This is a genomic window from Gordonia paraffinivorans (genome assembly GCF_900683595.1).
GTDB lineage: Bacteria > Actinomycetota > Actinomycetes > Mycobacteriales > Mycobacteriaceae > Gordonia > Gordonia paraffinivorans.
The window spans coordinates 1,552,993-1,610,007 of sequence record NZ_CAACYD010000007.1 but is presented as its reverse complement, the minus strand read 5'-3'; the positions used below and the strand labels follow the sequence as shown (position 1 = coordinate 1,610,007).

Sequence of the window (57,015 nt, the reverse complement as noted above, 5' to 3'; positions counted from 1 at the left end):
CGGTGCCGGATCACTAGTCCCGACTTTCGTCCCTGCTCGACATGTACGTCTCACAGTCAAGCTCCCTTGTGCACTTACACTCAACACCTGATTGCCACCAGGCTGAGGGAACCTTTGGGCGCCTCCGTTACCTTTTAGGAGGCAACCGCCCCAGTTAAACTACCCACCAGGCACTGTCCCTGAACCCGATCAGGGTCCGAGGTTAGAAGTCCAATACGATCAGAGTGGTATTTCAACAACGACTCCACCAACACTGGCGTGCCGGCTTCACAGTCTCCCACCTATCCTACACAAACCGTACCGAACACCAATACCAAGCTATAGTGAAGGTCCCGGGGTCTTTTCGTCCTGCCGCGCGTAACGAGCATCTTTACTCGTACTGCAATTTCGCCGAGTCTGTGGTTGAGACAGCAGAGAAGTCGTTACGCCATTCGTGCAGGTCGGAACTTACCCGACAAGGAATTTCGCTACCTTAGGATGGTTATAGTTACCACCGCCGTTTACTGGGGCTTAAATTCTCAGCTTCGCGGACGAATCCACTAACCGGTCCTCTTAACCTTCCAGCACCGGGCAGGCGTCAGTCCGTATACATCGTCTTACGACTTCGCACGGACCTGTGTTTTTAGTAAACAGTCGCTTCTCTCTGGTCTCTGCGACCCACACCAGCTCCCACCGCAAGGGTGTTCACCAGCCTGGGTCCCCTTCTCCCGAAGTTACGGGGGCATTTTGCCGAGTTCCTTAACCACAGTTATCTCGATCGCCTTAGTATTCTCTACCTGACCACCTGTGTCGGTTTGGGGTACGGGCCGTGTACCAACTCGCTAGAGGCTTTTCTCGGCAGCATAGGATCATGGAATTCGCCTCAACGGCTACGCATCACCTCTCAGGCATCACGAGACACGGATTTGCCTATGCCTCGCCCTACAGGCTTACACCAGTACAACCACTAACTGGCCCCACTACCTTCCTGCGTCACCCATCGCTTGCCTACTACCAGCCGAGGTCCCACGCATCACCCCACCGGGCACCCGAAGGCGCCTCGGAAAGGATCTGGATGGTTAGTACAACTGATTCAGCATGGGCGCGGATACACGGGTACGGGAATATCAACCCGTTGTCCATCGACTACGCCTGTCGGCCTCGCCTTAGGTCCCGACTCACCCTGGGCGGATTAGCCTGGCCCAGGAACCCTTGGTCATCCGGCGGCAGAGTTTCTCACTCTGCTTTCGCTACTCATGCCTGCATTCTCACTCCCACACCCTCCACCACTAGATCACTCTGTGGCTTCCACGGATGCAGGACGCTCCCCTACCCACCCACACACCTGGCCGGCCCTCCGTAGAGAACCGACAAGCTAACGTGTGAGTGCCGCGGCTTCGGCGGTGTACTTGAGCCCCGCTACATTGTCGGCGCAGGACCACTTGACCAGTGAGCTATTACGCACTCTTTCAAGGGTGGCTGCTTCTAAGCCAACCTCCTGGTTGTCTTCGCGACCCCACATCCTTTTCCACTTAGTACACGCTTAGGGGCCTTAGCCGGCGATCTGGGTTGTTTCCCTCTCGACTACGAACCTTATCGCCCGCAGTCTCACTGCCACACTCTCACTTACCGGCATTCGGAGTTTGGCTGACGTCAGTAACCCTGTGGGGCCCATCGGCCATCCAGTAGCTCTACCTCCGGTAAGAAACATGTGACGCTGCACCTAAATGCATTTCGGGGAGAACCAGCTATCACGGAGTTTGATTGGCCTTTCACCCCTACCCACAGCTCATCCCCTCCATTTTCAACTGAAGTGGGTTCGGGCCTCCACGACGTCTTACCGTCGCTTCACCCTGGCCATGGGTAGATCACTCCGCTTCGGGTCTAGACCCGGCGACTCAAACGCCCTATTCAGACTCGCTTTCGCTACGGCTACCCCACACGGGTTAACCTCGCCACCGAGCACTAACTCGCAGGCTCATTCTTCAAAAGGCACGCCATCACCCACCCTCCAAAGGAGGCACAGGCTCTGACGGATTGTAAGCGTCCGGTTTCAGGTACTATTTCACTCCCCTCCCGGGGTACTTTTCACCTTTCCCTCACGGTACTAGTCCGCTATCGGTCACCAGGAAGTATTCAGGCTTACCGGGTGGTCCCGGCAGATTCACAGCAGATTCCACGAGCCCGCTGCTACTTGGGAGAACATCACGCAAGACCATGTGCTTTCAGCTACCGGACTCTCACCGTCTACGGCAGACCATTCCAGGCCACTTCACCTAACACACAGTTTTCTGACTCACGCTTCCACAGGTAGATGGAAGAAGATGAACCCCACAACCCCACACGCACAACCCCTACCCGGTATCACATGCGCATGGTTTAGCCTCCTCCGCTTTCGCTCGCCACTACTCACGGAATCACTATTGTTTTCTCTTCCTATGGGTACTGAGATGTTTCACTTCCCCACGTTCCCCCCACACAGCCTATACATTCAGCTGGTGGTAACACGACATCACTCGTGCTGGGTTTCCCCATTCGGACACCCTCGGATCACAGCTCGTTTGACAACTCCCCGAGGACTATCGCGGCCTACCACGTCCTTCATCGGCTCCTGGTACCAAGGCATCCACCGAACGCCCTTACACACTTACAACAACACCTACAAACAACCCCCACACACAGAACCACAAAGGGCCCTGCACACGAGGATCGAATGTAGACATCACCAAAAACTCAAAAGTTTTCTGCTCAATCACACACCAACAACACCAGCCACCCCCACAAGGGGCCGCCAGCCTTGCCGGCGCGAAATAAAGATGCTCGCATCCACTATGCACTTCTCAAACAACACACACCGCACCCAGCTGCATGCCTCCGCGCCCCACCACAGGACACCTCACCGACACACACCCGATCTGCAGCTCAGAGGAAAACGTGTGTTCCCTCAGAACCCCGATAGTGTGACGATCAACCCGCCGGCCTCACGACCTCAGCGGCAACCCAGATGTTTCGTCAGGCGACGAAACCCACAGGCTGTGTCTGATGTTTCACCCTCGAACACACACACGCCGCACAGACATACGCCGGCAGAAACGTGTGATGTTGTGTGCTCCTTAGAAAGGAGGTGATCCAGCCGCACCTTCCGGTACGGCTACCTTGTTACGACTTCGTCCCAATCGCCGATCCCACCTTCGACAGCTCCCTCCCACAAGGGGTTAGGCCACCGGCTTCGGGTGTTACCGACTTTCATGACGTGACGGGCGGTGTGTACAAGGCCCGGGAACGTATTCACCGCAGCGTTGCTGATCTGCGATTACTAGCGACTCCGACTTCATGGGGTCGAGTTGCAGACCCCAATCCGAACTGAGACTGGCTTTAAGGGATTCGCTCCACCTCACGGTATCGCAGCCCTCTGTACCAGCCATTGTAGCATGTGTGAAGCCCTGGACATAAGGGGCATGATGACTTGACGTCATCCCCACCTTCCTCCGAGTTGACCCCGGCAGTCTCCTGCAAGTCCCCGCCATTACGCGCTGGCAATACAGGACAAGGGTTGCGCTCGTTGCGGGACTTAACCCAACATCTCACGACACGAGCTGACGACAGCCATGCACCACCTGTCTACCAGCCACAAGGGAAGCCCCATCTCTGGAGCGGTCCGGTAGATGTCAAACCCAGGTAAGGTTCTTCGCGTTGCATCGAATTAATCCACATGCTCCGCCGCTTGTGCGGGCCCCCGTCAATTCCTTTGAGTTTTAGCCTTGCGGCCGTACTCCCCAGGCGGGGTACTTAATGCGTTAGCTACGGCACGGAACCCGTGAAAAGAGTCCCACACCTAGTACCCACCGTTTACGGCGTGGACTACCAGGGTATCTAATCCTGTTCGCTCCCCACGCTTTCGCTCCTCAGCGTCAGTTACTACCCAGAGACCCGCCTTCGCCACCGGTGTTCCTCCTGATATCTGCGCATTTCACCGCTACACCAGGAATTCCAGTCTCCCCTGTAGTACTCAAGTCTGCCCGTATCGCCTGCACGCCTACAATTGAGTTGCAGAATTTCACAGACGACGCGACAAACCGCCTACGAGCTCTTTACGCCCAGTAATTCCGGACAACGCTCGCACCCTACGTATTACCGCGGCTGCTGGCACGTAGTTGGCCGGTGCTTCTTCTCCAGGTACCGTCACTCACGCTTCGTCCCTGGTGAAAGAGGTTTACAACCCGAAGGCCGTCATCCCTCACGCGGCGTCGCTGCATCAGGCTTGCGCCCATTGTGCAATATTCCCCACTGCTGCCTCCCGTAGGAGTCTGGGCCGTGTCTCAGTCCCAGTGTGGCCGATCACCCTCTCAGGTCGGCTACCCGTCGTCGCCTTGGTAGGCCATTACCCCACCAACAAGCTGATAGGCCGCGGGCCCATCCTGAACCGCAAAAGCTTTCCACCAACCCCCATGCGAGAGAAAGTGAATATCCGGTATTAGACCCAGTTTCCCAGGCTTATCCCAGAGTCCAGGGCAGATCACCCACGTGTTACTCACCCGTTCGCCACTCGAGTACCCAGCAAGCTGGGCCTTTCCGTTCGACTTGCATGTGTTAAGCACGCCGCCAGCGTTCGTCCTGAGCCAGGATCAAACTCTCCATGAAAACCTAGCAAAACAACCAACCCACAAGAGCCGGCGTTTCAACACTAGAAGACCAGGAAAGAAAACCTGACCAATCCAAAAACCAGCTCACGCCACCCAGACGGGGCCAGATGACATGAACAAAAAATACATCAACATTCGTAAAGAATGCTCGATGCCAAAAACGGCATCAGACAATTCATCATCACACTATCGAGTTCTCAAAGAACACACACCCACCAGATACTCACCCCATCACAGGGCTTTCACCAGCCGGCTCGGTTCAGACCTTCAGACGCTCACCCCGTCTCCGGGGCAACTCTTCCAGCCTACCAGACCCGATCCCCACCCCGCAAATCCGTGGATCTGCACAGTAAGGAAGTCCGGCAACCCCAACCCACCCAGCCGAAACACAACAGGTCTCGAACCAGAAGATCAGGAGCGGTCAGCTCGAACCCGGTCTCCACTCCCCGAACCAAACCCTCACCGGGCCCTCCGGGGCGGCGCCGTGGCGCGCTGACTGGGAATAAGTTACGCAGATGCAAAGCCTGGGTCAAATCCCCAGGTCACGGCGGTCAGTTTTGCACATCGTCGCAGGTCACGGGGCCTCGCTCGCACGCCAATCGCAGTGTCGAACGCGGTTTTCCGCCGAATCGGTGAATGTGACGTGCGCCGCAAACCGTCCTTTCGGACAGGTCGTCATCCCCTCTTGGGCAGTTATGCGCAGGTCAGAGCGTTCTTACGGTCGATACATGACCGCCACGGACCTGACCTCATCCCACGCCCCGGCCGCGATGGCTCCGCTCTCCCCCACACCGGAGCCCCGCCGTCGCCGGCGTCGCCGCAATCCGGTCGTGCTCCGATTCCCCTTCGTACCCAGCGGATTCACGCGATGCGGCCTGCTCTCCTGGCGGCGGGTGGCCGGCGTCGTCCAGATCGTCCATCCCTTCGACGAGCAGACGGTCTCGGACGCCACGGTCGTCGACGGTCTCGTCGGGCTGGTCGAGGCCGGGGTGTTGAGCGGTCAGGAACAGTTCGAGTCCGCGGCGGTGGACATCATCCGCGGTTCGGCGGGCACGTCGGCCGATGCCTGGGCAGCGTTCTACGACAACTCCCTGCGTGAACTGCGCTCCGGCACTTCGGCTTTCGCACCAGTTCACCACCGGGCCCGTTCCCTCGTCGCCGGCGACAGCCTGCTGGAGGTCGGATCGTGCTTCGGATTCTTCGCTCTCGCGTGCGCGCGTGACGGCCTGCGGGTCTCCGCGTGCGACATCTCCGAAGGGGCCGTCTCCCTGCTCTCCCGTGCATCGCGCCGGCTCGGACTGCCGGTCGAGGCGAGAGTCGGCGATGCGACCCGCCTCCCCCACGACGCGAACTCCGTCGACACCGTGTCGCTGATCCATCTGCTCGAGCACCTCGACGAACCAGCGGCCCTCACCGCGATCACCGAGGCTCTTCGCGTCGCACGGCGCCGCGTCGTCGTCGCCGTGCCGTTCGAGGAGATCCCGAGCCCGCACTTCGGTCATCGGCTGCGACTCACCGAGGACGATCTGCGCCGATGGGCCGAGCGCGTCACCCACGGAGGTGCGGAGGTGTTCACCGACCACGGCGGCTGGCTGGTGCTGACCCCGGCCTGAGTCAGATCAACCCGCGCTTGCTCGCGATGTACACGGCATCGGTGCGCTTGGAGACGCCGAGCTTTCGGATGATATTGCGGATGTGGAACTTGACCGTCGACTCGGAGATGTAGAGGGTCTCCCCGATCCGCTTGTTGGACATCCCGTCCGCCAGCAGTCGCAGCACCTCCCGCTCCCGGTCGCTGAGGGTCTCGGTGGTCTCGGACTCCCCCGACACGGTGCGCAGCACCACCGCCGCGCTGCGCGGATCGAACGCGCTGCCTCCGGTGGACACCGCCTGGATCGCCCGGACCAGTTCCGTGGTGTCGACATCCTTCACCACATATCCACGCGCTCCGGCACGCACCGCGCGGACGACGAGGTCGTCGTCGAGGAAGGTGGTGAGCACCAGCGACGCCACCTCGGGGTGCCGCTGCGAGATGTCCTTGATCAGGCGCAGTCCCTCGTATTCCGTACCCGCGGACAGTTTGAGGTCGACGACCACGACGTCGGGCCGGCACGCGTTCACCTCGGCCAGCGCCGCGTCGTGCGAGCCGGCCTCGCCGACCACCTCGACCACGTCCTCGCGCTCGAGAAGTGATCGCATGCCCTCCCGGAGGAGGGCATGGTCGTCGACCAGCAGCGTCCGGATCGGTCGTGCGGCGCGCCCGCCATGGACACGCTTCGGTGTCGTCGTGTCAGGACTCACGAGAACTCCCTCGTCTGTTCCGGGGTCGGCAGGGTGGCCGCCACGCGTATACCCCCCGAGCGCGACCTGCGGATTCGCAACTCCCCGCCGAGCTCGGCGGCACGGGAGGACATGTTGGCCAGTCCCCGGTGCCGGCCGGCGGCGAGATCCCCGAGGGTGGCGGTCCGCAAGACGCGCCGCAGGTGGTCGGGATCACCGACGCCGTCGTCGTCGACCGCCAGCGACACCCGGTCGGGTGCGTAGGTGAGGGTCACGACGACCTCGGTGGCCCGCGCGTGGATGGCCGCGTTGAACAGTGCCTCGCCGGCGATCCGCAACAGGGCGTGCTGCACGTCGTCGGCCAGTTCGCGCGACCGCCCGCGGATGTGGACCGCCGTCGTGAGGTCCGGCGGCATGTGCAGGGAACAGAGTTCGGTCAGGACCTCGCGCACGCTGGGCGACGGCGCACTGGTGGCGTTGTTGAGCGCGTAGATGAACGACCGGAGCTGTTCGACCGCCTCTTTCGTCAGGCGTCCGGCCATCTCGAGCCGGTCGAGCGCGGGGCCGTCCACCAGGCCCCGGCACAGTTCGATCTGCACACCCGCCGACAGCACCGACTGCGTCACCGAGTCGTGCAGCTCGCGGGCGATCCGGGAGCGCTCCTCGTTGAGGAGGGTGGCCCGCATGGCCGCCGACAGCTCGCGTTGCGTGCGTTCGAGTTCCTCGTTGCGCGCAGCCAGTTCCGCCGCGTGGCGGTTCGTCTCGGAGAACAGCTCCGCGTTGAGCAGGGCGACGATCGCCTGACTCGCCAGGATGCGGAGGACGACGAGGTCGGTGGGATCGACCCCGCGGTCGGACGACGTCCAGGCCGAGAGCCCGCCGACCACGTGGCCGTCCAGTTCGACCGGGACGTGCACATGGTCCTCGGTGAGGATCGGCCGCTCGAGCACGGGCTCGTGTCCGCGCAGGATGTCGTTGAGGCGGTTGAGCACCTCGTCGGGCAGACCGATGGGCGGCTCGGCGACCGATGCGCCCTCGAAGGCGTACAGTCGCCCGCTGCCCGAGCTGATCAGATGCCGGGGAGCCGAGCGCTCCAGCCGACCGTCGGCGAGCCCGAACACCACCCACTCGGCGCCGAGGTGTTCGCGCACCGCCTGCACCACTGCGACCACCAGCGCCTCGGGTCCCTCGGCGGTCCGGACCAGCGCCCGCGAGATCCGCTCGAGAGCCGCCACCACGCGCCCCAGCCGCGCCTCCACCCCGCGGTACTGCGCGTAATGGCGCCCCTTGACGCTGCGCAGGCCGACCAGGCTGTCGAGGTCCGCCCGGTCGGGACGTTCCCCGGGGTCGGGACGAGAGAGCGGACCGGTCATCAGAGCGCCGCCGCATACAGGTCGCGGATCGCGGCGGACTCGGGCCGGCGCGGGTTGGTCGTCATACAGGAGTCGGCGAGGGCGTGGGTGGTCAGGCGGTCCAGATCCTCGGAGCGAACGCCCAAGGGCTGCAACGACTCCGGCATCCCCACCCGGGCCCCGAGCCCGGAGACCGCATCGGCGAGGCGGTCGGCCACGGTTCGCGCGTCGCCGTCGGCGGGCACGCCGATCGCCTCGGCGAGATCGACGAAACCGTCCGCGCACACCTCGGCGTTGTAGCGGATGACGTGGGGCAGCAGGACCGCGTTGATCGCGCCGTGCGGGGCGTCGCAGTGGCCGCCGACGGGATGGCTCATGGCGTGCGTGGCACCCAGGATCGCGTTGGTGAACGCCATCCCGGCCCGCAGCGAGGCGAGGGACATCTCGTTGGCGGCCACCTCGTCGGCGGGATCGTCGACCAGCCGTTCGAGGTGGGTCCACACCGATCGGATCGACTCCAGCGCAAGCGAATCGGTCATCGCACCGTGTGCCAGCGAGACGTAGGCCTCGACGCAATGGGTCAGCACGTCCATCCCGACCTGCGCGGTCACCTCCGGCGGCACCGTGGACAGCAGCGTCGGATCGCTCACCGACAGGTCCGGGACCAGGGAACGCCCGATGATCGTGACCTTGGTGCGCCGGGCGGCGTCGTTGACGATGCAGAACTGGGACACGTCCGCGCCGCTGCCCGCGGTGGTCGGCACGGCGACGAGCGGCGGCAGGGGCAGTCGTGCCCGGTCGATGCCCTCGTACTCCAGGATGTGGCCGCCGTTGGACGCGAGGACGGCGACCCCCTTGGCCGCGTCGATCACCGAGCCGCCGCCGAGCGCGACGAGGCCGTCGGCGTCGTGTGCCTTGTAGGCGTCGAACGCCGAGGCGACCTCACCGGCACGCGGGTTGGGTGACACGTCGACATACGACGCGGCTTCGAGGCCCGCGCCGGCCAGCCGCTCGAGAAGCATGCCGAACCACGGGGTCTGCTGCAGGCACCGGTCGCTCACCACGAGCGGGCGACGCATCCCGAGACCCGCGGTGGCCGGGCCCACCTCGTCGAATGCGCCGGGGCCGAGCACGATCTCGGGCGCGTGGAACTTGGCGACCTGTCCGGCCCCGCGCCGACGTGCGCCACCCTGCATCTATTCCTCCGTCACCACCGTCACCATCACGTCATGCCGTGCACCGCCACCCGATGGGGGCGCACACCGCGGTAACCCGACGCTACTCACCTCACCGCAGGGCCGCACCGAGTTCGTCGCAGCGTGCCAGCATCTCCGCGCCGTCGCGGACGCTGACGACACCGGAACAGTGCTCGGCGTAGTCGGCCATCGCGCAACCGGCCTGCGTCCAGTACCTCGCGGGCTCGGGCGTCACCCACGCGAGACGGTGGGCTCGTCGGGCGATCTCGGCGACGAGGTCGACCCGGGGCTCGAACCCGTTGCTGCGGGCGTCGCCCACGACGAGGACGGAGGTGCGCGAGGAGATCAGGTCCCCGAACTCGCCGAGCAGTCCGGACAGCATCCGGCCGTAGTCGCTGCTCGCCGCAAGGTCGAGACCGTCGGCCGCGAGCACGGCGGCCAGCGCCGCGTCGGCGGAACCGGCCCGCAGCGCGGTGGTGACCCGCACGGGACGGTCGACGAAGGCGATGACCTCGCACCGGTCGCCGTATCGGTGCAGGGTCTGGGCCAGACGCAGGATGAACCCGGTCACCGGCCGCACCGACAGCGAGACGTCGACCAGCACCAGCAGGCGGACCGGACCGGGCCGCGGGCGACGGCGCCACAACTGCGCCGGCACTCCGTCGGTGGCGACAGCCGCACGCAGGGTGGCGCGGATGTCGAGAGTGCCCCGGTCGCCTGGGCGGATGACCCGCCGCGGGGCTCCGCGCATCCGCTGGATCAGGCGGTGACAGGCCCGGTCGATGTCGGCCTGGTCGGTGGTGACCGACGTCGTGCGCTCGGGGGTGCCGTCCGCCAGGCCGGCCGCGTCGAGTCGCTCGGCGAAGGCGTCGACGAACGCGGCCAGCGCCGACTCGAGTTCGCGACGGCGGACGTCGTCGAGGTCGGCGTTGCCGTCCGCGCCGTAGGCACGCCGAGGGTCGTAGGCGTCGAGGGCCGCGAGGATCGCCGCGGCGCCCGACAACCCGAGGGGCTTGCTCTGCACCCGCATCGCGGCACCGGTGAGTTCGCCGACCGTCGCCGAGTCCGCCGAATCGAGCTCGACGGTGTAGGTCACTCCCCCACTCACCGCCCCGCTGTCGGGGTCGACACCGAGTTGCTCGGCACCGGCGGAGACGGTGAAGTCGTTCTCCTCCCGGTGCGCGCTCTCGCCGTGCCGCTCCCCGGCATCCGGATCGGCCTCCATGAGATGCCCGATCTCGTCGGTGTGCTCGTCGGCTCCGATCCGGCGCGCGGCGCCCTCGAACTCCTCGTCCCACACCACCTCGTCGGGGAGGTCGGCGGCGACGCCGCGCGGCCGCGGCAGGTCCTCCGGCCCGCCGGGGTCCTCGGCCGCACCGAAGAAGAAGTCGAAGGCGCGGTCGAAAGGCGCTGCCTCGTAGGCGTATTTGACGCACACGCTCCGCAGCGCGGCGCGCAGCAGCGCGAGGTCGGCGGCGCCGACGATCGCCAGGGTCCGCCGCACCTCGATGACCTCGGCCGGCGAGGCCGCCACCCCCGCCGCCCGCAGTGTCCGGCCGAACAGCACGGACATCAGGTCGAGGATCTCGACGCGGCGCGTTTCGCGCACCGTGCCGACGCGGGATGTCATGGCGGTCATCGGCTCGCGCGGGTCCCCGCGCTGCGGGCTCGTCCCGCACCGAAGGCACGAGCGGTGACCGAGCCCTGGGGCGTGGTGCCGTCGACCCCGATCTCGGTGTGTTCGGCCGCTCCCGGTGTGGCCGGGGCCGCGGCGCGGGTGAGAGCCCCGCGTGCGAGATCGAGGTCGGTCCCGAACTTGACCAGCAGCGACAGCAGCGCCGGGTCCGTCGCGTCGGGCCCGCTGCCCTCGCCTGCCCCGGTGGACTTCAGATACGACGCCGCGCGGGCCGCGTCGATGACCTCGGCGATGGACGGGCTCTTGCGCAACGGGAGATCGCGCAGGCGGCGGGCCAGGTCGACGACCTCGGCGATCACCCGGTCCTCGACCTCAGGCGCCCGAACCGCGACGATCGCGCGTTCGGTCTCCGGGTCCGGATAGTCGACCTGGAAGTGCAGGCACCGCCGCTTGAGGGCCGGCGACAGCTCCCGGGTGTCGTTGGAGGTGAGGATCACCCACGGCGACGAACGCGCGGTGAAGGTCCCGAGCTCGGGCACCGAGACCTGCCGTTCGGCGAGCACCTCGAGCATCACCGCCTCCATCGCCTCGTCGGTCCGGTCGATCTCGTCGACGAGGAGGACGGTCGGGGTCGTCGAGGTGATCGCGGCGAGCAGCGGCCGGGCCACCAGGAAGTCCTCGGTGTACACGCCGACGTCGGTGCGGGCCAGTGCCGCAGACGCCGCCGAAAGTGTCGTCTCCGCGGCCAGCTCGGCGCTGATCCGGTCGCGCAGCATCTGCACGTGCAGCAGCTGGCGGGCGTAGTCCCACTCGTAGAGGGCGCGCGAGTCGTCGAGCCCCTCGTAGCACTGCAGGCGGATCAGCTCGCGGCCCGAGGCCGCGGCGAGGGCCTTGGCGAGCTCGGTCTTGCCCACGCCGGCGGGCCCCTCGAGCAACAGGGGGCGGTCCAGAAGCGTCGCGAGATGCACGACGACGGCCAGCTCGGGACCGATGAGGTACCCCTGCCCGGACAACGCCGTCGACAGTTCCTCCACCGACTCGAAACGGTATGTGCCGTCGTCGGTTCCGGGCGCCGGCTCGGTGGGGATGTACGTCATCGACATCGGTGACCTTCCATGATGGTTCGGATGGGAGAGCCGATCCCGTGCCGGGGATGGCGGCGGGCACGGGATCGGCTGGGAAACCGGTAGCTGACTCCCAGGGTCAGTAGCTGCCGGTGAAGGCGTGCGTGACCATCGGGATCAGCGACTCGACGGTGGACTCACGCGGGTTGCCCGGGGTGCACCAGTCGCCCATCATGTGCTCGGCGATCGCGCGGATCTGCTTCTCGGAGGTGTCGATTCCCTCGCCTCGGCCCTCGTACTTGCCGGTGTTCATCCGGTTCTTCTCGTAGCTGTCGACCCGCAGCTGGCCGAAGTTGTCCGGGATGCCGAGGTCCTTGGACAGGCGGATGGCCTCCTCGACCGCGGCGTCGGCCGCCTGGACGGTGGTCATCTTCGAGGTGTCGACGCCCATCAGGGCGGCGATCTCGGCGTAGCGCTCGAAGCGGGAGGGCAGGTTGTACTCCCACACACGCGGCAGGGCGATGGCGTTGTTGAGGCCGTGGTGGCTGTCGTAGAACGCGCTGACCGCGTGCGAGAGGCTGTGGACCAGACCCAGGCCGCCGGAGTTGAACGCCTGCGCGGAGATGTACTGCGCGTACATCATCCCGGTGCGCGCCTCGAGGTTCCGCGGGTCGTACACCGCGGTCCGCAGGTGCTTGGCGATCAGCTCGATCGAGTACTTGGCGTTGCCGAGCGAGGGCGCGAAGTCGAGCCGGGACACGTACGGCTCACTCGCGTGGGCGAGCACGTCGAAACCGCAGAACGCGGTGAAGTGCTCGGGGCACGAGTAGTAGAGCAGCGGATCGTCCATGGCCAGGTCGACGAGACAGGTGTCGTCGAAGGCCACCCACTTGTGCGGGTTGTTCATGTCCGAGGTGTCGGTGATGACGTAGGCCCACGAGGTCTCCGAGCCGGTGCCGGCCGTGGTCGAGACCGCGATGTGCTTGGGGTTCTCCTTGTTGGTCGCCTTCGAGAAGCCCTCGAACTCGTTGATGTTGCGGCCGTCGTGCGCGATCACCATGCGCGCGCCCTTGGCTGCGTCATGGCTGGAGCCGCCGCCGACCGAGATGATGCCGTCGCACTTCTCCGACTGGTAGAGCGCGGCGGCGTCCATGACGTTGTAGTCCTTGGGGTTGGACTCCACCTGGTCGTAGAGCACCACGTCGACGCCCTGGTACTCGATCTTGCCGACGAGCTCCTCGATGATGCCCGAGCCGCGCAGGCCGGTGGTCATCAGCAGGACTCGGGTCATGCCGAGTTCCTTGGCCTCGACGCCCAGCATGTCGTGCGCTCCGACGCCCAGCTTCGCCTTCGGGAACGGGTGGAACTCCTTGATGGGGAAGTCCCAGATCTGGTTCAGCTCAATGGCCATGGGGATGATCTCCTTGTGACGTTCGGGTCTGCCACAACGAGAATGTCGCCCAGATCACAACGGCCACAAGGGGTCCTGACCGTCGGCGGGCAACGTCGACCCGACCGGACGGGGGTGGTACCTGTCCGATCGGACAGGTATCCGTGGCCGACGACGCACCCGGCCGATGCGCGAATCAGTCGCTCACACGCTCGATCTCGCCGCCGAGGCTGCGCAGGATCTCCACGAAGTGCGGGTAGCCGCGATCGATGTGTTCGACGTCGTGCACCTCGGTGACGCCGTCGGCCACCAGGCCGGCGAGCACCAAACCCGCGCCGGCGCGGATGTCGGAGCACCACACCGGGGCACTCGACAGACGTTCGATGCCGCGGATCACCGCGTGGTGCCCGTCGGTGCGGGCGTCGGCGCCGAGGCGCACCATCTCCTCGACGAACCGGAAGCGAGCCTCGAAAACGTTCTCGGTGACCAGCGACATGCCCTCGGAGATCGAGGCGAGCGCGATCGCCATCGGCTGCAGGTCGGTCGGGAAGCCGGGGAACGGAAGGGTCGAGACGTTCACCGCGACCGGCCGGCGGTCGTGGCGGACCCGGAATCCGTCGTCGAAGGTGTCGACCCGGGCTCCGGTGTCGACGAGCTTGTTCAGCACGAGCTGCAGGTGTTCGGGCTGCACGCCGTGGACGGTGACGTCTCCGCGGGTCATGGCGGCGGCGATGCCCCACGTCGCACCGACGATGCGGTCGCCGACGACACGGTGGGTGGTCGGATGGAGGCGCTCGACACCGATCACGGTCAGGGTCGAGGTGCCCGCCCCCTCGATCTGCGCGCCCATCTGCTGCAGCATCTCGCAGAGATCGACGATCTCCGGTTCCCGCGCAGCGTTGTCGATCGTCGTCTGCCCCTCGGCGAGGACGGCGGCCATCAGGATGTTCTCGGTGGCGCCGACCGAGGGGAACTCGAGTGCGATCGGCGCGCCGACGAGCGCGTCGGCCGCGGCGACCACGCAGCCGTGCTCGATCGAACTCGTCGCGCCCAGGGCACGCAGACCCGCCTGGTGCATGTCGAGCGGTCGCGAACCGATGGCGTCGCCGCCCGGCAGCGCCACCACCGCGCGGTGGCAGCGCGCCATCAGCGGTCCGAGCACGCACACCGACGCGCGGAACTGGCGCACGGCCGCGAAGTCGGCGTGGTACTTCGGCTCGGCGGGCGAGGTGATGGTGACCGTGTCGCCTTCCATCTCGACGGTCGCGCCGAGACCGCGCAGCACCTCCGCCATGAGCGGCACGTCGGCGATCTCCGGCGAGTTGGTCAGCACCGTGGTGCCCTCGGCCAGGAGCGCCGCCGCCATCAGCTTCAGCACGCTGTTCTTGGCGCCTCCCACCGAGACCTCACCGGACAGCCGGGCACCACCCGTCACCAGAAACCGATCGCTCACGCATGCCACCTTAGCCGCCGCCCCACCACGCCCGGTCAACGCAGTACATTCGTCGCATGGCCGTTCACCTCACCAGGATCTACACCCGCACCGGAGACGACGGGACCACCGGTCTCAGCGACTACTCCCGCGTACCCAAGACCGATCCCCGCGTCGTCGCATACGCCGACTGCGACGAGGCCAATGCGGCCATCGGGCTCGCCCTCGCCCTGGGTGGCGAGGTCCCCGAGGACATCCGCAACGTGCTGGCCACCATCCAGAACGACCTGTTCGATGCGGGCGCGGATCTCTCCAGCCCGATCGTCGAGAACCCGAAGTACCCGCCCCTGCGCATCCAGCAGGACTACATCGACGCCCTCGAACGGTGGTGCGACACCTTCGGCGCCGATCTTCCTGCCCTCGACTCGTTCATCCTGCCCGGCGGCACTCCCCTCGCCGCCTTCCTCCATCAGGCGCGCACCGTCGTCCGTCGTGCGGAGCGCTCGGCCTGGGCCGCGGTCGCCGCATATCCCGACGACACGAGCGTCCTGCCTGCGAAGTACCTCAACCGGCTCTCGGATCTGCTGTTCATCCTGTCCCGCGTCGCCAACCGCGACGCCGACGGCAACCCGGGCGACGTGAAGTGGGTTCCTGGCGGCAACCGCCCGCGCCCGCAAGACGCCTGACCCGCATCGAGACCACGAAAAACACTGCAGCCGGACCGTTTTCACGGTCCGGCTGTTCTCTGCGCCGATCGGTCAGGCGCTGCGGCGCCGCTGGGAGCGTTCCGACTGGCGTGACTCGACCCACGACTGGAACGCGGTGACCGCTCCCGGGCCCATCGCGAGTTCGTACGCGCCGTCGCCGCGTCCCTTCGTGTGCACCTGCAGGATCTGCATCCCCTCGAGGATCTCTGTCTCGGTTCCCTCCGGCCGCCGGCGCCCGGTGATCTCGATGCCCTGCCGCGGCAGCGTCACATTCGGTCCCGGACGCAGCGATGCGAGCCGGTAGTAGCGGAGCGAGTCGTCGCGGTAGTGAACCGTGCCGTGCCGCCACCCCTCGTCGACGGCGGCCGGGATGGTGCGCAGCAGGATCGGGGTGCCGGCACGCCGGAGCTTCTCGACGCGGAAGACGAGCATCGCGCCCAGGATGACGGCCACGGCGAGCAGCACGCTCAGCAACACGACCGGCAGCGACATCACCTACTCCTTCGTGCGATCCCCGGCCGGCGACGGTGCACCGACACGAATCCACCGGCGGCGGGCTTCCGCGACGCAGGAGGCGGGGACTTGGGCTGTGGGGTCAAGCATGCCAGATGACGTCTTGCAGATGCGAAACGACCTCGGCCGGCCACCGGGTGATCCCGATGACCGGCCGAGGTCGATACCGCGCGAGGCGGCGTGTTACTTCGAAAGATACTGCGCCGCAGCCAGACGAGCCTGAGCACGGTGGTACTCGGGCGTATCGGGCTCGGCCTGCTCGAGGGCCTGCTTCTCCGCGTTGACGTCCACCTTGTCGGCCCACTCGGCCGACTCGGCGAGGACCGTCACGGCATCGCCGGTGACGGACAGGAATCCGCCCTCGACGGCCGCCGCGCGACGCGTGCCGCTCTCCTCGTCGATCACCACGAAGCCACCCGGGACCAGCTGGCCCAGGAGCGGCTCGTGGTTGGCGAGGACACCGAGCTCGCCGACGGTCGTCTTCGCGATCACGAACGTCGCCTCACCGGAGTACAGGCGCGAGTCCGCGGAGACAACCTCCACGTGGAAGGACTTCTCAGCCATGGATTACCGCTACTTTCCGGCGATCTTGGCGGCGGCGGCCTCCACGTCGTCGAGACCACCGCAGCTGTTGAACGCCTGCTCCGGCAGGTGGTCGAACTCGCCCTTGGCGACCCGGTCGAAGGCCTCGATGGTGTCGGCGAGCGGCACGACCGAGCCCTTCTGGCCGGTGAACTTCTCGGCGACGAGGAAGTTCTGGCCGAGGAACTTCTGGATACGACGCGCACGGGCGACGGTGACCTTGTCCTCTTCGGAGAGCTCGTCCATACCGAGGATGGCGATGATGTCCTGCAGCTCCTTGTACTTCTGCAGGATGCGCTTGACCTCGTTGGCGACGCGGAAGTGCTCCTCGCCCACGATCGAGGCCTCGAGGATACGCGAGGTCGAGGTCAGCGGGTCCACGGCCGGGTAGATACCCAGCTGCGAGATCGGACGCGAGAGCTCGGTGGTCGCGTCGAGGTGCGCGAAGGTGGTCGCCGGCGCCGGGTCGGTGTAGTCGTCGGCGGGCACGTAGATCGCCTGCAGCGAGGTGATCGAGCGGCCCTTGGTCGAGGTGATGCGCTCCTGGAGCTCACCCATCTCGTCCGCGAGGGTCGGCTGGTAACCCACCGCCGAAGGCATACGACCGAGCAGGGTCGACACCTCCGAACCGGCCTGCGTGAAGCGGAAGATGTTGTCGATGAACAGCAGCACGTCCTGGTGCTTCACATCGCGGAAGTACTCCGCCATGGTCAGCGCCGAGAGGGCCACGCGCATACGGGTGCCCGGCGGCTCGTCCATCTGGCCGAAGACGAGGGCGGTGTCCTGGAGGACGCCCATCTCCTCCATCTCGAGCTTCAGGTCGGTGCCCTCACGGGTGCGCTCACCGACGCCGGCGAACACCGACGTACCGGAGAACTCACGCGCGATACGGGTGATCATCTCCTGGATCAGAACGGTCTTGCCGACGCCCGCGCCGCCGAACAGACCGATCTTGCCGCCCTTCACGTACGGGGTCAGCAGGTCGATGACCTTGATGCCGGTCTCGAGGATCTCGGTCTTGCCCTCGAGCTCGTCGAAGGCCGGCGGCTTGCGGTGGATGCTCCACTGCTCGCCGTCACGACCCAGGCCCGGGCTGTCCAGGCAGTCGCCGAGGGCGTTGAAGACGTGGCCCTTCACGACGTCGCCGACCGGCACGACGATCGAGCGGCCGGTGTCGGTGACCGTGGCACCACGGACCAGGCCGTCGGTCGGCTGCATCGAGATGGTGCGCACCAGGTTGTCGCCCAGGTGCTGCGCAACCTCGAGGGTCAGCGTCTTGGCGACCGAGGGAAGCGTGATCTCGGTGTGCAGGGCGTTGAACAGCTCGGGGATCGAGCCGCGCGGGAACTCCACATCGACCACGGGGCCGATGATGCGGACAACCCGCCCATCGGCGGAACCCGCCGACTTCGCGGAGGGGGTTTCTACTGCTGCGGTCATGGTGCTTGGGTCACTTCCTCTTATTTCGAAGTTTGGGTCTCGTCGTCGTGGTGGCGCATCCGGCTAGTTCGCCAGGGCGCTCGAGCCGCCGACGATCTCGCTGATTTCCTGGGTGATCTGGGCCTGACGGAGCTGGTTGGCCTCGCGCGAGAGCGTCTTGGCCAGTTCCTCGGCGTTGTCGGTCGCCGCCTTCATGGCGGTGCGGCGGGCCGCAGACTCGGACGCAGCCGAATCCAGCAGAGCCGCGTAGACGCGCGTGGCCACGTACTTCGGCAGCAGAGCGTCGAGCAGGGTGTCGGCGTTCGGCTCGAAGGTGTAGTTCCGCGAAGGCTTCTCGTCCTCGGAGTCGTCCTCCGACACGACCAGCGGTGCCACCCGACGGACCTCGGGGACCTGCGACAGCATCGACTGGAACCGCGTGTACACCAGGTGCAGTTCATCGACGCCCTCGAGGGTCCCGTCGCCGCCCGGACGCTCGACCTCGGTACCCGAGCCGGCCACGAACAGGTTCACGAGGAACTCGGTCGCGGTCGACGCATCGGTGTACTTCGGCGCCTCCGAGAAGCCCGTCCACGAGTCCGCGATCTCCTGACCACGGAAGTTGAAGAACCCGACGCCCTTACGGCCCATCACGAACAGGACGGCTTCCTTGCCCTCCTCGCGCAGCAGCGAGATGAGTTCACGGGTCGCCTTGAGCACGTTCGCGTTGTAACCACCGCACATACCGCGATCGCTGGTGACCACGAGGATCGCCGCGCGCTTGGGGTTCTCGCGCTCGGTCAGCAGCGGGTTGTCCAGTGTTCCCGCATTGCTCGCGAGCTCCGAGAGCACGGTCGTCATCTCTTCCGCGTACGGCTTCGCCGCGGCGACGCGTGCCTGGGCCTTGGTGATCCGCGAGGTCGCGATCAGCTCCTGAGCCTTGGTGATCTTCTTGGTCGACTGGACCGACCGGATGCGTGAGCGCAGCTCACGAATGCTGGCCATGAGCCCTCACCCCTTCCTTATCGCAATGTCCGTTGACGTCCGAGATCACTTGCGGATCTTGATCTCTTCGTTCTCGACGTCCTCGGCATCCATTGCCTCGGCCGCGGCCTCGTTGACCACGCGCTTGCCGTCGTGGGTGAGGTAACCCTTCTTGAACTTGTCGACCTCGGCACCCAGGATCTCAGCCTGGTCGTCGGTCAGCACCTGCCCGCCGGCGATCGAGTCGTAGACACCCTTGGCGGCGTGATGCAGGTGGCTGAGCAGCTGCGTCTCGAAGTTGCGGATGTCATCGACCGGAACCGAGTCGTAGTAGCCCTCGGAGCAGAGGTAGATCGAGATGATCTCGTCCTCGACCGAGAAGGGGCTGTACTGGTCCTGCTTGAGCATCTCCACCCAACGGGCGCCACGCTCGAGCTGGGCCTTCGAGGCGTCGTCGAGGTCGGAGGCGAAGGCCGAGAAGGCCTCCAGCTCACGGAACTGGGCGAGCTCCAGACGCAGCGAACCCGAGACCTTCTTCAGGCCCTTGGTCTGCGCGGCACCACCGACGCGCGACACCGAGGTACCGACGTTGATGGCGGGACGGACGCCCTTGTTGAACAGGTCGGACTCGAGGAAGACCTGGCCGTCGGTGATCGAGATGACGTTGGTCGGGATGAACGCCGAGACGTCGTTGGCCTTGGTCTCGATGATCGGCAGACCGGTCATCGAGCCGCCGCCCATCTCGTCCGACAGCTTCGCGCAACGCTCCAGCAGACGGGAGTGCAGGTAGAAGACGTCGCCCGGGTATGCCTCGCGGCCCGGCGGGCGGCGCAGCAGCAGCGAGATCGCACGGTAGGCCTCGGCCTGCTTGGTCAGGTCGTCGAAGACGATGAGGACGTGCTTGCCCTGGTACATCCAGTGCTGGCCGATGGCCGAACCGGTGTAGGGAGCGAGCCACTTGAAGCCGGCCGAGTCCGACGCGGGGGCCGCGACGATGGTGGTGTACTCCATCGCACCGGCCTCGTCGAGGGCGGCCTTGACGCCGGCGATGGTCGAGCCCTTCTGGCCGATCGCGACATAGATGCAGCGCACCTGCTTGGTCGGGTCGCCGGTCTCCCAGTTCGCCTTCTGGTTCAGGATCGCGTCGATGCAGACCGCGGTCTTACCGGTCTTGCGGTCACCGATGATCAGCTGACGCTGGCCGCGGCCGATCGCGGTCATGGCGTCGATGGCCTTGATACCGGTGGCGAGGGACTCCTCGACCGGCTGGCGCTCGAGCACGGTGGCGGCCTGGAGCTCGAGGACGCGACGCTCCTCGGCCTCGATGTCGCCCAGGCCGTCGATCGGCTTGCCGAGCGGATCCACGACGCGGCCGAGGAACTTGTCGCCGACCGGGACCGACAGCACGTCGCCGGTACGGCTGACCTGCTGGCCCTCTTCCAGGGTCTCGTAGTCACCGAGGATGACGGCGCCGATCTCGTCCTCTTCGAGGTTCAGGGCCACGCCGAGCACGCCGCCCTCGAACTGAAGCAGCTCGTTGGCCATCGCGCCGGGCAGCCCGCTGACGTGCGCGATACCGTCCGATGTGTCGGTGACGATGCCCACCTCCTCGCGGGAGGCCTCGGCATCGAACGACGAGACATACTGCTCGATCGCTCCCTTAATCTCTTCTGGTGAGATCGTCAACTCCGCCATGGGGTTCTCGTCTTTCCTTGATTAGCTCTGTGGCTTTATACGGCTTGGTGTGTTCGGGTGATCTGGATGGCGTCAGCGCGGCAGGGTCTCGGCCGCCTTCGCCAGCCGGGTGGCGACGTCGGCGTCGATGACCTCGTCGCCGACGCTGATGCGCAGCCCGCCGAGCAGCTCCGGCTTGACCTCGGTCTGCACCGAGATCGTGCGACCGTAGATCCCGCTGAGGACGGTCGAGAGGCGTGCGACCTGCGCATCCGTGAGGGGCGCGGCCGACTCGACGTGTGCGACGGCCTCTCCGCGACGGGCAGCGGCCAGCTCGGCCAGCTGATCCACCGCGATGTCGGCCGCCTGGCCGTGCAGCAGGCGAACGGTCGACGAGAGCAGCGACCAGGTGTGGCTGCCGACCTTCTCGCCGACCAGCTTCTGCAGGAGGTCGACTCGCTTGTCGGCGTCCTTGTTGTAGTCCGACAGCAGCGTGGCCAGCTGCGGGTTGGCCTCCAGGATGCGGCTGACCCGGAACAGCTCGTCTTCGACCTGCTCGATCACACCGTCACGCTCGGCGGCGGTCAGCACGATGAGGGTGTTCTGGCGACGCAGTGCGGCGATCAGATCGCCGGCCGAGGACCACCGCTGAACGGCGGCCTCCGCGACGACCTCGACAACGATGGGGGCGACCTTGCCGTCGAGGAGGTTGTGGACCAACTGCTTCTTGCCCGCGACGTTGTCGTCCTCGACCAGGCGCTTGCGCAGCACCGGGTTGTCACCGAGGAAGTTGACGACGGCGGTCAGATCGTCGCCCGCAGCGGTCAGCGCAGCGCTGTCGAGGTCCTTGGCGAGCTCGTCGAACTTGTCGGCGACCGCGAGCGCCGAGTCACGGCTGGCGGCACGCATCGAATGCAGGCCGACCAGCTTGGCGCTGGACGGAACCGTGTTCGATGCGCTCGAGGCCATCTGCTCGAGCTCGCCGATCACCCGGTCGATGCTGGCGGCCTGGGCCGAGCTGTCGGACAGGTGGCCGCGGACGATCTCGCCGGCCCGGTCGATGGCAGCGAGGCCGAGGTCGGCACGCAGCTGACGGACGAGGTTGGCACGCACCTGGGCAACCTGGGCTCGCCCGTGTTCGGTGATGCGCTTGACCTCGTGATCGGCCTGGGCGCGCATGTCGGCAGCGATGTTCTCGGCGTCGGCCGCCGCATCCTTCTGCATCTGCACGGCCTCGGCCTTGGCCTCGGCAACGGCCTTCTCATGTGCCTTCTTCGCTTCGGCGACGCGCTGCTTGGCGGCCTCCGCCTCGGCGAGCTGCGCACGCACCGTGTCCTGCCGGTCCCGCATCATCTTCTGCACGGGCGGGCGGACGAACTTCCACAGGAGGAAGAGGATGACGGCGAAGCCGACGAGCTGAGCGACGAAGATCTGCCAGTCGAAAGCGGCACCGATGTCGTGGAGCCAGGTCCCGATGGGTCCCTGGTCGGATTCAGTTTCAGTGTTGGCAGCAGCCATTTCTAGTTCACCGCTCCGCTCGTCGATCGGGTGTCCGTGATAGAGGCCGAGTCGACACCGAGAACACGCGCCGCGAGAGTACGGGCGAGTGCGTCCACATCGGCCGCAGCCGTCGAGGCGGCCTGCTCACCCTGAGCCGCCAGCTCTGCGCTGGTCGACTGCAGGGCGGCATCGGCCTCGGCGGTCGCTCGCTGCTTCATCTCGTTGAGCTGTTCCCGGCCCTGCGCGCGAGCCGCGTCGCGCGTGGCAGTGGCCTCACCGCGAGCCTCCTTCAGGAGTTCACGGAACTGGACGTCCGCGTCCTCGAATTCGGCGGCGGCAGCCCGATTGTCATCGGAGGTGCGGCGGATCATCTCGTCCCGCTCCTCGAGGACCTGCTGAATCGGTGGAACCACGAACTTGCGGATGACCAGCAGCAAAATCACGAAGATGAGCAGGACAACGAAGAACGTTCCATTGGGAAGTAGGAAGTTCTCTGCAGCAAGCGTCATTGTGGGGAGGTGTCGTTTCTACTCGGCGACAAGGGGAGCTGGATCAGCCGGCGCTGATCGGGGTGGCGAACACGAAGAGCGCCATGAAGGCCAGGTTGATGAAGTACGCCGCCTCGACCAGACCGACGGTGATGAAGAACGGGGTGAAGAGACGACCCTGTGCCTCCGGCTGGCGAGCGATACCGGCGATGAGCTGGCTACCGGCCAGACCGTTACCGATACCGGCACCAACGGCGCCACCGGCCATGATCAGGCCGCCACCGATGAGTGCGCCGAGGCCAATGTAAGGATCCATTGTGATATTTCCCTTTCGGTTGCTGACATCTGGTGTGCCAGGTCTTCGGCTGCGACGGCAGGCGCCGACGCAGGTCGGTCATGTGTGATTGTGGGTCGCGGCCGGGTGGCCACGAGGTGCCCTCGCGGGCGGGTCAGTGGTCCTCGGTCTCCATCGACTGGGAGAAGTAGAGGATCGTCAGCAGGGCGAAGATGAATGCCTGGATCAGACCCACGAAGAGCTCGAAGGACTTCCAGATCGCATTCGGCGCCCACATGATGTACGGCGGGAACAGCGCGATCAGGGCGACCATCATGCTGCCGGCGAAGACGTTGCCGAAGAGTCGGAGCGACAGCGAGATCGGCTTGGTGAACTCCTCGATGATGTTGATCGGCGCGAGGAATGCCACGTGGCCCTTGACGATGCGCAGCGGGTGGCCCAGCAGACCACGGGCCCGGAAGCCGGCGATCTGGTACCAGATGAAGACGAAGACCGCGAGCGCGTAGGCGAAGTTCACGTCCGCTGCGGGCGGCTTGAGGATCTCGTGATGGCCGACCTGGACCGGGAGGATCGACAGCCAGTTCGAGATCAGGATGAAGGTGAACAGCGAGACCGCCAGCGGAAGGACGTAAGGCGCGACCTTCATGCCGATGGCGCTCTCGACCTGCTGACGCATCTGGATCGTCACGGCCTCCCAGAACAGCTGGACGCCGGAGGGGACGCCGGTCGAGGTGACCTTGGACTTCAGATAGAAAGCCAGCAGGAGCATGATCAGCGCCGCGATGCACGTGGCGATGATGGTCTCGAGGTTGAAGGTCAGCCCGAAAAGCTCGAACTTGGTGTAATGCCCCACCTGAATGGCTGGTTCGCCATCCTCTGCAGCAAGGTAGAAGGCGGTCGTCATGGTTGGCTACGAAGTCCTTTCATCACCGGAATGACCGTGTTCAGCACCAAGACCACCTGGCCGATGGCGAGTCCGAACATCGCGCCCAACCCGTCGGGTTGGACCAGAAACGCCGCCAGCAGCGCGAGTACCGTGATGGCACCCAGGCGCATGGCGGAGTTGAGAGCAAGTGCGGTCTTGCGGGGGTTCAGCTCGGCGGTGACCGTGTCGACAGCACGCTTCACGAGCAGTGCGTTGACGAGGATTGCCGCGACTCCGAGCAGGAAGAACACTGCGAAGAGCGGATGCCCGACGAGAATCGAGACCACCGCGACCACCAGAGTGATGCCGCCGGCGATGATCGCCGGACGACGAAGGCCGGTCGGCGCCTGCGGATAGACGGGAGCCGAATCAGGGGCAGATGTGGCCATGTCCCTCTCCTCAGCTCTCAGATCCGTACCGACGGCGCGGGGCACCCATGAGCAGGCAGCAGCCCAGAGGCTGCTCAGCTCGTCCGGTGTGACCCTACCAACACCCTCCCAGGTGGATCACCGGGGGGTATGCGTCGCGGTGGGCCGACCGTCCGTGGAGTCCGGACAGTCCCCTTTCCCGCGACTACTACGGCTGATAGTACACGGTCTTATGGTTCCCTTACCAATGGGTCGTTCTCCCACCCTCGGACCCCGGATCATCGCACTGACCAGCACCGAGCCGGGAATCAGGCGGAGCGGTCGGCCAACCCGCGGGTGCGGAACTCGGCGAGCCGGCGCGCCAGCCGCGGCGCCATCGTCGCCAGCAGGGCGACGACGAGGCCCGCGGCGAAGACCGGCGCGACGACCGACAGCGGGAAGAGGGTGCTCGCCGCCGCCGAGAACGCCAGCACACCCACCCAGAGATAGATGATGAGCGCGACCCGCCGTTGCGAATGCCCCAGCTCGAGCAGGCGGTGGTGCAGGTGCATCTTGTCCGGCGTGTAGAAGCCGACTCCCGCCCTGGTCCGCCGGATCACGGCCAGCAGCATGTCGAGCATCGGGATGAAGACGACGGCCGCGACGAGGATGAGCGGCGACAGCAGGGTGAAGAGGTCGGCCGGCCCGTAGGCGTTGACCGCGATGCGGCCCGAGGCGCTCGTCGACGCCGCGGCGAGCATCAGGCCGATGAGCATCGCGCCGGAATCCCCCATGAAGATGCGGGCCGGGGAGAAGTTGTGCGGCAGGAAGCCGAGGCACGCGCCGGCGAGGGCCACCGAGATGAGCGCCGGCGGGTAGTAACTGACGTCGCCACCCTGGTCGCGGAGCAGACCGAGCGAGAACATGCAGATCGCCGACGCCGCGATGAGGCCGAGTCCCGCGGCGAGACCGTCGAGGCCGTCGACGAAGTTGATCGCGTTGATCGTGGCCACCGTGATCGCCACGGTGAGCAGACCCGCCTGCAACGGGTCGAGCACGACGGTTCCGATGTCGGCGAAGGGAACCGGTAGCTGTATCCAGCTGATCCCCAGCAGCACGAGGACCCCGGCGGCGGTGAGTTGCCCGACGAACTTCGTCAGCGCGTCGAGGCCCCATCGGTCGTCGACGACGCCGACCAGGACGATCACGGTTCCGGCGGCGATCACCGCGGTCATGTCGGTGGTATAGGCGAAGCCCCGGTTGAGCGCCGGGAGGTTCGCGGCGAGCGCGATGCCGGCCACCACCCCGCCGAACATGCCGAGACCGCCGAGCCGCGGGGTCGGGATGACGTGCACGTCCCGCACGCGCGGCACGGCGACGGCGCCCGCCTTGATGGCGAAGACGCGGACCGCGGACGTCAGCAGGTAGGTCATCGCGGCGGCGGTCAGCCCGACGAGCAGGAGCTCGCGCAGCGGCACACCCGCCCCTCCCCCGTCGGTGGCGGCGGCGAGCAGCAGGCCGGGGCCGTTCATCGGCTCACCACCCCGCGGGCTCGGGATCCCGCACACTCTGACGCTGACACCCGGACAACGCTACCCGGTTGTGAGAAGGGAGATCTCACGGTGGATCCGATCGTGTTCGGCGTGGTCGGGCGTCGACATCGCGGCGACCATGGCGTCGGCCAGCGCGGGTATCCGGTCCGTGGTCAGGCCGAGCGCGGCGGGCACGGGCGTCCCGATGCGGATGGCCGAGCCCTCGTTGACGGGGCGGGTCTCGAAGGGCAGGACGGCCTTGTCCACGACGATCCCGGCGCGGGACAGGCGATGCTGGGCGTCGACCCCGGAGATGCCGAGCGTCGAGACGTCGACGACCGCCTGGTGGGTGTCGGTGCCGCCGGAGACGACCCGCAGGCCGCGGACGGCGAGTTCGGCCGACAGGTCCTGCGCCAGTTCGACCGTCGTCCGCACGTAGGCGGCGAAGTCCTCGGTCGCGCTCTCGGCGAAGGCGACCGCCTTGGCGGCGACGGCGTGCATCGACGGTCCGCCCTGCGTGAACGGATGCACGGCCTTGCGCAGCACCCGCTCGTATTCGGCGCGGGCCAGGATGACGCCGCCGCGCGGCCCGCGGAAGACCTTGTTGGTGGAGAAGGTGACCACGTCGGCGTACGGCACGGGCGAGGGCAGCGTTCCGGCCGCGGCGTGCCCGGCGAGGTGCGCCGCGTCGACGAGCAGGATGCACGCGGCCTCGTCGGCGATCTGCCGCAGCAGGGGGTAGTCGAACGATCGGGAGTAGGAGGTGGCCCCGACCACCAGCAGGCGCGGCCGGTGGACCAGCGCGAGTTCTCGGACCTGGTCGTAGTCGACGAGCTCGTCGTCGGCGCGCAGGGCGTAGTGCAACGGGGTGAACCAGCGCCCGGAGAAATTGGCCCGGGACCCGTGGGTCTGGTGTCCGCCCTGGTCGAGTCGCAGCGCGAGCACCGGGTCGCCGGGCTGCGCGAACGCCGCGAACACAGCGAGATTGGCCGCGGTGCCCGACAGCGGCTGCACGTTGGCGTAGCCCGCGCCGAACAACTCGCGGGCACGGGCGACCGCGAGCTCCTCGAGTTCGTCGACGACCCCGCACCCACCGTGGAATCGCGAACCCGGTTGTCCCTCAGCGTATTTCGCGTCGAAGACCGACGCCATCGCCGCACGGACCCCGGGAGTGGGTTCGGTCTCGCTCGCGATCAGTTGCAGCGACGACGCGCGACGTCGCACCTCCCGCGCGATGAGCGCGTCGACGCGGCGATCGCCGGTCGTGGCCTCGCCGGTTCCCATCGTCTCCCCCGTCATGCTCGTCCCCGCCGCACTCGCGTGCCGTCTGCGGCCTCGACGCGCCCGGTCATGACCCCGGGAGCAGCGACGACGGATCGACGTCGAGCACCTCGGCGATCTCGGCGGTCGTGATGGCGCCCTCGCGGAGGATCCGCGGCTCGCCGCCGGAGACGTCGACGATCGTGGAGGGCCGGGCGATCGAGGCGGGGCCGCCGTCGAGATAGACCGCGACCTCGTCGCCGAGCTGCTCCTGCGCCTCCTCGACGGTGGTCGCCGGCGGACGGCCGGAGACGTTCGCGCTCGAGACCGCCATCGGCCCCACCTCGCGCAGCACCTCGATCGCCACCGGGTGCAGCGGCATGCGCAACATCACGGTGCCGTCGGTGTCGCCGAGGTCCCATGCCAGCGAGGGCGCCTGGCGGACCACCAGGCTCAGCCCGCCCGGCCAGAACGCCTCGATGAGGTCGCGGGCGGCCTGTGGAACCGACAACACCAGTCCGTCGATCGTGTGCCAGGAGCCGACGAGGACGGGCACCGGCATGTCACGACCGCGGTGCTTGGCCGCGAGCAGAGCCCCGACGGCGTCGGAATCGAAGGCATCGCAACCGATGCCGTAGAGCGTGTCGGTGGGGATGACCACCAGGCGTCCGCCCTTCGCCGCCCCGACGGCCGCCCGGATTCCCGCCGAACGGCTCTGCGGATCGTTGCAGTCGAAAACTGTGCTCACCCGTCCATCCTTTCATGTGGGAGGACCGCGACCGAGACACGTCGGGGGCACGTCGCGCGATCACGCCGCGGTGTGCGGGTCGAACGGCTGTCAGCGGACGCGACGTGCGGTGACGAAGCGCGGACGCCCCGCGAGGTCCCGCCGGGCCGTCACCTCGTCGAAGGCGCCGTGGGCCAGCAGGCAGTCGACGACCGCCTCCGAGGTGGTGTCGTCGTGCTCGATGCCCACCTGTCCCCCGACCTCGAGCATCGACGCGACCACCGGGACCAACCCGAGGATGACCGACATCCCGTCGTCCCCGCCGTAGACGGCGCGCGCGGGGTCGTGGGCCACCTCGGCCGACACCTCGGCATCCAGGGGCACATAGGGAGGGTTGGTGACGACGAGCGAAACACTGCCGTCGGGGATCGCCGATCCGATCCGGGCCGGGTCGGTGGCGTCGGCGGCGAGCACCCGCACCCGCTCGCGGACCTCGTCCGGGGCGCCGGAGACGTTGCGGCGCAACCAGACCAACGCGTCGTCGTCGATCTCGACCGCGGTGACCCGCACCGACGGCGCCATCGTCGCCAGTCCCAGGGCGAGCGCGCCGCTGCCGCTGCACAGGTCGACCGCCCGGGCGCCCTGCGGCAGCGAACCCGCCACCCCGACGGCCCATTCCAGGAGCAACTCGGTCTCCGGGCGCGGGATGAACACGCCGGGGCCGACGGCCAGTTCGAGCGGCCCGAACGCAGCGGTCCCGACGATGTGCTGCAGGGGCGTGCGACGTGCACGCTGTTCGACCGCCTCCCGAAACGCCCGCACCTCGGGGTCGGCGATGGTGTCGACGACCACCAGGCGCCCCGGATCGCAGCCGAGCACGTGGGCCATCAGCCACTCGGCGTCGCGTCGCGCCGAATCGACGCCGGACTCGGCGAGCCGTGCCGCGGCGGCGCGGATCTCGTCGGCCACCCGGGCCGGCTCACCCGACATCGCCGCCTATTCGGCTTCCATGCGGGCCTGGCGGTCGGCCGCCGACAGCGCGTCGAGCAGGGCGTCCATGTCGCCGGCGAGGACCGCGTCGAGGTTGTTGGCCTTGTACCCGATGCGGTGATCGGTGATGCGGTTCTCGGGGAAGTTGTAGGTGCGGATGCGCTCGGAGCGGTCCACCGTGCGGATCTGCGCGGCACGCCCCTCGGCGGCCGCGGCCTCGGCCTCCTCCTCGGCGGCCGCCTGCAGACGCGCGGCGAGAACCTGCATGGCACGGGCCTTGTTCTGCAGCTGCGACCGCTCGTTCTGGCACGTCACGACGATGCCGGTGGGCAGGTGGGTGATGCGGACCGCCGAGTCGGTGGTGTTGACACCCTGGCCGCCCTTGCCGGACGAGCGATAGACGTCGATGCGCAGGTCGGACTCGTCGATGGAGACCTCGGCGATCTCCTCGGGTTCCGGGTAGATCAGCACGCCCGCGGCGGAGGTGTGGATGCGGCCCTGCGACTCGGTGACCGGCACGCGCTGGACGCGGTGGACGCCGCCCTCGAACTTCAGGCGCGACCACACGCCGTCGCGGGAGGGCTCGCGGGCCTTGATGGAGAACGTCGCCTCCTTGTAGCCGCCGAGATCGGACTCGGTGATGCCGAGGACCTCGGTCTTCCAGCCGCGCCGTTCGCAGTACTTCAGGTACATCCGGGCGAGATCGGAGGCGAACAACGCCGACTCCTCGCCGCCGGCGCCGGACTTGATCTCGAGGACCACGTCGTCGGCGTCGTGCGGGTCGCGCGGGGCCAGCAGGTCGGTCAGCGCGGCGTCGAGCTCGTCGACCTTCTCCTCGAGGGCCGGGATCTCCGAGGCGAACGAGGGATCGTCGGCGGCGAGCTCGCGAGCGGCCTCGAGATCTTCGCGGGCCGCCGTGAGCTTCTTGTAGGTCGCCATGATCGGCGCCAGTTCGGCAAAGCGCTTGCCCACCCGGCGGGCGGCCGCCGGGTCGTCGTGCAGCGAGGGGTCGGAGAGCTGACGTTCGAGACCGGCGTGCTCGGCCAGGATGTCATCGATGGCCGACGGACTCTGCGTACTCACTGCGAACCTCACTTGCGAAGAAGGAATCCGGTGGGAGAAGAACCTGCACGACCACTGTGCGCCTTTCCCGGCCGGGATGGGGGAAGCCGACCAAACACAAACGACGCCCGTCCCGACTGGTGCGTCGGGCGGGCGTCGTCGTGGGGCCTACTTGGAGCGCTTGCCGTAGCGCTTCTCGAACCGGGCGACGCGGCCGCCGGTGTCGAGGATCTTCTGCTTGCCGGTGTAGAACGGGTGGCACTGCGAGCAGACCTCGACGTTGATCCGGCCGTTGGCAGCGGTGCTGCGGGTCTCGAAGGTGTTGCCGCAACCGCAGACGACGGTGGTCGCCTGGTACTCGGGGTGGATTCCCTGCTTCATGTCTGGTGTCCCTTTCTGTGGTCGCCGGGTCACCGTCGCCTCTCGACGGTGTGAACCGGAACCGGACTCGACCGCTCAGTATGCCACGTGGGGTTTCGGGCACGGAAATCGCCGATACCCACCCGTCGAGCGGTCGCAGAGAGCACAACAGCGTGACCGCCGTGCGCATTCCCGCCGGTGGCCTCGAGTCCGATTCGCGGCGTTCTCCCTGCAGAACAGCGGGAAAGATCACACCGAAACGGCTGGTGAGAGCTTCTCGACCCCGAGTACCGTGGCCTTGCCTCCCCAACGAAGACGAAGGGTTTGCTGCATGTACGACGCCTCGACCGGCTCCGGACTGTCCCTGGACATCTCCCCGATCGACCCGTCTGGCAGCACCACCGCCGCACCGGAACGTCGCCGGACCCGCCCGGCCCGCTCCCCGTGGAACCGGCGCAATCCCTATCCCGCGACGGTCGTCGCCAACACCGTCATGTCGGGACCCGGGTCGGCCAAGGAGGTCCGCCACGTCGAGATCTCCCTCGGCGACAGCGGGATCACCTACGAGCCGGGAGACGGCATCGGCATCGCCCCCGTCAACGACCCCGCGCTCGTCGACCTCGTCATCGAGCGACTCGGCGCCACCGGCGAGGAGATCATCGCCGACCGCAAGGCCACCTACACCCTCCGCGAGGCGCTGACCACCCGTTACGAGATCGGGACGCCGTCGAAGTTCCTCGCGCGGGCCGTCGCCGAGCGGACCGGCCACCCCGAGCTGACGCGCCTGATCGAGGCCGGCGATCCACAGGCGCTCGACGCCTGGCTCTCCGCGCGTGACGTCCTGGACCTGCTGAACCTCGACACGGGCCCGACCTTCACCCCCGAGGAACTCCTCGAGGAGCTGAGTCCGCTCGCCCACCGCGAGTACTCGATCTCGTCGAGCCCCGCCGTCCACGACGGTCGCGTGCACATCACCATGGCCACGGTGCGGTACGACTTCGACGGCCGCGAGCGCGGCGGGGTGTGCTCGACCCACATCGCCGATCGATGCGCCCCCGGTGACACGGTCAACGTCTTCATCACGCCCAACAAGTCGTTCCGCCTGCCCGACGACGACGTCGCGATCATCATGATCGGCCCGGGCACCGGCATCGCCCCGTTCCGCGGCTTCCTCCACCACCGCGCCGCGTCCGGATCGACCGGGCAGAACTGGCTGTTCTTCGGCGACCAGCACCGCGACACCGACTACCTCTACGCCGACGAACTCGACAGCTTCGTCACCGACGGCCTGCTCGACCGCCTCGACCTGGCGTTCTCCCGCGACCAGGAGCACAAGATCTACGTCCAGGACCGCATGCGCGAGAACGGCGCCGACCTGTTCGGGTGGCTCGAGGCCGGAGCTCACCTCTACGTGTGCGGCGATGCCACCACCATGGCCGGCGACGTCGACGCCGCCCTCCACGAGATCGTCGCCGAACACGGCGACCTCGGCCCGGACGGCGCCCGCGACTACGTCGAGGCGCTCCGCTCCGCGGGCCGCTACCAGCGCGACGTCTACTGATCCGCTGCCGCCCGTGGACCATCCTGCCGAGCACCTGCCGTCGACCTGCGACCTCGAAACCCTGCTCCGGACACCGGGTTTCGGCAATTCCCGGGTGGTCCACGACATCGGCGCGGTGGCGTCGCGACTCCACACGCTCGGCGGGGTCGTGGGCGTCACGGTGGCCGGCCCGGTCGTGATGAACGTCGTTGGCGCTCATGCCACCCCGGCCTGGATCGGCGGCCCCCTGCGCATCGGCCGCGACGAGATCGTCGTCCGGCTCAATCCGTCCCGGCTCTCGTCGGTGTTGCTCACCGATCCCGCCGCGAACGTGCCGCCGACGCTGCGACTCTTCGATTCGGACGGCAACACCTCGCACGCGATCTATCTGACCGACGACTCCGACCGCAGTGCTTTCGACTCACTCGTCGCCGGCCGACCCGGCTTCGACGGGATCGCTTCTGCCCCAGCCTCTTCCGCAACGGACGGATTCGACTCGGACACCGGCGACCGGGTCCGCGCCGCGTTCGCGATCCACGCCGGCGACCCCGGTCCGGGTCGGATCGGCCCGGAACACACCGGCCCCGACGATCAGGTCGGCATGTTCGACTCGATCCTCGCCGACGGCGGACTCGACCGCCGGCGTGCGCTGACGGGCGGGCAGATCCGGTCTGCGGTACGAGTGGACACTCGCCGCGTCGTCGCGGCGCTCGAGCACGCCGCCCTGCTGGGTATGTCCGTCACCGTCGCCACCTCGGCACGCGGCTGCATGCAGATGCGCCAGGGCCGTCTCGACGGCGCGCGCGGACACCGCGGCCAGGTGGTGCTGGCGTCCGGCAGGTCACGGGTCATGGTCAACGTCAACCATGTCTCCGAGTGCTGGGTGACCTCGTCGCAGGGCGCCTGGGGCCCGACCGCGGCCGTGGAACTCTACGACCGCGACGATCGCTGCTGTCTGGTCCTCACGAGCACCGGACCCGTGGCCCGCACCGTGTACGACGCCTGGGAGCAGCTCGCGGGGGATCTGGCGGGCTGACGAGGTCGTGGGGCAGGGCACCGCGTGCTGCATGCCTCTCGCGCCTGCTCCTGACCGACCCGCTACCCCTCCCCTGCGTCGTGCATCGCGTTCTCTCCGGTACGCCGACGGCCCCGTCCCGCGAAAGCGGAACGGGGCCGTCGTCACACGACTCGTGGGACTCAGTCGTCCCCGCCGGCTCCCGGGGCGGTCTTCTGGACCGACATCAGGAACTCGACGTTCGTCTTGGTCTTCTTGAGCTGGCTGATGAGCAGGTCGATGGCCTGCTGGGAGTCCAGCCCGGACAGGAGTCGCCGCAACTTGTGCACGATGGCGAACTCGTCCGGCGAGAGCAACAGCTCATCCTTGCGGGTGCCCGACGGATTGACGTCGACCGCCGGGAAGACACGACGCTCGGCGATCTTGCGATCGAGCTTGAGCTCGGCGTTGCCGGTGCCCTTGAACTCCTCGAAGATGACCGTGTCGCCGGTGGAACCGGTCTCGACCATCGCCGTGGCGATGATGGTCAGCGATCCGCCGTTCTCGATGTTGCGCGCCGCGCCGAGGAAGCGCTTCGGCGGGTAGAGCGCGGTCGAATCGACGCCGCCGGAGAGGATCCGGCCCGACGCCGGGGAGGCGTTGTTGTAGGCGCGGCCCAGGCGGGTGATCGAGTCGAGCAGGACGACGACGTCCTTGCCGCTCTCGACGAGTCGCTTCGCACGCTCGATGGCCAGCTCGGCGACCGAGGTGTGGTCTGACGGCGGGCGGTCGAAGGTCGAGGCGATGACCTCGCCCTTCACCGAGCGCTGCATGTCGGTGACCTCTTCCGGACGCTCGTCGACGAGGACGACCATCAGGTGGCATTCCGGGTTGTTCACCGCGATCGCGTTCGCGATGTCCTGCAGGATCGTCGTCTTACCGGCCTTCGGCGGCGAGACGATGAGCGCGCGCTGCCCCTTGCCGATGGGCATGATCAGGTCGATCACGCGGGTCGACAGCCGCTCCGGAGTGGTCTCGAGCCGCAGCCGCTCGTTGGGGTAGAGCGGGGTGAGCTTGTTGAACTCGGGCCGCCGCTTGGCGGCCTCCACGTCGCCGCCGTTGACGGTGTCGATCCGCACCAGCGGGTTGAACTTCTGGCGCTGGTTCTGCTGCTCGCCCTCGCGCGGCACCTTGACCGCGCCGGTGATCGCGTCACCGCGGCGCAGCCCGTACTTGCGGACCATGTTCATCGACACGTAGACGTCGTTCGGGCCCGCGAGGTATCCGCTGGTCCGGACGAATGCGTAGTTGTCGAGGACGTCGAGGATGCCGGCAACGGGCTGCAGGACGTCGTCCTCGGAGACCTGCGGCTCGTTCTGGCTGTCGCGGTCACGTCCACGACGGCGCTCGCGGAACCGGCGTCCGCGGCGGCGGCCGTTGCCGCCCTCGCCGTCGTCGTCGCGGTTGTCGCGGTTCTGGCCGCCCTCGCGGTTGCCGCCGTCACGGTTCTGGTTGTCGCGGTTCTGGTTCCGGTTGCGGCGATTGCGCTGCTCGCCGTTGTCCGCGTCGCCCTTGGCCTCGCCCTTGTCTTCAGCGCCCTTGTCCCCGGCGGCCTTTTCCTCGGCGCCCTTGCCCTCGGGGGTCTTGTCGCCGGTGGCCTCGCCCTTGTCGGTCTTGGCGTTGTCGGCCTCGTTCTTGTCGGCGCCACCCTTGGCCTCACCGGATGCCTCGTCGGCCTCGTTCTTCGCGGCACCGCCGCGCCGACGCGAACCACGGCCGGCCTCGGAGGTCTCGGCAGCGGTTGGCTGGGAGTCCTCCGTCGACGCGGCCTCGGCGCCCTGGCCGCGGGACTCGGCCTTGGCCTCGGCCGACTCGCTCTTGGCGTCGGCCTTCGCGCCGGCGCCACCGGCGGCCTGGCGCTCCTTGATCGCGGCGATCAGGTCGCCCTTACGCATGCCGGACGTGCCCTTGATGCCGAGTTCACCGGCCACGGTCCGCAGTTCGCTGAGCACCATGCCCGAGAGTCCGGTGCGTGCGCGCGAGCGGGTCTTGGTGGCCGTCTGCCCCGACTCGGGGCCGGCCGAGCCCGCGGATTCCTGCTCGGCAGGTGCGGTGATCAGGTCCGTATCGGTCACGGAAGTCCTTTCGTTCCTCCCACAGACGAGAGCTGTGTGAGGTCTACATATCCCTGCTGTGTACGCGAGGGAGTCCGTCCGCGTTGGACGGATGGGGGTGAACGGTCAGAGATGATGTTCGGGTCCCGCGGCGAGCGTGCTCGGGAGCCACCCGCGCTTCGGCACCGTCGACAGAGACCACGACCCCGGCCGGATGCGACCGGTTCCCCGATCGGTGATGGATGAGAAGCACGGCAGGACAAGCCCGCGCGGCTAGACCAGAATATGTTAACCCCGTTCGCATGATAGGGGCAACACGCCGAAAGTGCCAAATGAGGACACAGATCGGAGGTCGTGGTCCGTGGTGGGCTCCCCGGAGCCGGGGCGTCGCACTGCGGAGACGACGCGGTGCGGGCACCGCCGAGCACGTCGGTGCGGACACCGCCGAACACCCTGTTCCCAACGCATGTCGCCGTACCGCGTATTCCCCGTCTGCTCCCGCTCCAAACGTGCGCAGGCGAGCCGCCCGGGTCGGTACGCCCGACGGTCAGCCCGCGGTGATGTCGACGCCGCCGGCGATGGCCACCGAGCGGGTCTCGAAGCCGTGGCCCTGGGCGAGGACGCGGATGTCGGCGGGCACCGGTGCGGTCCCCAGCACGAGCACGGTGGGGCCGGCGCCGGAGACGGTCGCCGCATGGCCGCGGGCGCGCAGTTCGGCGACCAGGGTGCTGGTCGGGAGCATTGCCGACGCCCGGTACGGCTGGTGCAGGCGATCGGCGGAGGCCGCCATCAGGTTGCTCGGATCGGAGGTCAGCGCCACGACGGCGAGCGCTGCCCGGCTGAGGTTGAAGATCGCGTCCTCGCGGGGGACGGAGTCCGGCAGCAGACCGCGGGTGAACGAGGTCGACGACTCGGTGTCGGGGACGAACACGGTCGCGCAGACATCGGGGTGCACGGCCAGGCGGTGCGCATGGTAGGAGTCCACCCCGTCCGCGGACTCCGTCCAGGTGACCACCGCGGACCCGAGCACGCTCGCGGCCGCGTTGTCGGGATGTCCCTCGAACTCGCCGGACAGCTGCACGAGCTCGGCATCGGACAGGCCGGCGCCGAAACCGGCCGCCCGGACGAGGCCGGAGGCGGCGGCGAGTCCCGACACCGCCGCGGCGGCCGACGACCCCAGGCCCCGTGAGTGCGGGATCGTGTTGACGCAGCGCAGTTTCAGGCCGGGCGCGGAGACACCCGCGTGGGCGAGGCCGCGCCGGAGGGCCCGCACGACGAGATGGGAATCGTCCCGCGGCACGTTCGCCGAACCCTCCCCCTCGACGTCGAGGACGACGCCGGAGTCGATGGTCTCGACGATGACCTCGTCGTAGATACCCAGCGCGATGCCCAGGCAGTCGAATCCCGGTCCCAGGTTGGCACTCGAGGCCGGGACGCGGACGCGGGTGGACACCCCCACGGGGAGCTGTCGAGGCGCCACCCCGGGGCGGGCCATCTCATCGGGCTGCGTCATCTCACCGGTTCTCGTCATCTCGCCGGGTTCGGTCATCTCACCAGAGGTCATCTCGCCGGGCACCTCCTCAGCCGACCCCGAGCGCCTTGGCGACCGCGACCGGATCGACCGGGACGGCCTCGACCTCGGGGATCCCGGCGAGCGCGGTGTCGGGATCCTTCAGACCGTTGCCGGTCACCGTACATACGACCGTCGACCCGGCCTCGATCCAGCCGTCCGCGCGGGCCGCGAGGAGACCGGCGACGCTGGCCGCCGACGCGGGCTCGACGAACACACCCTCCTTGCCGGCGACGAGGCGGTAGGCCTCGAGCAGCTTCTCGTCGGTCGCCGCGCGGAACTGGCCGTTCGACTGCTCCTTGGCGGCGACGGCCTGGTTCCAGCTGGCCGGCGAGCCGATGCGGATGGCGGTGGCGATGGTCTCGGGGTCCTTCACCGGCGCGCCGTTGACCAGCGGCGCGGCACCGGCTGCCTGCACGCCGAGCATGCGCGGCAGCGACGAGGAGACGCCGTCGGCGTGGTACTCGGTGTAGCCCTTCCAGTACGCGGTGATGTTGCCGGCGTTGCCGACCGGCAGCGCGTGCACGTCGGGGGCGCGTCCGAGGACGTCGACGATCTCGAAGGCGGCGGTCTTCTGTCCCTCGATGCGGGCCGGGTTGACCGAGTTCACCAGCTCGATCTCACCGAACTCCGCGGTCGCCTTGCGGGCGAGCTCGAGGCAGTCGTCGAAGTTGCCCTGGACCTGGATGATCTTGGCGCCGTGCATGACCGCCTGGGCGAGCTTGCCCATCGCGATCTTGCCCTGCGGGATGAGCACCGCGCAGGTGATGCCCGCGCGGGTGGCGTAGGCGGCGGCCGAGGCCGAGGTGTTGCCGGTGGACGCGCACAGCACGGCGGTCTTGCCATTGTTGACCGCGTTGCTCACGGCCATGGTCATGCCGCGGTCCTTGAACGAGCCGGTCGGGTTGAGACCCTCGACCTTCAGGTAGACCTCACAGTCGGTCAGCGACGACAGATGCGGCGCGCTGATCAGCGGGGTGCCGCCCTCGAGGAGGGTCACCACCTTCCAGTCGTCGGCGACGGGCAGCCGCGAACGGTATGCCTCGATCAGGCCGGGCCACGCGCGGTGCACGGGCGCAGAAGTCGCTTCAGTCATCGGTACCTTCCAATCGCAACACACTCGACACCTTGATGACGGCGTCCATGTCTTCCAGCGCCGCAACGCAATCCGACTGCGCCCGGTCGGGGGCCCGGTGCGTCACGACGATCAGGCGGGCATCGTCGCCCGCGCCTTCCTGGCGCACCGCGGCGATGCTCACCGAGCGCTTCGTGAACTCACCGGCGACCTGCGCGAGCACGCCCGGTCGGTCGGAGACGCGCATCGAGATGTAGTAGCGGGTGGGTACGTCGTCGATCGGGGCGATCGGCAACGAGGCGTAGGTGGACTCCAGCGGTCCGCGTCCGCCGTGGACGCGGTTGCGCGCGGCCATCACCAGGTCGCCGAGCACGGCCGACCCGGTCGGAGCACCGCCGGCGCCCTGGCCGTAGAACATCAGGCGGCCCGCGTTCTCGGCCTCCACGACGACGGCGTTGAACGCGCCGTTCACGCTGGCCAGCGGGTGGCTCAGCGGGATGAGCGCGGGGTACACACGCGCGGAGATCCGCTGTCCGCCGTGCTCGTCGCGAACCCGCTCGCAGATCGACAGCAGCTTGATGGTGCAGTCGAACTTCTTGGCCGCGACGAGGTCGTCGGAGGTCACCGCGGTGATGCCCTCGCGGTAGACGTCGGCGGCGGTGACGCGGGAGTGGAACGCGATCGAGGCGAGGATCGCGGCCTTCGCCGCGGCGTCGTAGCCCTCGACGTCGGCGGTGGGATCGGCCTCGGCGTATCCGAGTCGTCCCGCCTCGGCGAGGGTCTCGGAGTAGCCGGCCCCGGTCTCGTCCATCGCCGAGAGGATGAAGTTGGTCGTGCCGTTGACGATTCCGGCGACCCGCTCGACGGTGTCACCGGCGAGCGACTGCATGAGCGGCCGGATCACCGGGATCGCACCGGCGACGGCGGCCTCGAAGTACAGGTCGACCTTCGCCTCGGCGGCCGCGGTGGCGAGTTCGCCGGTGTACTCGGCGAGCAGCGCCTTGTTGGCGGTCACGACGGACTTGCCGTTCTCGAGTGCGGTGCGGATGAGCGCGCGGGCGGGGTCGATGCCGCCCATGAGCTCGACGACGATGTCGACGTCGTCGCGGGCCACCAGCGCCGCCGGATCGTCGGTCAGCAGCTCCTGGCCGATCTTGCGCGGCCGGCTCAGGTCCCGCACGGCGACGCCGCGCAGCTCCAGGGGCGCGCCGACGCGCGAACGCAGGTCGTCGGCGCTCTCGGTGATGATGCGCACCACCTCCGCACCGACGTTGCCCATCCCGAGTACCGCCACCCCGATGGGTCGCACGGCGTTCACCTCGCTTGTCTCGCTTGTGTTCTGATCTGTTCCGCTCACGAGCTCACCTCCAGGCCGAGGAAGTCGTCGATGGTCTCGCGCCGCAGCAACAGGCGTGCCCGGCCGTCGGCGACCGCCACCACCGGGGGACGCATGGTCATGTTGTAGCGGCTCGACATCGAGTAGCAGTAGGCGCCGGTCGCGGCCACGGCGATGAGGTCGCCGGGTGCCAGATCCTCCGGCAGCCAGCAGTCCTTGATGACGATGTCGCCGCTCTCGCAATGCTTTCCGACGACGCGGCAGACGACTGCCGACGCGGTGGAGACCCGGGAGACCAGCCGGACGTCGTACTCGGCCTGGTACAGCACGGTCCGGATGTTGTCGCTCATGCCACCGTCGACGGAGACGTAGCGGCGCACCGCCCCGCCGCCGAGCGCGACGTCCTTGATGGTGCCGACGCGATACAGCGTGATGGTGCCCGGTCCGGCGATCGCGCGGCCGGGTTCGACGGCGATGGTCGGCATCGGCAGGCCCACGGCCTCCGACTCGCGGCGCACGATGGCGGCCAGGGTCTCGGCGACCTTGTCCACAGGCAGCGGATCTTCCTCTGGGAGGTACGAGATGCCAAGTCCCCCACCGAGATCCACGATCGACATCTGAGAGGTCTTCTCGACGCCGAACTCCGCCACCACGTCGTGGAGCAGGCCCAGCACGCGATGGGCGGCGAGCTCGAAGCCGTCCATGTCGAAGATCTGCGATCCGATGTGGCTGTGCAGGCCGACGAGACGCAGGTTGTCGGTGGCGAACACGCGGCGGATGGCGTCCATCGCCACCCCGCCCGCCAGTGCGAAGCCGAACTTCTGGTCCTCGTGCGCGGTCGAGATGAACTCGTGGGTGTGCGCCTCGACGCCGACGGTCACCCGGACGAGCACATCGGTGACCACTCCCCGCTCGCGCGAGATCGCGTCGAGCCGTTCGATCTCCACCATCGAGTCGAGGACGACGTGACCGATCTTCGCGTCGACCGCGGCGGCCAGTTCCTCGACGCTCTTGTTGTTGCCGTGCATGGCGATCCGCTCGGGCGGGAAGCCGGCCCGCAACGCGATGGCGAGTTCGCCGCCGCTGCACACGTCCAGCGACAACCCCTCCTCGGCGACCCAGCGCGCGACCTCGCTGCACAGGAACGCCTTCGACGCGTAGTGGACCCGGCCGTACGGCCCGAATGCGGCCATCATGTCGCGGCAGCGCGACCGGAAGTCGGCCTCGTCGATGATGAACGCGGGCGTGCCGAACTCCTCGGCGAGCTCGCCGACACCGACCCCGGCGATGCGGAGCTCACCGGAATCGTCGCGGGCGGCGTTGCGCGGCCAGACCTTCGCCGGGATCTCGGCGAGAACCGCCGGATCGTTGGGCCGCTGCGCGAGATGCGGAGCGGCGAGCAGTTCGGCGTGCCGGGGGCCGGCCGGGTGCGCGCTCACATCTGCTCCGGAGCGCTGACGCCGACGAGTGCCAGCCCGTTGGCCAGCACCTGCCGGGTGGCCTCGCACAGGGCGAGACGTGCGCGGTGGATGTCGGCGACCTCCTCGTCGCCCTGCGGCAACACACGGCACTTCGCGTAGAAGCGGTGGTAGGTGCCGGCGAGCGCCTCGAGGTAGCGGCACACGCGGTGCGGCTCGCGCAGGGCGGCCGCGGTCGACACGACCTCGTCGAAGTCGCCGAGGGTGCGGATCAGCTCGCCCTCGGCCGGATCGTCGAGCAGGTCGAGGTGGTCCAGCGACGACACGACGCCGAGGTCGGCGGCGTTGCGGGCCAGCGCCGACATCCGGGCGTGCGCGTACTGCACGTAGTAGACCGGGTTGTCGTTGGACTGCTTGGTGAGCAGGTCCAGGTCGATGTCGATGTTGATGTCGACCGACGAGCGGATCAGCGAGTACCGCGCGGCGTCGACGCCCACCGCGTCGACCAGGTCGTCGAGGGTGACCACGTTGCCCGCGCGCTTGGACATGCGCACCGGCTTGCCGTCCTTGACGAGGTTGACCATCTGGCCGATGAGCACCTCGACGCTGTCCGGGTCGTCCCCGAGGGCCGCGGCGGCGGCCTTGAGCCGGCTGATGTAGCCGTGGTGGTCGGCGCCGAGCATGTAGATGCACAGGTTGAAGCCGCGGTTGCGCTTGTCGCGGTAGTAGGCGATGTCACCGGCGATGTAGGCGGCGTTGCCGTCGCTCTTGATGACGACGCGGTCCTTGTCATCGCCGAAGTTGGTCGACCGCAGCCACCAGGCGCCGTCCTTCTCGTACAGGTTGCCGTTGGCCTTGAGCTCGTCGATGCACCGGTCGACGAGCCCGGTCTCGAACATCTTGTTCTCATGCGTGTAGACGTCGAAGTCGGTGCCGAACTCGTGGAGGCTCTCCTTGATGTGCGTGAACATCAGCTCGACGCCGATCGAGCGGAAGGTCTCGACGCGCTCGTCCTCAGGCAGCTCCAGCACGCCGGGGGCCTGCTCGACGACCTTGGCCGCGATCTCGTTGATGTAGGCGCCGGCGTAGCCGTCCTCGGGGACCGGGTTGCCCAGCGCCGCGGCCTCCAGCGAGCGTGCGAAGCGGTTGATCTGCTCGCCGTGGTCGTTGAAGTAGTACTCGCGGGTGACGTCGGCGCCGCGTGCGGCGAGGACGCGGCCCAGCGCGTCGCCGACCGCGGCCCAGCGGGTGCCGCCGAGGTGGATCGGGCCGGTCGGGTTCGCCGAGACGAACTCCAGGTTGATGATCGAGCCGGCGAGCTCCTCGCCGCGGCCGTAGCCGTCGCCCTGCGCGAGCACGGTCGCGACGACGGTGTTCTGCGCGGCGGCGCCGAGCCAGATGTTGACGAATCCCGGACCGGCGACGTCGGTCTTCGCGATGCCCTCGGCGGCGGCGAAGGCCTCGGCCAGCCAGCCGGCGAGCTCGCGGGGAGCCACGCCGAGTCGCTTGCCGAGCTGCAGGGCGATGTTGGTGGAATAGTCGCCGTGGTCGGCGTGACGCGGGCGCTCGACGGTGATGGAGTCGGGCACCAGGGTCTCGTCCAGTCCATGGTCGCGAACCACGGTCAGGGTCACGGCGCGCAGCAGCGCAGCGAGGTCGGCGGGAGTCACGGGACACCATCCTATTGGCCGGGCCCCTTCCACCGATAATCGCACCCTCCCTGCGCCGACGCACCGCGACTCCGCCGAACGCGCCGGGTCCATCAGTAGACTCGTCTGCGCCCGCGCGTGGACGCCGAGGATCCGCGCTCGCGTGCAGTGACCCATCGGATGAGGAAAGAAGTCAATGGCGCGCAAATCCGGGGCCAACGTCCCCAAGGCTCGTAAGAAGTCCGGGTCCGTCCCCAAGTCGGGCGGGATCGACTGGATGGTGGTCGGCTCCGTCGTCGTCGTGATCGGACTCATCGCGGGACTCGCGATCTACCTCGTCCCCAAGTTCAACGAGAAGCGCGAGAACGAGCGCGACGACATCGCGGTGGAATCGGTGTCGGAATTCATCCCGTCCCCGCAGAAGCCGGACCCGTCCGACGACATCCCCGGCGTCACCAAGATCTACTACGAGGCCGGCAAGCACGTGAACGCCACGCAGCGCGTCGCCTACGACCAGACGCCGCCGTTCGGTGGTCCGCACGACGAGATCTGGGCGACCTGCACCGGCGTCGTCTACCCGAACCCGCTGCGCCCGGAGAACGCGGTCCACGCGCTCGAGCACGGCTCGATCTGGATCACCTACAACCCGGACACCATCTCGCCGGAGGACCTCGACCACCTCAAGCGCCTCGTCCGCGGCGAGCAGTATCTGTTCCTGTCGCCCTACCCCGGCCAGGACTCGCCCGTCTCGCTGCAGAGCTGGGGCCACCAGCTGAAGCTCGACTCGGCGACCGACGAGCGGGTCAACCAGTTCATCACCGCGCTGCGCCGCAACACGATGCCGGGCGTCTACAAGGAGAACCCGCAGGCCGCGGCATACCCGGAGACCCAGGCGACCTGTACCGCCATCCCGGGCTTCGACCCGTCCAACCCGCCGCCCGCCGACGAGGGCGAGCCGGGTCCCGACGCGGTCCCGATGGACGGCGGCGGCGACAACCCGATGCCGGCCGGCAACTGATCGCCCGCGAGAAGGACTTCCGATGAGCGAGACACCCGAGGGCACCGCACCCGCCACCGAACCCGCCCCCGCGCCGCGGCGTCGCACCGCGCTGCTGGCACTCGCTGGGGTCGCGATCCTGCTGGTCGGCGTCGGACTCGGCCTGCTGATCCAGGCGAGCCTGGACGACGACAAGAGCGATGCCGAGACCCCCGGCCCGGCGGCGGTCGGATTCGCGCAGGACATGATCCGGCACCACGAGCAGGGTGTGGAGATGGCGGCCATCGAGCTCGAGCACGGCACCGACCCGCAGGTGCGCAGCATGGCCTTCGACATCCTGACCACACAGTCCAACGAGATCGGCCAGATGCAGTCGTGGCTGGTCCGCTGGGGCAAGCCGATCAACAACCCCGGCGAGCCGATGGACTGGATGGGTCACGGCTCCGCCGACTCCTCCGGTGAGGACCACGGCGATCACGGCGCAGGCGGCCACGTCGACCACGGCTCGACACCGTCGAACGCCGACGCCGAACAGCCCGCGATGCCCGGCATGGCGACGTCGGCCGAGATGGAGCGGTTCCGCGCGATGCGCGGGCCGGAGGTCGACACGACCTTCCTTCAGCTCATGCTGCGCCACCACGAGGGCGGGCTGCACATGATGGAGTACGCCGCGAACCCGGCCAACGTCTCCCAGCCCTATGTCCGCGAGATGGCGGCCGGGATGGAGCGCACTCAGGAGAAGGAGATCGGGATCATCAAGGCGATGCTCGCCGAGCGTGATGCTCGGCCGTTGCCGATGAACTGAGCCACCGGGCGGGTCCGTCGGCGATAGTCTGACGTCGGCGACGAAGGGATCCGAATGGTCATGGGGGTTCGGGACGCAACTCCGGCCGAAGGTGCGGGTCCGCCGCCGCGGATCTCCGTGCTCGGTCCGGTCTCCTGCGAGATCGATTACGAACCAGTGGATCTCGGGCCTGGCAGACAGCGGGCGGTCCTGGCGCGCCTCGTGGCGGGTCAGGGACGCGTGGTGTCCACGGACCGATTGATCGACGACCTGTGGAACGGCGAACCACCACCCAAGGCCCTTGCCGGACTACAGGCTTAGGCACAGCTACATCCTTCCCGACCGCCCGAAGGCAAGCCAGATCAGATGTCACCAATCCGTGCAGCAGTCCCGTTCCCCTCATCAATCACTCGCCTCACGAGATCGACTGACCGTAAGAAGGAACTGGCTCTAGAACAGACTGGACCGGTTATCGGGGACCTGCCACTCCTACTGTTCCGTCTGTGGGGCTGCTACCAGCTTCATCAGGGTGCGAGTCTCTGGCGAAGCCTGGAAGTGATTACTGCAACGACTGCGGCGACGAGGAACACTGGGATGTGAAACCATACGATCGTCCCGAAGCGAACGAGAGCGAACAGGATCCCAAACCCTTCGGCCAGCGCTATGAGGCTCACAAAGATCTGGACGATCAGCAACGCTATGCGAACGATCGGGCGCTTCTTTCGTGGTCTCACTTCTCGATGTTCATGCAGGCCCATGGAGTCCATTCTCCCCCCGTAGCGGAGTTCTTTGCCCGAGTGCAGAATGCCGTGTCAGGTTTCAGCAGTAGAGGTGTACCGGGCAGAGTCACATAGTCTCCTGTGCCCACCATGGCGATCGGGTTGATGCAACCAGGCGGCGAAACTGTTCTGGTTACCACTCGACCGGTCACCTCGGTGTACATGAACTGATGGTTCCGATTGCACACGGCGTCGCCAACGGGATGTGTGAAGTAGTAGTTACTTGAGGCGGCGTCCACCACGGATCCGCTTCCCTTCAGCACGATGCAGTTGTGGGCAAATCCGGTATTGCCAGGTGCGGACGTGCACCCGTCACCGCCTGCGGGCCGCTTAAGTGGCGCGAGAATATCGCCAATAGTCCGCGACTGGCCGGCACTCCTATCGAACACCGCGACGAGATCCTCGCCTACATGCCGTAGGGAGAACCAGCTGGAGGTCGGATAGCTGGGAGACAGTGTGAGGAGTCGTTGATTGTCGTTAGACATCAGTGAGACCCGTCCACCGCCAGGGCGTGAGGAACGAACTGGTGACAGGTTCGGTTTAGGCCGCGAGTGTGAGCGGCTCGGCTAGCTTGGCTTCGAACTCGATGGGCGTCAAGCCGCCGAGGGTGTCCTGGGCGCGCTGGCGGTGATACTTCCGCTCGATCCAAACGACGATGGCGAGTCGCAGCTCCTGCCGGGTCGCCCACCGCTGCTGGTTGAGGACGTTCGTTTGCAGCAGTGACCAGAACGACTCCATGGCCGCGTTGTCCCCCGCAGCGCCGACTCTTCCCATCGATCCGACCATGTCGTGGCGGCGCAACTCGCGGGCCATCGCGCGGCTGCGGAACTGGCTGCCCCTGTCGGCGTGCAGGATGCAGCCGGCGACCTCACCGCGGCGCGCGACAGCATTTCGGACGGCGTCTACGGCGAGTTTCGCGGTCATCCGATCTGAGATCGAGTACCCGACGATTCGGTTGGAGAACACGTCCTTGATCGCGCAGCAGTAGAGCTTGCCTTCGCTCGTCCAGTGCTCCGTGATGTCCGTGAGCCAGAGCCGGTTCGGTGCATCGGCGCGGAACACGCGCTGGACGTGGTCGTCGAACACGGGCGGCCCGGCCTTCTTCCCCTTCCCGCGTCGCCGGCGTTGCGCGGACGAGAGAATCCCCGCCTGCGAGCACAGCTTCCACGCCGTCCGCCGGCTCATCCGCCACCCCGCTCGGCGGGCCTCGTCGGCGAGGTATCGGTAGCCGAACGTCGGGTCCTCGTGGTGCGCATCATGCAGCGCGTTGATCCGATATGCGCGGAGCACGTCCGCGTCCCGGACGGGGTCGTTGCGCCACCGGTAGTAGGGCTGGCGGGCGAGCTTGAGAACCCGGCACGACACCGTCACGGGGATCCCCGCGTCGGCGAGCTCAGATACGAGCGGGTACGTCATTTTGGGGAGCCACCAAGCCGCAGGTTCGCCTGCGACAGATACGCCGCCGCACGGCGGAGGACCTCGTTCTCCTGCTCGAGCAACCGGATCCGCTTCTTCAACTCCCGCGCCTCGGCGGCGTCCGCGGCGGTCTGGCCGGGACGGTTACCGTCTTCGACGTCGGCTTGACGGAGCCAGTTCTGCAACGTCGCTTCGCTGATACCGAAGTCGGCGGCGATCTGTTTGATGGTGACGCCGCTCTCGCGGCTGCGAGCAACCGCAACGACGTCCTCGCGGAACTCTCTGGGATAGGGGCCGGGCATGATGACATCCTCCCCGTCAGCGCCTCCCGGCACTAACGATCAGTTGTCACCAGTTCGTTCCTCACGCCCATTGTCTCACAGTCATCCGGTCCGGTCTGCATCCTGTGATGATCCGAATCTCCTCGGCGCGGCCGGGTTGGTGCCGGTGATGACGCTGGCCGACCGCGCCGGCCTGTCAGAGTTGGCCCGCGAGTACTTGAGCGTGCCCACCGACAAGGGCGCCAACCCTGATCGGAAGGTTTTCTCGCTGGTCGCGGGGATGGTGGCCGGCGCGGACAGCATCGACGACATGGCGGTGTTGCGGCACGGCGCGATGGGGAAGGTGTTCGATCACCCGTATGTCCCGTCGACGTTGGGGTCGTTTCTGTGCGAGTTCCGGTTCGGGCATGTCCGTCAGATGGATGCGATCGCCACCCGCGTGTTGTCCGGCCTGCATGCCCACACCCCGGTGCTGGCCGGGATCGATGGGCCGGTGATGGTCGATATCGATGACTCGATCATCGAAGTCCACGGCCCGGCCAAACAAGGTGCCGGGTTCGGCTACACCCGGGTGCGTGGGCTGAACTCGGCTATCACTACCCTCACCTGTGGTGATGGGGCACCGGTGATCGCGGCTCAACGCCTCCGTAGAGGGACGTGCAGTTCCGCGCGTGGGGCTCATCGGCTGATCGCCGACACGCTGGCCAGCGTGCGGCACCTACGCAGCGCTGACGCGTCGGGACCAGTCCTGGTGCGGGCGGATTCCGCGTTCTACGGCCACCGTGCGGTCAACACCGCAATCCGGGCCGGCGCGCAGGTGTCAGTCACCGTGCGCCAAGACCCGCGCATCCGGGCGGCGATCAGCGACATTCCCGCCGAGGCGTGGACGACGATCGAGTACACCGACGCCATCTACGACCCCGACACCAAGCGGTGGGTGTCACGGGCCGAGGTCACCGAAATCGAGTTCACCGCGTTCACCTCCAAAGCCAAGCGCCTGCAGGTGCCCGGCCGGCTGGTGGTACGCCGCACCCCCGACTTCGCGCCCGAGGCAGACGGCTTGTTCGATGTGTGGCGCTTTCACGCCTTCTTCACCACCAGCGACCTCGATACCGTCACCGCCGACAAGACCCACCGCGCACACGCCATCATCGAGCAAGTCCACGCCGACCTGAAAGCCTCCGCACTGGCGCATCTGCCATCGGGGAAGTTCAACGCCAACGCCGCCTGGCTGGTCTGCGCGGTCATCGCCTTCAACCTCACCCGCGCCGCCGCCTGTCTCAGCGGGAAACGCCTGGCCAAAGCCACCACACCCACGGTCCGCCGCACCCTGATCTGCATACCCGCACGCATCGCCTCCTCAGCGCGACGCATCACCATGCACCTACCCGCCCGATGGCCGTGGGAAACCGAATGGAACCTGTTGTTCAACAACACGATCGGCCGAAAACAGTCAACCTGACCCCTAACCGCCCGGCCCAGCGGCCCCGAACCCGAAACCCAGTGAAACAAGCCGACATCACAGATCGGCAACTCCCACGCGCCCGCCACCCGGGCCAAAGGCGCTCAACACCTTTCACGACACTTCAAAAGCCGATCGGTGGATCGAGGTTCAGGTGTCGAACCTCCGCCGCGTCATCGAACCGTGGCGGCCCCCTCGGGCGCCCGCCACGGTGCTCGTCAGTGAACAACCCGGTTACGCGTTGCGGCTGCCGCGCGCCGCGGTCGACGCGTGGGCCTTCGAATCCGTCGTCACCGCGGCCGAACCCGTCGAGCCCGTGCTGCGACTGGACGATCTCGACGCTGCGCTCCGACTGTGGCGGGGCGAGCCCTACGGGGTCTTCTCCGGCGAGACCTGGGCGCAACCCGAGGTCGCGCGACTGCAGGATCTCCGGCGATCCGCGGTGGAACAGTGGGCGGCACTCGCCGTCGATCACGGGCAGGCACCACAGGTAGCGCAGATGCTGCCCGCAGAGTGCGAGGACCAGCCCACCCGCGAGGAGTTCTTCCGGCTCCTCGCGCTGGCCCAGTACCGGCTCGGGCGACAGGCGGATGCCCTCGGCACACTGCGCCGGTTGCGCTCGTTCCTCGCCGACGAGCTGGGAGTCGATCCGGCGCCTGCGATCCCTTCCCCCGGTGCGAGCGGCCTTCTCGACGCGATCCCAGTCGGACGCGCTGACATATCGGGCGACGATCGGGAACACCGCCCTCTCTTCTTCCGCGATGTGTTCGGCGAGCAACTCGTGGGTTCGCGCCAACGCCTCGGCGAGCTCGGCCGAGACCCGCCTGTCCCCCTCTCTCGCTCTGGCGAATGCGTCGACCCGGTTGCGCAGATCGCCGAGCAGCCCTTCGAGCTCGGCGTGGTCGTCCTGCAGTTCCCGGACATCGATGGCCGCCCCCGCCGAGGACTCGAGGATCGGCCACACCACGTCGTCTTCGACGGTGTGATGATGGTGGATCGAGTCGCACAGAAGGCCGAGATAGTCGGCGATCGTCCGGCGGCGGCGGGCACCACACGCCTCGCCCGCACCGATCCGGTGCACGATCTCGGTGAATCGGCGAGTATCGGCGAGCATGGCGCGATGGGCGACCTTCATGCCGGTGAGGTCCGGAGCGCGCTCGCCGGCGGATCGGCTGATGAGACGGCTTGTCACTGGCTTCTCCTCTGGTCGTGACCGCTTGATCGCCGTCATCGTGCCCCCGCGACTTACCGACCGCTTGCAGCTGCCTTACGGACCTGCCTGCCCGATCACGAACCGATGTGCCCGGATTCGGACGCGACACCATCACCGGGAAAGAAGAAAACCCGTGCGCGAACGGCACGGGTGAAGAAGATTCTCTGTGCCCCCGGCAGGATTCGAACCTGCGGCCTTCTGCTCCGGAGGCAGACGCTCTATCCCCTGAGCTACGGGGGCTCAACGGGCGGAACCAAGATTAGCGCACGCCCACCGTCACATCACAATCGGGCTGCTCACGACACGCCGAGCGGGCTCTGCACCCGCAGCGTCGAGCCGTTCTCACGCCGGACGACATGCAATTGCGACGGTATCCGGGCGCGCAGCTCGTCGACGTGGCTGACGACGCCGACCACGCGGCCACCCGAGCGGAGGTCGTCGAGCACGCCCATGACGAGGTCGAGCGCCTCCGGATCGAGAGTGCCGAAACCCTCGTCGATGAAGATCGTGTCCAGGACGCGTCCGCCCGATTCCGCCGACACCACGTCGGCGAGACCGAGGGCCAGCGCCAACGAGGCGAAGAAGGTCTCCCCGCCGGAGAGCGTCGAGGTGGGACGCACGGCGCCGGTGTACTCGTCGCGGACCTCGATCCCCAGCCCCCGGCGTCGCCCACGGACGGCCGCTGTGTCGGAGTGGACGAATTCGTAACGCCCCGAGGACATCTCACGCAACCGACCCGACGCGGCAACGAGCACCTCGTCGAGACGCGCGGCGAGCACGTAGGAGCGCAGCGACATCCGACGCGAGTTCTGCCCGCGTCCGCCGACGAGGTCGGCGAGACCCGAGAGTTCGGCGTGACGCTCTTGGATCGGCGCCAGGGCGTCGAGGACGTTCCAGAAGTCGGCGACATACCTATCGAGGTCGGTACGGCGTTGCACCGCCACAGAGTTGCGCTGCGCCGCCTCGTCACGACGTGAGCGGGCGGCGGCCAGATCCGCGGCCAGGCGCTCGACGTCGACAGCCGGCGCCTCGAGTGCCTCCCGGACCTCCGGGTCGGCGAGGGTCTCCTCGGAGGCCGCGCGCAATGTGGCCGCGTCCTCGAGCATCCGCTCCCAGGCCTGGATCTGCGCCGGCGGGACCAGCGCGGCCCGGACGTCCTCGACAGTGGCGAATCCGGCCTCGGCGCAGGCCGTCGCGAGCCGGTCGGCGACCTCGTCGAGGCGTCGGCGGGCCTGCTCGGCGTCGCGCCTGGCCTCCCGGAGCCGCCGGGCCCGCGCGCAGAGCTCGGCGAGCTCACGACGCCGCTCGTCGACGCCGATCCGGCCGCCGGTCGCCTCGGCCACCTCGGCGTCGAGCGCGGACAGCGACTCCCGCAGGCCGGACAGCCGTTCCCGGCGGGCCGACTGGGCGGAATCGAGATCGGCAAGCGCAGATCGCCGGCCGGCGATCTCGGCGTCGATGCGCTCGACCGCCTCCCTCAGGGTGGGCGTCCGCGCGGCGGCGCGTTCCGCGGCCGCGAGATCGGCGGTGAGCCGGTCCAGCTCGGCCTTCGTGGCCACACGGTCGGCGTCGCCGATGACGGCATCGAGATTCGCGCGGCGTTCCTTCAGCGCGATGACCTCGGACTCGGCGATCGACCGGATCGCACTCGCTGCCTGCTCGTCCGCGGCGGCCCGCTTCTCGTCGGCCTCGCCGACCTGCTCCTCGTCGCCGGCGGCGGGCGCCGGATGGTCAGGCGACCCGCACACGACGCAGGGCTCGCCATCGACGAGCCCGCGCGCGAGCTCGCTCGCCATCCCGGCGAGACGCCTTTCCCGGAGATCGAGCTGATGCTCCCTTGCTGCCGTGTGCTTTTCGCGTGCGTCGAGCAGATCTCGCTCGGCCTTCGCCAGCTGGTCGAGGACCTGGTCACGGTCGTCGAACGCCTGCAGGGTGCGGCGGGTGGCGTCGCGTTCGGCACGGAGCCTGGGCGCCTGGGCCCGGAGTTCCTCGGCCTCCCGGAGAGCGGTGACCGCCTCCTCGCGACGAGCGGGCGCCGCGTCGAGCAACTCCCGGATCCCGGCGGCCTCGCGCTCGGCTGCGGCGATCGCCTCCTCGAGCTCGTCGATGTCGGCGACCGTGCGCGGACGCTCCGCGACACGCCTGGCGAGCGGCTCCCACCTGCCGGATTCCTCGGCCCAACGGTCGACGGCGGCGACCAGAGTGGCGTCGTCGCAGTCGGATTCGCAGAGCGGTCGGCCTTCGGCGAGTTCGGCGAGCGCCTCACGAGCACGATCGACCGCGACCGTCTTCTCGGCGACCTCGGCGGTCAGCCGGTCGTGGTCGTCGGCGAGGTGGGCGATCGGCGCCGCGCGCCACGCGAGTCGTCGTGCGCGGTCGGCCTCGGCCAGGGTCTCGGCCCCTTCGTCGAGCTGTGCCAGGCGGTCTCGCGCCTGCGCCCCGCGGCGTCGCAGGTCCTCGGCCCGCAGCGCGTCGCGGTGGGCGGCCTCCGCCCGCTCGGCCGCGGCCTGCGCGGCCGTGAGCTCCGCCCCGGTGCGTTCAGCGGCCTCACGTGCGGCGTCGAGACAGCCCTGCGCCCACTCGAAGTCGGCCTCCGCGGGCGCCGGGACACCGCTGATGGCGACGATCTGTCCGGCGACCCGCTCCACGGCGGCGGCGTGTTCGGCGAGCCGGGTCGCGCTCTCCCGGGCCCGATCCCGCAGCCAATCCTCGATGTCGCCGAAGCGTTCGGTGTCGAACAGCTTCTCCAGCAACGCCTCCCGCTCGTCGGGATGGGCCCGGAGGAAGCGGGCGAAGTCGCCCTGCGGCAGCAACACGACCTGGAAGAACTGGTCGGCGCTCATGCCGAGGAGGCGGACCACCGCCTCGCCGACGTCGGGGATGCGAGTCAGGTCGGGCCCGGAGCCGTCGAGCCAGGCCAACGACGCGGTGGCGTTGATCTTCCGCATCCCCTCACCGCGCTTCTTCGGCCGTTCGTACTCGGGCGTGCGGGTGATGCGCAGTCGTCGGGAACCGATGGTCGCCTCGAGCTCGACCTCCGGGGCCTGATCGGGGGCGGCATGGTCTGAGCGCAGCCGGCGGGTGGTGTCGCGGGCGCCGGGAACCCGGCCGTACAGCGCGAAGGCGACCGCGTCGAGAACGGTGGTCTTGCCCGCACCGGTCTGGCCGTGCAACAGGAAGAGCCCGTCGGCGCCGAGCTCGTCGAAGTCGATGACGACCTCGTCGGCGAACGGCCCGAAGGCCCTGATCCGCAGGCGATGCAGTCTCATGCCGACTCCGCGACGATCGCGTCGAGGGCGAACAGCGCGAGCTCGCCCTCGGTCGCGTCGGCCTCCGGCTCGCCGACCACGTCGCGCAGTGCGCGCTCGATGATGGCCCGCTCCCCCTTGGTCGGTTCGTCGCGGACGTCTTCGATGAACGAGCGGATGATCTCCGCGTCGGTGCGCCCGCGAACGCGCGACCGGTAATCGATCCCCGAGCCGGCGTGCGGGCGATCCCACTGGACGTGGACGGCGTGCGGGAAACGCTCACGCAACCGCCGCATCGCGTCGAGCGGCCGGACGTCGTCGGTGAGGGCCGCCTCCACGTAGTGGTCCTCGGCGTCGGCGAAGCGGTCGTCGGTCAGCAACTCCTCGAGCGTGCCGCGCAGCGAACTCAACCCGCGCACGAGCGGCAGTTCACGCTTGCGGACCTCAGCCACGCCGTCGGCGTCGAGGTCGATGACCCAGACCGCCTTGCGGTGCGTGCGCTCGCCGAACGAGTACGGCAACAGCGAACCGCTGTATCGCACGGTGTCGGTGACCCGCTGCGGCGAGTGAAGGTGCCCCAGGGCGACATAGTCGGCGCCGGAGAACACTTCGGCGGCAACGGTTTCCACTCCCCCGACGCTGATCGAGCGTTCCGACCCCGACGCCGCGGCGCCGCTGACGAAGGCGTGTGCGACGACCACCGAGCGGGCGTCGCGACCGGCGAGGTCGGCGCGGACGCGGTCCATGGCGGCCTCGAGCACTGCGGTGTGCCCGCAGGCCTCGTCGATGCCGAGTTGCCGCCGGGCGGTGTCGGGTTCGAGGTAAGGGATGCCGTACACCGCGACCTCGCCGTGGGCGTCGGTCAGGATCACCGGGTCGGCGATGGAACCGATCGAGGTCCGCAGGTGGAGCCCACCGGCGGCGGCGAACGAGGAGCCCGCACCCAGGCGCGTGGCCGAGTCGTGGTTGCCCGACGTCACCACGATCTGCGCACCCGCGGCGGCGATCTGCGCCAGGCCCTCGTCATAGACCTGCACCGCGTCGGCGGACGGAACCGAGCGGTCGTAGACGTCGCCCGCGACGACCACGGCGTCGGCGGCCTCCTCGGCGACCAGGGTCGCCAGGTGGCTCAGTGCACGACGCTGGTCGTCGAGGAGGTCGACACCGTGAAACGTCCGGCCCAGGTGCCAGTCGGAGGTGTGGACTATCCGCATGGTGACAAACCATACGGCCGGGTCCCGACAGATCGTGGGACGCGCGCTCGGGCGCCGGCCGGCCCCCGCTGTGAGTCGCGCTACCCGGAGTGGGTCGCGCCGTCCGGGGCGACGTCGGCCGGAGCGGCGGGCGCCCCCGGCGGCATCTGGTGTGCCGGACGCACGAAGAACAACGTCGCGACCACACCGACGACCAGCGCGGCGGCGGGCAGGTACAGCGACTGCCCCATCGCCTCGGCGAAGCCCTCGCGGAGGAACTCCGGCAGCCGGGCGCCGCCTGTGCCGTCCTGTGCCGCCGCGGCGTCGACGCCCGGCAGCTCGGCGGCCAGTCGCGACTGCAGCAGCGCCCCGATCATCGCCGAGCCGAGGACGGATCCGATCACCCGCAACGTGTTGTAGACGCCCGCACCGGCGCCGGCCTGATGCCACGGCAGGTTGCGGGTCGCGGTGGCCGCCAGCGGCGCCCACACGCCGGCGGACGCGATGCCCATCAGGCACAACGGCGCGACGATCTGCCACACCGGGGTCTCCGGCCGGCAGATCACACCCAGCCAGCCGATCGAGACGGCCGACAGCGCCAGGCCGGTGGAGACGATCGCACGCGGATGCACGCGGTCGACCATGCGGCCGACGATCGGCGCCAGGATGCCGGTCAGTATCGCCATGGGCACCATGACGACCGCCGACTCCGTGGGCGACATCCCGCCCACCAGCTGCAGGAAGAAGGTGAGCGGGATCATCATCGCCGACATCGCGAATCCCATCGAGGCGATGCCGACGGTGGCGAGCGAGAAGTTGCGGTCGCGGAACAGCGACAGCGGGAGCAGCGGCTCGGTTCGGATGCGCGACTGCCACCAGACGAATGCGCCGCAGAAGGCCACGCCGGCGACGATGAGCACCCAGATCCACCCCGCCCAGTCGAAGCTCTCGCCCTCCTGGATGCCGAACACCAGCGCGGACAGGCCGACCGCCGACAGCACGACGCCGATCCAGTCGAACTGGTGGTCGTGGGTCTCGACCTGCGGGACGAGGACCGCGGCAAGCACCAGGCCGGCGATGCCCACCGGGAGGTTGATGAAGAAGATCCACTCCCAGCCGAGGGCGTCGGTCAGGACGCCGCCGAGCAGCGGGCCGACGAGGGTGGCGACACCGGCCACCGTGCCCCAGATGCCCATCGCCGCACCGCGCTTCTCCGGCGGGAAGATTCGCGTGATGAGCGACATCGTCTGCGGCGTGATCAGCGCGGCGCCGATGCCCTGCAGGGCGCGGGCGGCGATCAGTTCGCCGATCGACGACGACAGGCCGCACCACACGCTCGCGATGGTGAAGACGACGAGGCCGATCTGGTACATGCTCTTCGGCCCGAACTTGTCGCCGAGACGACCCGTTATGAGCAGCGGCACGGCATACGTCAGCAGGTAGGCGCTGGTCACCCACACCACCCCGTTGACGTCGGTGTCCAGGTCGGCCTGGATGCGCGGCTGGGCGACCGCGACGATCGTCATGTCGACGAGGATCATGAAGAAACCCACGCACAGCGCCATCAGCGCCGCCCATGGGCGCGTGGTCACCGGGGTGCCGCCGACTCCGGCGTCGGGAGTGGTCATCGGTTACTCGACCTTCTTGTCTCTGAGCGGGGCATGGACCCCGGGTGGGCTGTGGTTCCCGAGCGATCTGGCGTCACCGGGTGGTCTGTGTCTCGTCCGGGACCGCGGCGGTGCCGGCCGTTCCGGTCACCGGAGGGGTCGATCCGGTGCGATACGGCGAATCCGGGTCGTCGAGCCACTCGATGCGGTTGTCGCGGAGGCGGTCGACGAGGTCGTCGAGCCAGGCGAGCTGCGCGGTCAGCGTCGCCACGCGGCAGCCGAGGTCGAGCACGAACATCTCCGGCTTGCCCGACGCCCGCGCCTCGGCCGCCATCGCGGCGACGTCGTCGAGTTCGGCCCGCATCGCGGCGATGCGGCGTCCGAGGAGCTCGATCACCCGCTGCCGCGGGAGCCCGTGGGCCTCCGACAGCGCGAGGTAGAGCCCGGGGTATTCCTCGTCCGGGGTCTCGAGGATGCGCTCGAGGTTGTGGGTGAGCGCGGTCCGGCCCGCCTCGGTGATCGCGTAGACGGTGCGTTCGGGCCGGTTGCCCTCGCGCCGGACCTCGCACACCTCGATGAGTCCTAGCCCGGCGAGCCGGTCGACCGCGTGATAGAGCGTGCCCGCACGGAACTTGGCCAGGCGGTCCTCCTGGCGTGCGAGGGTCGTCTGCACCATCTCGTAGGGGTGCATCGGACGCTCGTCGAGCAGTCCGAGCACGAGGATCGCCACCGGTCCGAGCACGGGGCGCTCCGAACGTGCCACGACCGCCTCCTGATGCCTGTGGGTCCGATGCCGCCGATCCGGCGCGCTCCGCCGCGGTACGACGGTCGAAATCCGTGCGAACCCCGGTCTCCCGTGCCGAATATTCCAGCTGGAGTATGTGCGAGTGTCAAGGTCGCGGCGTCTGTCGCCGCGCATCATTACTGTGGAGCCCATGACCCCATCGCCGGACGAACCCACCCCTGCCGGCGCCGACGCGCAGGGAAGCTACGTGATGACCGGGCAGGAGTTCGTCCGGGACACGAAATACATCGAGACGCGCATCACCGCGGACGGTCGCGACGGATACCCGGTCGAGGCGGGCCGGTACCGGCTCGTCGCCGCCCGGGCCTGCCCCTGGGCGAACCGCACGCTGATCGTCCGGCGCCTGCTGGGGCTCGAGGACGCGATCTCCCTCGGACTCTGCGGACCGACCCACGACAAGAACTCGTGGACCTTCGACCTCGATCCCGGCGGCGTCGACCCGGTCCTGAAGATCCCCCGGCTCAAGGACGCCTACGAGAAGCGGTTCCCCGGGTACCCGAAGGGCATCACGGTGCCGGCCATCGTCGACACCACCACCGGAGAGGTCGTGACCAACGACTTCCCGCAGATCACCATCGACTTCTCGCTGGAATGGAAGGCGTTTCACCGCGAGGGCGCCCCGGATCTCTACCCCGAACCCTTGCGCGACGAGATCGACGAGGTGAGCCACGGGATCTACACCGAGGTGAACAACGGCGTCTATCGCTGCGGCTTCGCGGGCAGCCAGGAGGCCTACGAGTCGGCGTACGACCGACTGTTCGCCAAGCTCGACGAGCTGTCCGAGCGGCTCTCTGCGCAGCGCTACCTCGTCGGTGACACCATCACCGAGGCCGACATCCGCCTGTTCACCACCCTGGCCCGCTTCGACGCGGTCTACCACGGCCACTTCAAGTGCAACCGGAGCAAGCTGAGCGAGATGCCGGTGCTGTGGGCGTACGCGCGCGACCTCTTCCAGACCCCGGGTTTCGGCGACACCACCGACTTCACCCAGATCAAGCAGCACTACTACATCGTCCACACCGACATAAACCCGACGCAGATCGTGCCCAAGGGGCCCGACCTGCGCGGGTGGCTGACCCCGCATCACCGAGAGGAACTCGGGGGCCGTCCGTTCGGCGACGGCACCCCGCCCGGCCCGCCACGACCCGAGGAGGTCGTGCCCGAAGAGAACTGGGTACCGCGCTCATGACAGACACC

The 57,015-nt window shown here is 68.0% G+C and carries 42 protein-coding genes, 1 tRNA gene, 2 rRNA genes and 4 pseudogenes (1 of these 49 only partly in view); 11 read left to right on the top strand and 38 right to left on the bottom strand.

Features of this window, described 5'->3' with window-relative positions:
• A 23S ribosomal RNA gene (locus E1P53_RS20340) occupies nt 1-2,632 on the bottom strand; the annotation flags it as partial.
• Between the two features lie 464 nt (nt 2,633-3,096).
• Nucleotides 3,097-4,620: ribosomal RNA gene (locus E1P53_RS20335) — 16S ribosomal RNA — on the bottom strand.
• Nucleotides 4,621-5,350: 730 nt separating this feature from the next.
• Between E1P53_RS20335 and mftM the strand changes: the two genes are divergently transcribed.
• Entirely contained in the window at nt 5,351-6,235 is an 885-nt protein-coding gene (gene mftM / locus E1P53_RS20330; protein ID WP_131735318.1) for a mycofactocin oligosaccharide methyltransferase MftM, read from the top strand.
• Nucleotide 6,236: 1 nt separating this feature from the next.
• On the opposite strand, the gene E1P53_RS20325 is transcribed toward mftM, so the two are convergent.
• The 7 genes from E1P53_RS20325 to murA all read right to left on the bottom strand — a co-directional run bounded on the left by E1P53_RS20325 (nt 6,237) and on the right by murA (nt 14,993).
• A complete protein-coding gene (locus tag E1P53_RS20325) occupies nt 6,237-6,923 on the bottom strand; it encodes a MadR family response regulator transcription factor (RefSeq protein ID WP_109238903.1) in 687 nt (228 codons plus the stop codon).
• Nucleotides 6,920-8,275 (bottom strand): MadS family sensor histidine kinase, encoded by a 1,356-nt coding sequence (locus E1P53_RS20320; protein WP_006901334.1) that lies wholly within the window; start codon nt 8,273-8,275, stop codon nt 6,920-6,922. The genes E1P53_RS20325 and E1P53_RS20320 overlap by 4 nt, the downstream gene beginning before the upstream one ends.
• Nucleotides 8,275-9,450: an iron-containing alcohol dehydrogenase gene (locus E1P53_RS20315; RefSeq protein ID WP_131735317.1), complete on the bottom strand. Its 1,176-nt coding sequence runs from the start codon at nt 9,448-9,450 to the stop codon at nt 8,275-8,277. Before E1P53_RS20315 ends, E1P53_RS20320 begins: the two co-directional genes overlap by 1 nt.
• Before the next feature lie 91 nt (nt 9,451-9,541).
• Nucleotides 9,542-11,089 (bottom strand): MadC family VWA domain-containing protein, encoded by a 1,548-nt coding sequence (gene madC / locus E1P53_RS20310; protein ID WP_181954867.1) that lies wholly within the window; start codon nt 11,087-11,089, stop codon nt 9,542-9,544.
• Nucleotides 11,086-12,189 carry a MadB family AAA-type ATPase gene (locus E1P53_RS20305; RefSeq protein ID WP_371831013.1) on the bottom strand — a complete coding sequence of 368 codons (1,104 nt, stop codon included), beginning with the start codon at nt 12,187-12,189 and terminating at the stop codon, nt 11,086-11,088. Before E1P53_RS20305 ends, madC begins: the two co-directional genes overlap by 4 nt.
• A 100-nt stretch (nt 12,190-12,289) precedes the next feature.
• On the bottom strand, nt 12,290-13,561 hold the full coding sequence (gene mdo, locus E1P53_RS20300) for an NDMA-dependent methanol dehydrogenase (protein ID WP_006901330.1): 1,272 nt from the start codon (nt 13,559-13,561) through the stop codon (nt 12,290-12,292).
• A gap of 175 nt (nt 13,562-13,736) precedes the next feature.
• Complete coding sequence (gene murA, locus E1P53_RS20295; RefSeq protein ID WP_131735315.1) at nt 13,737-14,993, bottom strand: UDP-N-acetylglucosamine 1-carboxyvinyltransferase; 1,257 nt, start codon at nt 14,991-14,993, stop codon at nt 13,737-13,739.
• 56 nt (nt 14,994-15,049) lie between these two features.
• Here murA and E1P53_RS20290 point away from each other — a divergent pair, with 56 nt between their 5' ends.
• Nucleotides 15,050-15,658, top strand: a complete 609-nt coding sequence (locus E1P53_RS20290; RefSeq protein WP_109238900.1) for a cob(I)yrinic acid a,c-diamide adenosyltransferase — start codon at nt 15,050-15,052, stop codon at nt 15,656-15,658.
• Between the two features lie 72 nt (nt 15,659-15,730).
• Here E1P53_RS20290 and E1P53_RS20285 read toward each other — a convergent pair whose 3' ends face one another.
• The 16 genes from E1P53_RS20285 to rpmE all read right to left on the bottom strand — a co-directional run bounded on the left by E1P53_RS20285 (nt 15,731) and on the right by rpmE (nt 30,358).
• Nucleotides 15,731-16,171: a DUF2550 domain-containing protein gene (locus E1P53_RS20285; RefSeq protein WP_006901327.1), complete on the bottom strand. Its 441-nt coding sequence runs from the start codon at nt 16,169-16,171 to the stop codon at nt 15,731-15,733.
• A 204-nt stretch (nt 16,172-16,375) separates the two neighbouring features.
• Nucleotides 16,376-16,756 carry a F0F1 ATP synthase subunit epsilon gene (locus E1P53_RS20280; protein WP_006901326.1) on the bottom strand — a complete coding sequence of 127 codons (381 nt, stop codon included), beginning with the start codon at nt 16,754-16,756 and terminating at the stop codon, nt 16,376-16,378.
• A 9-nt stretch (nt 16,757-16,765) separates the two neighbouring features.
• Nucleotides 16,766-18,214: a F0F1 ATP synthase subunit beta gene (atpD, locus tag E1P53_RS20275; RefSeq protein ID WP_006901325.1), complete on the bottom strand. Its 1,449-nt coding sequence runs from the start codon at nt 18,212-18,214 to the stop codon at nt 16,766-16,768.
• Nucleotides 18,215-18,277: 63 nt separating this feature from the next.
• Complete coding sequence (locus tag E1P53_RS20270) at nt 18,278-19,198, bottom strand: F0F1 ATP synthase subunit gamma (RefSeq protein WP_006901324.1); 921 nt, start codon at nt 19,196-19,198, stop codon at nt 18,278-18,280.
• 45 nt (nt 19,199-19,243) lie between these two features.
• Nucleotides 19,244-20,872 carry a F0F1 ATP synthase subunit alpha gene (gene atpA / locus E1P53_RS20265; protein ID WP_006901323.1) on the bottom strand — a complete coding sequence of 543 codons (1,629 nt, stop codon included), beginning with the start codon at nt 20,870-20,872 and terminating at the stop codon, nt 19,244-19,246.
• A 72-nt stretch (nt 20,873-20,944) separates the two neighbouring features.
• Nucleotides 20,945-22,369 (bottom strand): F0F1 ATP synthase subunit B/delta, encoded by a 1,425-nt coding sequence (locus E1P53_RS20260; protein ID WP_131735314.1) that lies wholly within the window; start codon nt 22,367-22,369, stop codon nt 20,945-20,947.
• 2 nt (nt 22,370-22,371) lie between these two features.
• Nucleotides 22,372-22,860, bottom strand: a complete 489-nt coding sequence (locus E1P53_RS20255; RefSeq protein ID WP_006901321.1) for a F0F1 ATP synthase subunit B — start codon at nt 22,858-22,860, stop codon at nt 22,372-22,374.
• 43 nt (nt 22,861-22,903) lie between these two features.
• Nucleotides 22,904-23,155 carry a F0F1 ATP synthase subunit C gene (locus E1P53_RS20250; protein WP_006360523.1) on the bottom strand — a complete coding sequence of 84 codons (252 nt, stop codon included), beginning with the start codon at nt 23,153-23,155 and terminating at the stop codon, nt 22,904-22,906.
• A gap of 133 nt (nt 23,156-23,288) precedes the next feature.
• Complete coding sequence (gene atpB, locus E1P53_RS20245; protein WP_006901320.1) at nt 23,289-24,038, bottom strand: F0F1 ATP synthase subunit A; 750 nt, start codon at nt 24,036-24,038, stop codon at nt 23,289-23,291.
• The gene (locus E1P53_RS20240; RefSeq protein WP_006901319.1) at nt 24,035-24,448 is read right to left on the bottom strand and encodes an ATP synthase subunit I; all 414 of its coding nucleotides are present in this window, start codon (nt 24,446-24,448) and stop codon (nt 24,035-24,037) included. Before E1P53_RS20240 ends, atpB begins: the two co-directional genes overlap by 4 nt.
• A 287-nt stretch (nt 24,449-24,735) precedes the next feature.
• On the bottom strand, nt 24,736-25,938 hold the full coding sequence (locus E1P53_RS20235; RefSeq protein ID WP_131735313.1) for an MraY family glycosyltransferase: 1,203 nt from the start codon (nt 25,936-25,938) through the stop codon (nt 24,736-24,738).
• 60 nt (nt 25,939-25,998) lie between these two features.
• Nucleotides 25,999-27,222, bottom strand: a complete 1,224-nt coding sequence (gene glyA, locus E1P53_RS20230; RefSeq protein WP_131735406.1) for a serine hydroxymethyltransferase — start codon at nt 27,220-27,222, stop codon at nt 25,999-26,001.
• Nucleotides 27,223-27,286: 64 nt separating this feature from the next.
• Nucleotides 27,287-27,946, bottom strand: coding sequence for an L-threonylcarbamoyladenylate synthase (locus E1P53_RS20225; protein WP_131735312.1), 660 nt, complete (start codon nt 27,944-27,946; stop codon nt 27,287-27,289).
• 90 nt (nt 27,947-28,036) lie between these two features.
• A complete protein-coding gene (gene prmC, locus E1P53_RS20220) occupies nt 28,037-28,915 on the bottom strand; it encodes a peptide chain release factor N(5)-glutamine methyltransferase (RefSeq protein ID WP_131735311.1) in 879 nt (292 codons plus the stop codon).
• 6 nt (nt 28,916-28,921) lie between these two features.
• Nucleotides 28,922-29,998: a peptide chain release factor 1 gene (prfA, locus tag E1P53_RS20215; protein WP_006901314.1), complete on the bottom strand. Its 1,077-nt coding sequence runs from the start codon at nt 29,996-29,998 to the stop codon at nt 28,922-28,924.
• A gap of 147 nt (nt 29,999-30,145) precedes the next feature.
• Nucleotides 30,146-30,358, bottom strand: coding sequence for a 50S ribosomal protein L31 (gene rpmE, locus E1P53_RS20210; RefSeq protein ID WP_006901313.1), 213 nt, complete (start codon nt 30,356-30,358; stop codon nt 30,146-30,148).
• A 310-nt stretch (nt 30,359-30,668) separates the two neighbouring features.
• Here rpmE and E1P53_RS20205 point away from each other — a divergent pair, with 310 nt between their 5' ends.
• A complete protein-coding gene (locus E1P53_RS20205) occupies nt 30,669-31,898 on the top strand; it encodes a sulfite reductase subunit alpha (RefSeq protein WP_131735310.1) in 1,230 nt (409 codons plus the stop codon).
• Between the two features lie 13 nt (nt 31,899-31,911).
• Nucleotides 31,912-32,913, top strand: coding sequence for a ChuX/HutX family heme-like substrate-binding protein (locus E1P53_RS20200; RefSeq protein ID WP_131735309.1), 1,002 nt, complete (start codon nt 31,912-31,914; stop codon nt 32,911-32,913).
• 161 nt (nt 32,914-33,074) lie between these two features.
• On the opposite strand, the gene rho is transcribed toward E1P53_RS20200, so the two are convergent.
• The 6 genes from rho to argS all read right to left on the bottom strand — a co-directional run bounded on the left by rho (nt 33,075) and on the right by argS (nt 42,054).
• Nucleotides 33,075-35,006 (bottom strand): transcription termination factor Rho, encoded by a 1,932-nt coding sequence (rho, locus tag E1P53_RS20195; RefSeq protein WP_131735308.1) that lies wholly within the window; start codon nt 35,004-35,006, stop codon nt 33,075-33,077.
• Nucleotides 35,007-35,532: 526 nt separating this feature from the next.
• Nucleotides 35,533-36,498 (bottom strand): homoserine kinase, encoded by a 966-nt coding sequence (gene thrB, locus E1P53_RS20190; RefSeq protein WP_244941243.1) that lies wholly within the window; start codon nt 36,496-36,498, stop codon nt 35,533-35,535.
• 67 nt (nt 36,499-36,565) lie between these two features.
• Entirely contained in the window at nt 36,566-37,651 is a 1,086-nt protein-coding gene (gene thrC / locus E1P53_RS20185; protein WP_006901307.1) for a threonine synthase, read from the bottom strand.
• On the bottom strand, nt 37,644-38,987 hold the full coding sequence (locus E1P53_RS20180; RefSeq protein WP_131735307.1) for a homoserine dehydrogenase: 1,344 nt from the start codon (nt 38,985-38,987) through the stop codon (nt 37,644-37,646). The genes thrC and E1P53_RS20180 overlap by 8 nt, the downstream gene beginning before the upstream one ends.
• Nucleotides 38,984-40,405, bottom strand: a complete 1,422-nt coding sequence (gene lysA / locus E1P53_RS20175) for a diaminopimelate decarboxylase (RefSeq protein WP_006901305.1) — start codon at nt 40,403-40,405, stop codon at nt 38,984-38,986. Before lysA ends, E1P53_RS20180 begins: the two co-directional genes overlap by 4 nt.
• Nucleotides 40,402-42,054: an arginine--tRNA ligase gene (gene argS / locus E1P53_RS20170; protein WP_131735306.1), complete on the bottom strand. Its 1,653-nt coding sequence runs from the start codon at nt 42,052-42,054 to the stop codon at nt 40,402-40,404. The genes lysA and argS overlap by 4 nt, the downstream gene beginning before the upstream one ends.
• A gap of 175 nt (nt 42,055-42,229) precedes the next feature.
• On the opposite strand from argS, the gene E1P53_RS20165 reads away from it, so the two are divergent.
• The 3 genes and pseudogenes from E1P53_RS20165 to E1P53_RS20905 form a co-directional block, all read left to right on the top strand.
• Nucleotides 42,230-43,051 (top strand): thioredoxin-like domain-containing protein, encoded by an 822-nt coding sequence (locus E1P53_RS20165; RefSeq protein ID WP_006901303.1) that lies wholly within the window; start codon nt 42,230-42,232, stop codon nt 43,049-43,051.
• A 22-nt stretch (nt 43,052-43,073) separates the two neighbouring features.
• Nucleotides 43,074-43,835, top strand: a complete 762-nt coding sequence (locus E1P53_RS20160; RefSeq protein WP_006901302.1) for a DUF305 domain-containing protein — start codon at nt 43,074-43,076, stop codon at nt 43,833-43,835.
• Nucleotides 43,836-43,895: 60 nt separating this feature from the next.
• Nucleotides 43,896-44,129, top strand: a pseudogene (locus tag E1P53_RS20905) (AfsR/SARP family transcriptional regulator); the annotation flags it as partial.
• A gap of 1,004 nt (nt 44,130-45,133) precedes the next feature.
• On the opposite strand, the pseudogene E1P53_RS20150 reads toward E1P53_RS20905, so the two are convergent.
• Nucleotides 45,134-46,311 (bottom strand): annotated as a pseudogene (locus tag E1P53_RS20150) (IS3 family transposase).
• 43 nt (nt 46,312-46,354) lie between these two features.
• Between E1P53_RS20150 and E1P53_RS20145 the strand changes: the two are divergent.
• Nucleotides 46,355-47,752, top strand: a complete 1,398-nt coding sequence (locus E1P53_RS20145) for an IS1380 family transposase (RefSeq protein WP_371831020.1) — start codon at nt 46,355-46,357, stop codon at nt 47,750-47,752.
• A gap of 154 nt (nt 47,753-47,906) precedes the next feature.
• Nucleotides 47,907-48,356: pseudogene (locus E1P53_RS21015) on the top strand (AfsR/SARP family transcriptional regulator); the annotation flags it as partial.
• A 138-nt stretch (nt 48,357-48,494) separates the two neighbouring features.
• Here the strand turns inward: E1P53_RS21015 and E1P53_RS20895 are convergent.
• From E1P53_RS20895 to E1P53_RS20110, 6 genes and pseudogenes are all read right to left on the bottom strand, one after another.
• Nucleotides 48,495-48,887, bottom strand: a pseudogene (locus tag E1P53_RS20895) (hemerythrin domain-containing protein); the annotation flags it as partial.
• A 245-nt stretch (nt 48,888-49,132) separates the two neighbouring features.
• A tRNA-Arg gene (locus E1P53_RS20130) sits at nt 49,133-49,205 on the bottom strand.
• 56 nt (nt 49,206-49,261) lie between these two features.
• The gene (locus E1P53_RS20125; protein ID WP_131735305.1) at nt 49,262-52,234 is read right to left on the bottom strand and encodes an AAA family ATPase; all 2,973 of its coding nucleotides are present in this window, start codon (nt 52,232-52,234) and stop codon (nt 49,262-49,264) included.
• A complete protein-coding gene (locus tag E1P53_RS20120) occupies nt 52,231-53,427 on the bottom strand; it encodes an exonuclease SbcCD subunit D (protein ID WP_131735304.1) in 1,197 nt (398 codons plus the stop codon). The genes E1P53_RS20125 and E1P53_RS20120 overlap by 4 nt, the downstream gene beginning before the upstream one ends.
• A gap of 80 nt (nt 53,428-53,507) precedes the next feature.
• The gene (locus tag E1P53_RS20115; RefSeq protein WP_131735303.1) at nt 53,508-55,034 is read right to left on the bottom strand and encodes a DHA2 family efflux MFS transporter permease subunit; all 1,527 of its coding nucleotides are present in this window, start codon (nt 55,032-55,034) and stop codon (nt 53,508-53,510) included.
• 73 nt (nt 55,035-55,107) lie between these two features.
• Complete coding sequence (locus E1P53_RS20110) at nt 55,108-55,776, bottom strand: PadR family transcriptional regulator (protein WP_131735302.1); 669 nt, start codon at nt 55,774-55,776, stop codon at nt 55,108-55,110.
• Nucleotides 55,777-55,948: 172 nt separating this feature from the next.
• Between E1P53_RS20110 and E1P53_RS20105 the strand changes: the two genes are divergently transcribed.
• Together E1P53_RS20105 and E1P53_RS20100 are read left to right on the top strand one after the other, a co-directional pair.
• Nucleotides 55,949-57,007, top strand: a complete 1,059-nt coding sequence (locus E1P53_RS20105) for a glutathione S-transferase family protein (protein ID WP_131735301.1) — start codon at nt 55,949-55,951, stop codon at nt 57,005-57,007.
• On the top strand, nt 57,004-57,015 hold the 5' portion of the coding sequence (locus E1P53_RS20100; protein ID WP_131735300.1) for a hypothetical protein. 714 nt of this gene lie beyond the right edge of the window; 12 of the gene's 726 nt are visible here — the first part of the coding sequence; its start codon is at nt 57,004-57,006; its stop codon lies beyond the right edge, outside the window. The genes E1P53_RS20105 and E1P53_RS20100 overlap by 4 nt, the downstream gene beginning before the upstream one ends.

Bases quoted from the DNA above. Each gene is read 5' to 3' on its own strand.
- mftM (WP_131735318.1), top strand. From the start codon at position 5,351: ATGACCGCCACGGACCTGACCTCATCCCACGCCCCGGCCGCGATGGCT.
- E1P53_RS20320 (WP_006901334.1), bottom strand. From the start codon at position 8,275: ATGACCGGTCCGCTCTCTCGTCCCGACCCCGGGGAACGTCCCGACCGG.
- E1P53_RS20315 (WP_131735317.1), bottom strand. From the start codon at position 9,450: ATGCAGGGTGGCGCACGTCGGCGCGGGGCCGGACAGGTCGCCAAGTTC.
- madC (WP_181954867.1), bottom strand. From the start codon at position 11,089: ATGACCGCCATGACATCCCGCGTCGGCACGGTGCGCGAAACGCGCCGC.
- E1P53_RS20305 (WP_371831013.1), bottom strand. From the start codon at position 12,189: ATGTCGATGACGTACATCCCCACCGAGCCGGCGCCCGGAACCGACGAC.
- mdo (WP_006901330.1), bottom strand. From the start codon at position 13,561: ATGGCCATTGAGCTGAACCAGATCTGGGACTTCCCCATCAAGGAGTTC.
- E1P53_RS20290 (WP_109238900.1), top strand. From the start codon at position 15,050: ATGGCCGTTCACCTCACCAGGATCTACACCCGCACCGGAGACGACGGG.
- E1P53_RS20285 (WP_006901327.1), bottom strand. From the start codon at position 16,171: ATGTCGCTGCCGGTCGTGTTGCTGAGCGTGCTGCTCGCCGTGGCCGTC.
- E1P53_RS20280 (WP_006901326.1), bottom strand. From the start codon at position 16,756: ATGGCTGAGAAGTCCTTCCACGTGGAGGTTGTCTCCGCGGACTCGCGC.
- atpD (WP_006901325.1), bottom strand. From the start codon at position 18,214: ATGACCGCAGCAGTAGAAACCCCCTCCGCGAAGTCGGCGGGTTCCGCC.
- E1P53_RS20270 (WP_006901324.1), bottom strand. From the start codon at position 19,198: ATGGCCAGCATTCGTGAGCTGCGCTCACGCATCCGGTCGGTCCAGTCG.
- atpA (WP_006901323.1), bottom strand. From the start codon at position 20,872: ATGGCGGAGTTGACGATCTCACCAGAAGAGATTAAGGGAGCGATCGAG.
- E1P53_RS20260 (WP_131735314.1), bottom strand. From the start codon at position 22,369: ATGGCTGCTGCCAACACTGAAACTGAATCCGACCAGGGACCCATCGGG.
- E1P53_RS20255 (WP_006901321.1), bottom strand. From the start codon at position 22,860: ATGACGCTTGCTGCAGAGAACTTCCTACTTCCCAATGGAACGTTCTTC.
- E1P53_RS20250 (WP_006360523.1), bottom strand. From the start codon at position 23,155: ATGGATCCTTACATTGGCCTCGGCGCACTCATCGGTGGCGGCCTGATC.
- atpB (WP_006901320.1), bottom strand. From the start codon at position 24,038: ATGACGACCGCCTTCTACCTTGCTGCAGAGGATGGCGAACCAGCCATT.
- E1P53_RS20240 (WP_006901319.1), bottom strand. From the start codon at position 24,448: ATGGCCACATCTGCCCCTGATTCGGCTCCCGTCTATCCGCAGGCGCCG.
- E1P53_RS20235 (WP_131735313.1), bottom strand. From the start codon at position 25,938: ATGAACGGCCCCGGCCTGCTGCTCGCCGCCGCCACCGACGGGGGAGGG.
- glyA (WP_131735406.1), bottom strand. From the start codon at position 27,222: ATGGGAACCGGCGAGGCCACGACCGGCGATCGCCGCGTCGACGCGCTC.
- prmC (WP_131735311.1), bottom strand. From the start codon at position 28,915: ATGTCGGGTGAGCCGGCCCGGGTGGCCGACGAGATCCGCGCCGCCGCG.
- rpmE (WP_006901313.1), bottom strand. From the start codon at position 30,358: ATGAAGCAGGGAATCCACCCCGAGTACCAGGCGACCACCGTCGTCTGC.
- E1P53_RS20205 (WP_131735310.1), top strand. From the start codon at position 30,669: ATGTACGACGCCTCGACCGGCTCCGGACTGTCCCTGGACATCTCCCCG.
- thrB (WP_244941243.1), bottom strand. From the start codon at position 36,498: ATGACGCAGCCCGATGAGATGGCCCGCCCCGGGGTGGCGCCTCGACAG.
- thrC (WP_006901307.1), bottom strand. From the start codon at position 37,651: ATGACTGAAGCGACTTCTGCGCCCGTGCACCGCGCGTGGCCCGGCCTG.
- E1P53_RS20165 (WP_006901303.1), top strand. From the start codon at position 42,230: ATGGCGCGCAAATCCGGGGCCAACGTCCCCAAGGCTCGTAAGAAGTCC.
- E1P53_RS20160 (WP_006901302.1), top strand. From the start codon at position 43,074: ATGAGCGAGACACCCGAGGGCACCGCACCCGCCACCGAACCCGCCCCC.
- E1P53_RS20125 (WP_131735305.1), bottom strand. From the start codon at position 52,234: ATGAGACTGCATCGCCTGCGGATCAGGGCCTTCGGGCCGTTCGCCGAC.
- E1P53_RS20120 (WP_131735304.1), bottom strand. From the start codon at position 53,427: ATGCGGATAGTCCACACCTCCGACTGGCACCTGGGCCGGACGTTTCAC.
- E1P53_RS20115 (WP_131735303.1), bottom strand. From the start codon at position 55,034: ATGACCACTCCCGACGCCGGAGTCGGCGGCACCCCGGTGACCACGCGC.
- E1P53_RS20105 (WP_131735301.1), top strand. From the start codon at position 55,949: ATGACCCCATCGCCGGACGAACCCACCCCTGCCGGCGCCGACGCGCAG.